Here is a 54394-nt window from a genome sequence, read left to right on the forward strand (position 1 = left end):
AGGATTCGGGTTCGAAGGCCATCGTGATCATGGAGAACTTCGGCAAGACGCTGCAGCAGTGCATCGCAGCGACGCCGGTCAAGCACGTGGTGCTGAGCGGCATGGGCGATCGCCTCGGCCTGCTCAAGGGCGCGCTGGTCAACTACGTGGTGCGCAACGTCAAGAAGATGGTGCCCGATTACAGCCTGCCCGGCGCCGTGCGCTTCAACGATGCGCTGGACAAGGGGGCAGGGCGCAAGCCGCAGCCGGCAGCCATCGGGCCGGACGACGTCGCGGTGCTGCAGTACACCGGCGGCACCACCGGCGTCTCCAAGGGCGCGGTGCTGCTGCATCGCAACGTGATCGCCAACGTGCTGCAGTCCGAGGCCTGGAACGACCCCGTCATGCAGAAGGTGCCGGTCGGCGAACAGCCCACCAGCGTGTGCGCGCTGCCGCTCTATCACATCTTCGCCTTCACGGTGAACATGATGTTGTCCATGCGCACCGGCGGCAAGCTGATCCTGATCCCCAATCCGCGCGACATCCCGGCCGTGCTGAAGGAGCTCTCCAAGCACACCTTCCACAGCTTCCCGGCGGTCAACACGCTTTTCAACGGGCTCGCCAACCACCCGGATTTCAATACCGTCAACTGGAAGAACCTCAAGGTCTCGGTCGGCGGCGGAATGGCGGTGCAGGGCGCGGTCGCCAAGCTCTGGCTCGATAAGACCGGCTGCCCGATCTGCGAAGGCTATGGACTGTCGGAGACCTCGCCTTCGGCCACCTGCAACCCGACCACCAGCACCGCCTACACCGGCACCATCGGCGTGCCGTTGCCGAGCACTTACCTCAAGCTGCTGGACGACGAGGGCCGCGAGGTGCCGGTGGGCCAGCCGGGCGAGATCGCGATCAAGGGCCCGCAGGTCATGGCCGGCTATTGGCAACGCCCTGACGAGACCGCCAAGGTCATGACGCCCGACGGCTATTTCAAATCCGGCGACGTCGGCGTGGTCGACGAGCGCGGCTTTTTCAAGATCGTCGACCGCAAGAAGGACATGATTCTCGTGTCCGGCTTCAACGTCTATCCGAACGAGATCGAGGATGTGGTGGCGCAGATCCCGGGCGTGCTCGAGTGCGCGGCCGTCGGCATCGCCGACGACAAGACCGGAGAGGCCGTCAAGCTGGTGATCGTCAAGAAGAACCCCGATCTGACCGATGCGCAGGTGCGCGAGTTCTGCCGCGCCAACCTCACCGGCTACAAGCAGCCGAGGGTGGTCGAGTTCCGCACCGAGCTGCCGAAGACGCCGGTCGGCAAGATCCTGCGTCGCGAGTTGCGCGACAACAAGAAGTAGCCGGGCAACTTCAATGGCGGCGCCGATCGCAATCGTGGCTGCCATGCAGGAGGAGCTGGGCGCGCTCTTGGCCGTGATGCCCGACGAGCGGCGGGTGCGCGTCGCCGGTCGCGATTTCTGGGTCGGGCATCTGCAGGGCCAGTCGGTGGTGGCGGTGCTGTCGCGCATCGGAAAGGTCGCGGCGGCCACCACCGCCGCCGTGCTGCTGGAGCGCTTCGGCGTGCGCGCCATCGTCTTCACCGGCGTGGCCGGCGGGCTGGCGCCGGGGGTGCGGGTGGGCGACGTGGTGGTGGCGAGCCGGCTGCTGCAGCACGACCTGGATGCGTCGCCGATCTTCCCGCGCTACGAGGTGCCCCTGACGGGACATGCACGCTTCGCCACCGACACCGCCATCAGCGATTCGCTGGCGGCCGTGGCCGAAGGGCTGCTGCGCGATCCGGTCGCATTGCTGGGCCAGCAGGTGGTCGACGACTTCGGATTGCACGCGCCGCGCCTGCACCGCGGTCTGGTGGTCAGCGGCGATCGCTTCATCGCGCGGGCGGCCGACAGCGAGGCGCTGCGCCACGACCTGCCCGACGCGCTCGCCTGCGAGATGGAAGGCGCCGCGGTGGCCCAGGTCTGCCATGACTTCCGCGTGCCCTTCGCCGCGGTGCGCACGATCTCGGACCGCGCCGACGACCAGGCCCATACCGACTTCCTGCGCTTCGTTTCGGCGGTGGCCAGCCGCTACAGCCTGGCGCTGATGGAGGGCTGGCTGGCCGGGCTTTCGGGCGCCGACGCGCGGGCTACTTGAGCCAGCCGCGCCGCCGGAAGTACCACATCGGCACCAGCGCGCTGGCGACCATCAGCACGACCGCATAGCCGTAGCCGTAGCTCCATTCCAGCTCCGGCATGAGCTTGAAGTTCATGCCGTACACGCTTGCGATCAGCGTCGGCGGCAGCAACGCGACGCTGGCCACCGAGAAGATCTTGATGGTCTTGTTCTGGTTGATGTTGATGAAGCCAACGGTGGCGTCCATCAGGAAGTTGATCTTGTCGAACAGGAAAGCCGTGTGGTTGTCCAGCGATTCGATGTCGCGCAGGATCTGCCGCGCCTCCTCGAACTGTTCGGCGTTGAGCATGCGGCTGCGCATCATGAAGCTCACCGCGCGGCGGGTGTCCATGACGTTTCGGCGAATGCGCCCGTTGAGGTCTTCCTGGCGAGCGATGGCGGCCAGCACCTCGCCGGCCAGCTCGTCGCTCACATTGCCTTCCAGCACCTTCTTGCCGGCGATTTCCAGCTCGTCGTAGATGTTCTCCAGCGAGTCGGCCGAGTACTCGGCGTCGGCGTCGAAGAGCTTCAGCAGCACCTCCTTGGCGTCCTCGATCAGCCCCGGCGCGCGGCGTGCGCGCATGCGCAGCAGGCGGAACACCGGCACGTCCTCGTCGTGGATCGAGAACAGCACGCCGCGGCTGCGCAGCTCGGTGTTGTGCTGGTTGAGGATGAAGGCCACGCGCACCGAGCGCGGGTCGTCGGCGTCGTCGATCAGGAAGTCGCTGCGCACATGCAGCTCGCCGTTGTCTTCCTCGTAGAAGCGCGCCGACTCCTCGATGTCCTCGTCCATCGCGTCCTCGGGGATGGACAGGCCGTAGTACTGCTTGATCCAGCGCTTTTCCTCCAGCGTGGGCGATTCGAGGTCGACCCAGATCGGCTGGTATTGCGACAGTTCCTCGAGCGCTTCGATTTCTTCCTGGACGAGGCGCCCGTTGGCGAGCGTGAAGATGTTGAGCATGGCTCACTCCCGGGTGGTTTGTGGCGGTTGGCGGGGCAGGGGCGCTTTCAAGTCCCCGGCCGGCAATGCGTCACAGGGGAGTTGAAAGCTGCCGAGGCGGAATGGTTTCCATCCGAAGTCTCCGGTTGCAGCGAGGCGCGATTATGTCACCGGGCTCTTGCATTTTCCTCAAGAGGTCTGGATGGATATCCAGTAAAGTCGCGTTCGATGTCCAGTGTCGCGATCCCCGCCCCCCTGCACCAGGAAGAGCGTCTTGCCGCGGTGCTCGCGGAGCTCAACGAGGCGCAGCGCGCGGCCGTCGAGCATGGGGTTTGCGAGGCGGCGGACATGCGGCCGCTGCTCGTGATCGCGGGCGCCGGCTCCGGCAAGACCAGCACGCTGGCGCATCGCGTCGCCCACCTGATTGCGCGGGGTGCCGATCCGCAGCGCATCCTGCTGCTGACCTTCTCGCGCCGCGCCGCACAGGAAATGGAGCGGCGCGCCGGCCAGGTGCTGGCAAAGGTGCTGGGCCTGCGCTCCGAGGCACCGCCGGCGCTGCCCTGGGCCGGCACCTTCCATGGCATTGGTGCCCGGCTGCTGCGCGAATACGCGGCACAGATCGGCCTCGACGTCAGCTTCACCATCCACGACCGCGGGGATGCCGAGGACCTGATGGGCCTCGTGCGCAGCGACATCGGCCTGGCCGCCATGGAGCGCCGCTTCCCGCGCAAGGGGACCTGCCTCGCGATCTACTCGCGCGTCGTCAACGGCGGCGCGCCGCTCGCCGAGGTGCTGGCGCAGGCCTTCCCCTGGTGCGCCGAATGGGAGGCCGAGCTCAAGCGCCTGTTCGGCGCCTACGTCGAGGCCAAGCAGGCGCAGCAGGTGCTCGATTACGACGACCTGCTGCTGTACTGGGCCGAGATGGTGGCGGAGCCCGCGCTCGCCGCGCAGGTCGGCGCGCGCTTCGACCACGTGCTGGTCGACGAGTACCAGGACACCAACCTGTTGCAGGCCGCCATCCTGCGCGCCCTCAAGCCCGACGGCAGCGGCCTCACCGTGGTGGGCGACGACGCCCAGGCCATCTATTCCTTCCGCGGCGCGACGGTGCGCAACATCCTCGACTTTCCCGGCCAGTTCACGCAGCCGGCGCGCATCGTCACGCTGGAGCGCAACTACCGCTCGACCCAGCCCATCCTCGACGTGTCCAACGCGGTGATCGCGGCGGCGGCCGAGCGCCATGCCAAGACCTTGTGGACCGACAAGCCCTCGGTGGGCCGGCCGCAGCTGGTGCTGGTGCCCGACGAGGCCCAGCAGGCGCGTTTCGTGGCCGAGCGGGTGCTCGCGCACCGCGAGGGCGGGCTGGCGCTGAAGTCGCAGGCGGTGCTGTTCCGCACCTCGAGCCACAGCGCGGCCCTGGAGCTCGAGCTGGCGCGGCGCAACATCCCCTTCGTCAAGTACGGAGGCCTCAAGTTCCTGGAGGCCGCCCATGTGAAAGACCTGCTGGCGGTGCTGCGCTTCGCGCAGAACCCGCGCGGGCGCATGGCCGGCTTTCGCGTCACCCAGCTGATCCCTGGAATCGGGCCCGCCACGTCGACGCGGCTGCTCGATGCGATGGCCCAGGCGGAGGAACCGGGCGCCGTGATACAGGCCTTCCAGCCGCCGTCCGCCGCGAGGGAGGAGTGGGCGCGCTTCGCGGCCATTTATGCGCAGCTGCGCGCCCCGGCGCTGGCCTGGCCGGCCGACATGGAGCTCGCCTTGGGCTGGTACCTGCCGCACCTGGAGCGGCTGCACGACGACGCCGGCCTGCGCCGGGGCGACGTCGAGCAGCTGGCGCGCCTGGCCTCGGGCTACGCTTCGCGCGAGCGCTTCCTGACCGAACTCACCCTCGATCCGCCCGAGGCCACCAGCGACCGCCCCGGCCCGCCCCTGCTGGACGAGGACTACCTGATCCTCTCCACCATCCATTCGGCCAAGGGGCAGGAGTGGCGATCGGTGCATGTGCTCAACGTGGTCGATGGCTGCATTCCCGCCGACGTGGCCCAAGGCGCCCAGGAGCTGGAGGAGGAGCGGCGCCTGCTCTATGTCGCCATGACGCGAGCGCGCGACCACCTGCACCTGATCGTTCCGCAGCGCTTCTACGTGACGCAGCAGGCGGTTCGCGGGGACCGCCATCTCTACGCGGGCCGCACGCGCTTCATCTCGGCGGCCGAGGCCACCCGCTTCGAGCAACTCACCTGGCCGCCACCGGCCGGACGGGCGCCCGCCGTGCCACCTCCGGCGTCGGTCATCGACCTGCAAAAACGGCTGCGCGCCGCCTGGCGCTGAGCGAATTGCGCGGTCTTTAGCACTACAAAATTCATAGCTGCCAAGCCTTGACCCCAGGGCCGTGCGGGGGTTTGCGCCCAGAGGGATTGCAATTCAATGACGGCATGGGCATAGTGAACCGACCTTCCGTTCTTCCCCTCCCCCTCTCTCCCGTCCCTATCCCCATTGGTTTTCGCCGGCCAGGCTTCACCTCCATGAAGCAGGGTCTTTTCCCCCAACCGTCAGTTCCAGGAGGTCATTCATGAATTTGACGATCAGCGGTCATCACCTCGACGTCACCCCCGCGCTTCGCAATTACGTCACGAGCAAGCTGGACCGAATCACCCGCCACTTCGACCAGGTGGTCGATGTCAAGGTGATCCTCACGGTGGAAAAGCAGAAGGAAAAGGAAAGGCGCCAACGGGCCGAATGCAATATTCACGTCAAGGGCAATGACATGTTCGCGGAGTCGAGCCACGCTGATCTCTACGCCGCCGTCGACGAGCTGGTGGACAAGCTCGATCGCCAGGTTGTGCGTCACAAGGAGTGCCTCAAGGATCACTACCACGAGGCGCCGAAGCGTGTGATGTAGTACCACCTTCGGGCAAACACTCTTGCGGGCCGCCTTTGGGCGGCCCTTTGCTTTTTGCGCCGCGGGTGCATAATCGCCCCCGCCCTGCCCCAACATGAACCGACTCGCGTCCATCCTGCCGCCCGCTCAAGTCCTCGTGAGCGTTGACGCCACCAGCAAGAAACGTGCTTTCGAAGAAGCGGGCTTGCTGTTCGAAAACCTGCATGGCCTCGGCCGCGCCCTCATCACGGACAGCCTGTTCGCTCGCGAGCGCCTGGGCTCCACCGGGCTGGGGCACGGCGTCGCCATTCCGCATGGCCGTATCAAGGGACTCAAGTCGCCCATGGCCGCGGTCTTTCAGCTGGCCAATGCGATCGGGTTCGACGCACCGGACGAGCAGCCGGTGGTGCTCCTGATCTTTCTCCTGGTGCCCGAAGCGGCGACCCAGAAACATCTTGAAATTCTTTCCGAGATTGCCGAACTGCTGAGCGATGCCGGCCTGCGCGAGCAGATCAAGTCGAGCAACGACGCCGCCCAGCTGCATGCCTTGATCGCAGGATGGCAGTCGGCCCAGGTCGCTTGAAGCGCACCGTGCGTCCGGGGGTGTCAGGCGCATGAAGCCGACCGTCATCAGTGCCGATGCGATGTTCGAGGAATTCCGCGGGTCCCTCCGCTGGGAGTGGCTCGCCGGCCTGGGCGCCTCGGAACGCCAGTTCGATCCCGGCGTCATCAGCCGCGCCCAATCGGCCGCCGACCTGGTCGGGTACCTCAACTACATCCATCCCTACCGCGTGCAGATTCTCGGCGCGCGCGAGGTGGCCTACCTCACGCGCGGCTCGCCCGACGATTGCGTGCGGCGAATCGCCCGCATCGTGACGCTGGAGCCGCCGATGCTGGTGCTGGCCGACGGACAGACGCCGCCCGACCAGCTGCTGTCGATCTGCGAGCGGGCGCAGCTGCCCCTGTTCGCGACGCGGGAATCTTCGGCCTTCGTGATCGACCTGCTGCGCGCCTACCTGTCCAAGCATTTCGCCGAGCGGACCTCGATGCACGGCGTGTTCATGGACATCCTCGGCCTGGGCGTGATGATCACCGGCGAGTCAGGACTGGGAAAGAGCGAACTGGGTCTGGAGCTGATTTCGCGCGGCAACGGCCTGGTGGCCGACGACGCGGTCGATCTCTACCGCATCAACCAGGCCACGCTGGAGGGGCGCTGCCCCGAGCTGCTCCAGAACCTGCTGGAGGTGCGCGGCATCGGCCTGCTGGACATCCGCGCCATCTTCGGCGAGACGGCGGTGCGCCGGAAGATGCGACTCAAGCTGATCGTGCACTTGGTGCGGCGCGACAGCTTCGAGCGCGACTACGAGCGCATGCCCTCGGCGCCGCTGACCCAGGACGTGCTGGGCATTCCGGTGCGCAAGGTGATCATCCAGGTGGTGGCCGGCCGCAACATCGCGGTGCTGGTGGAGGCGGCGGTGCGCAATTCGATCCTGCAGCTGCGGGGCATCGACACCTACGCCGATTTCGTGGCACGTCATCACAAGGCCATGGAAGGCGTGCACGAGGACGAGTGAGGCCGTGAAGGTCTCAGGCTCGACGTGCCTCGAGCCCGGCGAACGAGGAATCGAGCTCGCGCCCCATCAGCACCGCGGACATCGCGCGATGGAGCTGGCTGGGCAGCACCGGCTTGTGCAGCAGCGGCACACCGGTCGCGCGCGCCTCGCGCAGCCGCTGCGGCGCGGTGTCGCCGGTGATCAGCAGCGCCGGCAGGTCCGCACCGTATTCCGCGCGCAAGGCCGCAATGGCCTCGGCGCCGGTGCGCAGCTCGCGCAGCCGGTAGTCGCTGATCACGAGGGCAGGCCGGTGCGCACGTGCCAGGGCCTGCGCTTCCTCGATGGAATCGGCCAGGTCGCAGACGCAACCCCAGGCGCCGAGCAGCTGGCGCATGCCGGTGCGCACGGATTCGTCGTCGTCGATGACCAGCACGCGCAGGTCGAATGCGCGCGAAGGTCCCGGCATCGCATCGGCGGCGCCCTCGGCCACCACCCCGGCGCGCGCTGCCGGCAGGGCCACGCGGAAGACGCTGCCGCGCCCCGGCGTCGACACCAGCGAGAGCGGCTGCCCCAATGCCCGCGCCAGCCCCTGCGCGATGGCCAGGCCCAGGCCCAGCCCCTTGCGGCGGTCGCGCTCGGCATTGCCGAGCTGGTGGAACTCGCGAAAGATCGCCTGGTGCTGCGCGGGTTCGATGCCGATGCCGGTGTCCCACACCTCGAGCAGCACCTGCTCGCCACGCGCGCGGCAAGCCACCAGCACGCCGCCCTGCTCGGTGTAGCGAATCGCGTTCGACACCAGGTTGCGCAGGATCAGCGCCACCAGCGCCGGGTCGGAGCGCACTGCCGCATGGGTCTCGCGTGAGCGATAGACGATGCCCTTGGCGTCGGCCTGGGGCGCCAGCTCGTTCTCGATCTTGTTGAGCAAGGGCTGCAAGGGGAAGACCTGCATCTGCGGCTCGACCACGCCAGCCTCGATCCGCGAAAAGTCCAGCAGCGTGTCGAGCATCTCGGCCGAGGCTTGCCAGGTGGCGCGCGCGTTGGCCAGCGCGTCGTGCTGGTCGGCCGAGAGCTGGCTGCGCGCCAGCACCTCGAGGAACAGCCCCTGCGCGTGGATCGGCTGGCGCAGGTCGTGGCTGGCAGCCGCGAGGAACCGGGACTTGGCGAGGTTGGCCTCGTCGGCGGCGCGGTGCGCGGCCTGCGCGTGCTCGGTCTCGACCCGCAGGCGCTCGATCAGCTCGAGGTTCTCGAAGCGCAGGCCGATGGCCCGGCGCGCTGCGCGCGAGGCGTTGCGCGCCTGTCCCAGCAGGGCCGCGGTGTAGAGCACGGCGGCCACGGCGAGCGCGTCGTAGGCCGGGTCGCCCATGAGCCAGAGCTTGGCCCCCAGCACGACCAGCTCGGCAGCGCCGAACACGATGAACACCGGCAGGATCGGCGCCAGCGAGGACATGGAGCTGCCCGCGACCCCCGCCAGCACCGCCACCACGAGCACGCTGCCGGCCACCGTGGTGGTGCCGAGCGCGGCCCAGGCCAGCGAGCCCCAGGTCGCGCCGTCGATGGCATTGATCACCATCTTGCGCCGCAGCAGCCGGCGTGCGCGCTCGGGACTGATCTCGGAGGCCAGCAGACGCCGCGCGTCCCAGGCCAGGTACAGCTTGAACAGGATCGTGATGCCGCACCAGGCGCGCATCGCGAATGCGTTGCTGTCGTTCGAAATCACCCAGACCAGCAGCAGCGCCAGCAGGATGGTGGGGATCACCGAGCTGCCGATGTTGCCCAGCTGCAGCCGCAGCTGCTCCACCAGCATGCGGTCTTCCGGCAGGTGGGGCCGCGAGACCATCAGGCCACGAGGCCGCGCTGCCGAGCAGCAAAGCCGGCTTCGGAGCGGCTCGAGACCTGCAGCGCCGCCAGCACCGCCTGCACATGGCCGCGCACGGTGTTCTCGGACAGGTTGAGGCGCCGCCCGATGAGCTTGTTGGACAGGCCCTGGCACATCAGGTCGAGCACCTCGCTCTGGCGCGGCGTGAGCAGCGGCTGCGAGTCCGCGCCGCCCTCGCCGGCCGGAGCGCCGCCGGACGCGATGGCCAGGCCCTGGCGCAACTGGTCGATCACCGCCAGGATCTTGGCGGCCGGATCGGCCTTGGAGACGAAGGCGGCCGCGCCGCGCTCCATCGCCAGCCGGACCTTCTGCGGCGAGACCTCCGAAGACAGGATCACCACCAGCGCCTGCGGCCACTTGCGCCGAACCAGCGCGATGCCTTCCAGGCCGTTGAGCCCGTGGAGCTGGATGTCGAGCAGCACCAGCGCCGGCTCCTGCATCGGCGTGCGCAACGCCTCCTCGAGCGAGGCGGCCTCCGCCACCTCCAGATCGGCGATGCCGGCGGCGAGCACCATGCGCAGCCCGCTGCGGAACAGCGCGTGGTCGTCGACGAGAAGGATGCGGGGCGGCAGCATGAAGACGGGGGACGGAGAGCGTCCAGGCATTCTGCCCAAGGACCCGATCCTTGCGGCCGGTCCATTTGGACTATTTACGCAGACCAGTGCAGCAGCGACCATCGGGCACCCCAACAATTGCTAGCTCGTGCCCCTTCGCCCTCAGTCGAATGAAGCCCCTGGTCGAAATCCAACGCGCCGGCTCGAACGCCTTCAGCTACCGCATCAGCGCCTTCGTGGCCGGTGCGGGACCGGCCGGCGACAGCGGCACGTTCGAGTCGCTGGCGTATTGCCTGTTCGACGCCGGCGCTTCGCTGGGCTCCTATTTCGCAAGCGTGGAGCTCAACGTAGAGGGCCTCTTCGTGGGCTCCTACTCCATCGAGGCGCTATGCCGCCATCCCAAGCGGCTGGCGCAACGCATCCAACAACACTTCCAGCCGGCTTGAGGGCCGTGCGTTCGGCGCCACCGGCCATCGCCGGATGCCTTCTGATCGCAACCTCCCGGCCACCACCGACCAAGCCATGCTGCTGTACGTAGATTCCCAGTTCGCATCGCCGTACGCCATGTCCGCCTTCGTGGCGCTGAAGGAGAAGGGCCTTTCCTTCGACATCGAGGCGCTCGATCTCGGCGCTGGTGCGAACCAGGCGCCTGCCTATGCGGCCCTCTCCCTGACGCGCCGCGTGCCCACCCTGGTCGACGGCGACTTCTCCCTGTCCGAGTCGTCCGCGATCGCCGAGTACCTGGACGAGGTCTTTCCCGGCCCGCTGCTCTTTCCGCGGCACCCCCGGGCCCGCGCCCGGGCGCGGCAAGTCCAGGCCTGGCTGCGCACCGACCTGGGCCCCCTGCGGCAGGAGCGATCCACGGAAGTCGTCTTCTACGGGCCGGTCTCGCGGCCCCTGTCCCCCGCCGCGTTCGACGCTTCCCAGAAACTCATCGCGGTCGCCACCAAGTTGCTGAGCCATGGCGGGGACCACCTGTTCGACCAGTGGTCCATCGCCGATGTCGATCTCGCGCTGATGCTCAACCGGCTGATCCTCAATGGCGACGAGATGTCGCCGCGCCTGGCCCGCTATGCCAAGGCGCAGTGGGCCCGCCCTTCGGTCCAGCATTGGGTCCAGCAGCCGCGCCCTGCGCTGTGAAGCATGGCCCGGCTGCGCGTCGGCGTACGGCTCAGTGAACCACTGCGCCCGCCGAACGGTTGCGCCGCCATGCCGCCGGCGGACAGCCGTACTCGCGGCGGAAGGCGCGGCTGAACGCGGTGTCGGTCTGGTAACCCACGTCCTCGGCAATGCGCGCCAGCGGCGCGTTGCTACGGCACAGCAGGTTGGCGGCCAGCAGCATGCGCCATTGCGTCAGGTACTGCATGGGCGTGGTGCCGACCAGTTGCTGGAAGCGCTCGGCCAGCACGGAGCGCGAGCTGCCTGCCGTGCGCGCCAGCGCCTCCAGCGTCCACGCCTGGGCCGGGTGGCTGTGCAGCGCGGTGAGCGCGCCGCCCACGATGCGATCGCCCATGCCGGCCAGCCAGCCGGTGCGGCCCTCGCCCTGCGCGTTCATGTACAGCCGAAGCACCTCGATGAACAGCAGTTCGGCCAGCTTGGCCAGTACGCCGGCGCCGCCGGGACGCGGTGAGCGCGCTTCGGCCAGGGCGTAGCGCACCGAGCTCTCCAGCCAGATGCCGGCGTTCGACCCGCGCACGTTGACACGCAAGAGCCGCGGCAGCCCCGCGAGCAGCAGGCGCGCGGACCGCGCGTCGCAAGCGAGGTAGCCGCAGACCAGGCGCGTGGTCGCGCCGCCACCGCCGTAGGCCAGCATGCGCGGGCGGCGCGACAGCACCTGGTCGAGGCGAGCCCCGGTCGCCGGCGGCAGGCCGGGCGCGGAGGTCATGCGGTGCGCATCGCCCTGCGGGAACACGATCGCGTCGCCTGCCACCAGGTGCATCGGCGGCTCGCCGGCCAGTTCGACGAAGCATTCGCCTTCGGTGATGAGGTGGAAGATGACCACCCGCTCGGCGCCTGGCTCCAGGAAGTGCGCGGCCGCATCGGCGCTCGGCGACTGGTAGCACCAGGGCGCGGTGAAGCGGCCGTGGATGAAGATCGCGCCTACCAGGCGCACCACGCGCAGAACTTCCGATAGCGCGTCCATGGTCAATCGAGCCCGGTCGGCAGGGCCTGCGGCGTGGCGCCCTGCGCCGCATCGGAAACGGCTGCGCGCGACGCGCCGAGGCTGAATTGACAGCCGGGGCTGCGCTCCCGCGCCGTCTGCGCGTGCTGCATGGCCGCAGCGGTGCCTTGCATGCTCATGTCCGTTGCTCTCCGTGTCGGCCGTGGGCGATCCGGAAATTGTGGTCGCCTCGCCGATCCAGGCCAACTAGGCCGAAGAGCCGATGCCATGGCGCGGACGCCGGGTCAGCAATCCCGGACGCTGCACCAGCTCCACGCCCGTCAGCGCCCGATCGAGGACGCTCGGCCAGTCACGGACGACGCGCGGGCAGGACACCATGCCCCAAGCGGTGGTCCAGTAGCACCAGGACGGATGCCGGGCCGTGCCCACCGTCCCTTCGAAAACCGCCGACCCTTTGCCGGAGCCCCCCGGCCCAGCCCCCAAGGAGCCATTCACCATGAACGCACCCGTCGACCTCCATGCCGTCAAGACCCGCCAGCACGCCGCCTGGTCCAGTGGCGACTACGCCATCATCGGTACCACGCTGCAGATCGTCGGCGAGCAGCTGGCCGAGGCCTGCGACCTGCGATGCGACGAGGCAGTGCTCGACGTCGCGGCCGGCAACGGCAATGCCACGCTGGCGGCGGCGCGTCGCGGCTGCAGGGTGACCTCCACCGATTACGTGGCCGCGCTGCTCGACCGCGGCGCCGAGCGCGCCAAGGCCGAGCGCCTGGAGGTGAAGTTCCAGGTCGCCGACGTGGAGGCCCTGCCTTTCGACGACGCGAGCTTCGACGCCGTGCTCTCCACCTTCGGCGTGATGTTCGCGCCCGACCATGCCAGGTCCGCCGCCGAGATGCTGCGCGTGTGCCGTTCGGGCGGCCGCATCGGCCTGGCCAACTGGACGCCCGAGGGCTTCATCGGCCAGATGTTCAAGACCCTGGGCCGCCACCTGCCGCCGCCTGCGGGCGTGCAGCCCCCCTCGCTGTGGGGCACGGAGGCGCACCTGCGCACGCTGTTCGGCGAACGGGCCGCCTCGATCCAGGCAACGCCGCGGCTCTTCAACTTCCGCTACCGCTCGGCCGCGCATTTCATCGAGGTCTTCCGCACCTGGTATGGGCCGGTGCTCAAGGCCTTCGCGAGCCTGCCGCCGGACAAGGCGGCGGCCCTGGAGCAGGACCTGGGCGAGCTGCTGAATCGCCTGAACCGGGCCGGGCCGGACTCGCTGGTGGTGCCCGGCGAGTACCTCGAAATCGTCATCACCCGCCGCTGAGCCATGGAGCCGCGGTTGCAGCGAAGGATCCAGCGTTATGGCTGGGACCTGGCAGCCGCCGGCTACCAGGCGCTCTGGCAGGCGCAACTGGCGCCCGCGCACCGGGCCCTGATGGCGCTCGCGTCGCCCCAGCCGCAGGAGCAGGTGCTCGACGTGGCCTGCGGCACCGGCCTGGTCGCGCTGGCGGCGGCCGAGCGGGTGGGCCCGCGCGGCCATGTGCTCGGCACCGACATTTCCGATCGCATGGTCGATGCCGCGCGGCAGCGCGCCGCGCAACGGGGCGTGCACCAGCTCGGCTTCGCGCGCATGGATGCCGAACAGCTGGCACTGCCCGATGGCGGCTTCGACCTGGCGCTGTGCGCGCTCGGCCTCATGTATGTGCCCGATCCAGCCCTGGCCCTGCGCGAGCTGCGGCGCGTGCTGCGCCCGGGCGGCCGCGTGGGGCTGGCAGTCTGGGGCGAGCGGGCGCGCTGCGGCTGGTCAGCGCTGTTCCCCATCGTCGACGACGAGGTCCGCAGCGAGGTGTGCCCCCTGTTCTTCCGCCTGGGGCAGCAGGACGCGCTGGCCGGCCTGTGCGCCGAAGCCGGCTTCGAGCGCATCGCCCAGCAGCGCATCGCGAGCACGCTCTGCTATGCCGATGGCGAGGAGGCCTGCGGCGCGGCCTTCGCGGGAGGACCGGTCGCGCTGGCCTGGTCGCGCTTCGGCGAGGCGACCCGCGCGCGCGTGCAGGCCCGCTACCTGGCGGCCATCGAGCCCTGGCGCCAGGGCGGCGGCTACCGCATTCCCGGCGAGTTCGTCATCGTGGCGGGCGCGGTGCCGGCACATCCCTCCCGCTGAGGAAGGCGCCGCTCGCAGCGCGTGCACGGCCGGGCCGGGCCCTCGGCGCGAACGCGCGCGGCGAAGCGGCTCGATCGGGCAATGCCGTCTTGGGCGACACTGTCGGTTCCATGCAATCCGCTTCCGTCTCCGGCGCCATGCCGATTCCGCCGCTGCGGCGCCCCACGCTGCGCTTCATGCTCGCCCATCCCGCCCATCTGATCGCGCTGGGTTTCGGCGCCGGCCTCGCGCCGCGCGCACCCGGCACCGTGGGCACGCTGTGGGCCTGGGCCGCCTTCATGCTCATGCAGCGCTGGCTGTCCGCAGCCGCGATCGGATGGATCATCCTGGCCTCGCTGCCCATCGGCTGGTGGGCCTGCACCGTCACCGCCCGCCGCATGGCCATCACCGACCCCGGCGCCATCGTCTGGGACGAGGTCGTCGGCTTCTGGCTGGTGCTGTGGCTGGTGACGCCGGCCGGGCTGCTCGCGCAGCTCGTGGCCTTCGCCCTGTTCCGCCTGTTCGATGCCGCCAAGCCGGGGCCGGTGGCGTGGGCCGACCAGCTTTTCAAACAACGCCGGGCCACGCCTGCCACCCTGTCGTGGGGCGCGGCGGGCTTCGGCATCCTGTTCGACGACTTGGTAGCGGCCTTCTGCACGCTGCTGGTGATCGCGCTCTTTCGCGGCTGGTGAGGCTCATGAGCACCCCTTCACCCGCCCTCGAATTCGACACGCCCGCGCTGGTGCTCGAGCTGGCCGAGCTGCTGCAGCGCCAGGGCCGGATGATGGCCACGGCCGAGAGCTGCACCGGCGGGCTGATCGCGGGCGCCTGCACCGATCTGTCGGGCTCCAGCAACTGGTTCGAGCGCGGCTTCGTCACCTATTCGAATGCCGCCAAGACCGAGCTGCTGGGCGTCGACCCGGCGCTGATCGCGTCCGAGGGCGCCGTGAGCGAAGGGGTGGCGCGCGCCATGGTCGAAGGCGCGGTGGCGCACTCGCCGGCGCAGGTCGCCGTGGCGGTAACCGGCGTGGCCGGCCCGACCGGCGGCAGCGCCGAGAAACCGGTGGGCACCGTGTGGTTCGGCTGGTCGGTGGCGGGCCGCGTGCGCACCGAGCGCCGCCGCTTCGATGGCGACCGGGCGGCCGTGCGGGCGGCCACGGTGCACCATGCCTTGCAGACGCTCGTCACGCTGTTGCGCGCGCCCTGAGGAGCCTGCGCGGCTCCCGGCTCGGCTACGATCGCCGCCCATGCGCAACGAAGACACCATCCAGCGCCTTTACGAGGCTTTCGCCAGGCTCGATGGCGGCACCATGGCTGCCTGCTATGCGCCGGAGGCGCGCTTCGACGACGAGGCCTTCTCCCTGAAGAGCGGCCGCGAGGTCGGCGCCATGTGGAAGATGCTGTGCGAGGCCACGCGCGCCAAGGGCGCCGATGTCTGGAAGCTCAGCTGGCGCGACATCCGGGCCGATGGCGCCACGGGCCGCGCCCACTGGGACGCGCACTACCGCTTCAGCACCACCGGCCGCATCGTCGACAACGCCGTTGACTCCGAGTTCGCATTCACGCCCGAGGGCCTGATCGCCACCCAGCGCGACCGCTTCGACTTCTGGGCCTGGTCGCGCCAGGCGCTGGGTCCGCCGGGCGTCTTGATGGGATGGACGCCCATGCTGAAGAACAAGGTGCGCGCCGGCGCCGCCGAAAACCTGGCCGCCTACATGGCGCGCACGACATGACCATTCTCATCACCAACCATCCCGAGAAGCACCGCTACGAGGCCACCATCGACGGCCAGCTCGCCGGCTTCTGCGAATACAACCTGCTGCAGAACGCGGTGATGTTCACCCACACCGAGGTGCTGCCCGCCTTCGAGGGCCAGGGCGTGGGCTCGGCGCTGGCGCGGCATGTGCTGGACGAGGCGCGCACGCAGGGCATGCCGGTCATCCCGGTCTGTCAGTTCATCGCCGGCTACATCCGCAAGCACCGCGAGTACATGGACCTGGTGCGGCCGGAAACGCAGCGCGCCTTCAAGATCTAGCGGCCACCGCGCCGGCCGGCGCCGGCAGCCAGGCGAAGGCCGCACAGCCCGCCACCAGCAGCGCGGCGATAGCCGCCAGCACGGCGCTGTAGGCGTCGAAGCCTCGCGACTGCGCCACCGAGGCCGCCATGCCGGTGAGCCACTGCATCAATGCCACGCCGAGGAACATGGCCATGGTGAACACCGCCATGGCGCGGCCGGTGAGGGCGGCCGGGTAAGCCACCCTCACATCGGCGTACTCCCAGACGATGAAGCCCGACAGCAGGCCGATCAGGATGGCACAGCCGATGTCGAGCCAGGCCGCGTGGAAGATGCCGATGACGGCGAACAGCATCGCATAGACCGCGCAGCAGGCCACGATGCGCCGCCGCCGCGCCGGTCCGTCCCGGTCCAGCCGGCCGAACAGCGGCGGCCCGAACAGCGAGACGATCGAGACGACCAGCGCCACGTTGCCGCTCTGCACCAGCGAGTAGCCGTAGCGCTCCACCAGCAGCGGCCCCAGCCACAGTCCGCGCAGCGAGATGAAGGCGGCATAGGTCACGGCGCCGAGCAGCAGGATGCCCGGCGTGTGCGGCATGGCGAACAGCGCGCCGAACTGGCGCAGCGCGGCGGGCAGCGATTCCTTCGGCCGCGCCTCGTCGCGCGCGGGCTCGCGCACCCACAGCAGGATGCAGAGCCACGCCAGCGCCGAAGCCGCGGCCAGCACCGCGAAGCCCATGCGCCAGGAGCGGGCCTCGACCAGCCACGCGAGCGGGGTGCCGGTCAGCAGCATGCCCAGGCCGCCGATGCCCAGCACCAGCCCCGAGACCGACGCGAAGCGCGCCGCCGGGAAATGCCGCGCGATGAACACCGTGCACACCAGGAAGGCCGGCGCGCAGCCGACGCCGATCAGCACCTGGCCCGTGATCAGCAGCGGAAAGCGGGTCGACAGCGCGGACAGCAGCGCGCCCGCGATCGCCAGCGGGAAGGCCGTGAGCACCGTGCGCCGCACGCCGTGCAGGTCGATGCCGATGCCCATGAAGAGCTGCATGGCGCCGAAGGCGAAGTGAAAGGCGCCCGAGAACAGGCCCAGGGCCTGCGCCGAGAGGCCGAACTCCGCCTGCAGCGGCCCGGCCATGATCGCGCCCACCGTGCGATAGGCCTGGCTCAGCGCGAAGGCGGTGCACAAGGTCAGCACCATGGCCCAGGCGCTGCGCGCCGGGAGCGTCGCGCTCACCTCAGGCCGCCCCGTGGCATTTCTTGAATTTCTTTCCGCTGCCGCACGGGCAGGGATCGTTGCGCCCGGGCTTCGCTTCCTTGCGCACGGTCTCCACCCGCGGTCCCTGGCTGCGCCAGAGCCGGCGCAGGTCGTACACCGCCCAGATGGCATCGCCGAAATCGTCCACCCGCTGCTGGCTGACGCTGGGCGGGCCGTCCTCGCTGTACATCGAGAGCGTGGGCTTGCCGCGGTCGTCCTCGGTCAGGGCGACGATGGCGTCCAGCGCCTCGTCGAGGATGGCTGCAGCTTCCTTGTCGCGCGGCGGAGTCCATTCCTCGGGCCAGTTCTCCACCGCGTACATGAAGCCCAGCGCCCAGACCTGGGCGAAGGAGGGGACGTCCTCGCCGTCGATCTCCGCGCGCTCTTCCTCGGGCAGGGCCGCGACGGCGCCGCGCGTGTCCAAGACCTCCGGCTGCCAGGCGCGCTCGTCGTCGAGCGACTGCACCTCGGCGTCGAGGCCTTCTTCCGTCTCGCGCCAGCGCCGCTTCCAGCGCCAGACGAATTCCATGTGCTGCGCCGGCACGAAGCTCTCGCCCAGCAGCACCGGCCAGTACTCGGCCGGCTCGACACGCCGGCGCATGCACACCAGCGCCGCCATGAAGCCTTCGCAGAACTCCCATTGCGGGATCTCTTCGTCGTGTTCGCGCATGGCGTCGAGCGCCTGGTCGAGGGCGTCGAAATCGTCGGGGCCGAGGGGAGAGTGGTCAGGGGAGGGGTCGGGGATCGTGGTCATGGCAATGCGGCGGCAGCCCTCTATGATGCAGCAAAGCCCCCGGGAGACCCGTCATTTCAGCACCCCAGCCTTCGTTGCATTCGACGCGCCATGGCGCCTTCGCGGTCCGCGTGCGCGGCTTCGCCGCCAGCCTGGGCGCGGCATCCGGGCGGTCTCTTTCCAGCCCGCCGAGCTTGCAGCCCCTTGCCTTCGGACCCGAACAGGCAGCCCTGGCGCCATGAACCCTGTCAGACGCGGCACGCGCGTGCAGGCGCGCAAAAGCCTGGCCTCGGCGCCGGCGCCCCTGGAGGCCAACCCGCAGCCGCTGGAGCCCGGCGACTACGCGGAATTCCTGCGCACCATGCTTCCGCAGCAGCAGAAGGCGGTGGCCAGCCACCGGCTCGGCAGCGAACGCGTCTGGCTCAAGAAGGCCGGTCCGCCGCACGGCAAGCTGGGCTACCACCTGATGGCCATCGTGGCCGGCCTGCTGCGGCTGGACGTGCTGACGCCGGTGCCCAATCCGGGCGGCGAGGCCGCCATCGCCACCGAGGCGCGCCGCCTGCGCGCCCTGGGCGCCGCCGGCCTGCGCGTGCCGGCAGTGCTGGCCCAGCAGCCGGATGGCCTGCTGATCTCCGACCTGGGCGAAAGCGGCCGGCCGCCCATCGTGCTGCAGGAGCGGCTGGACCACGCCGCGGCCGCCGGGCCGAGCGCCTTGCTCGCGGTGTGGCGCGAGGGCCTGGACGCCATCGCCAACGTCCATGCGCACGGTACCTACCTGAGCCAGGCCTTCGACCGTAATCTGGTGCAGTGTCCCGACGGCAGGATCGGCTACATCGATTTCGAGGACGACCCGGGCGAGACCCTGCCGCTGGCCGAATGCCAGGTGCGCGACTGGCTCAGCTACCTGCACTCCACCGCGATGCTGGTGCGCGCCGCCTCGTCGCAGGCGGCCGGCGTGCATTGGCATGCGGCGCTGGCGGAGGCCGACGACGAGGTGCGCGAGCGCCTGGCGCTGGCGGCGCGGCGCATGCGCTGGCTGCGGCATCTGCCGTCCGGGCGGCGCTGGGGGCGGGACACGCAGCGCTCGCGCGCAGTGGCACGGCTGCTGTGGCGGTGGCATTGCAGCGACACGCCGCCGCCGCCCACGCGGCAATAGCAAGCGTTACCCACCGGGGACTGCGACCTCCACGCCCAGACGCGCGAGCGGCCCGCGCATCTCGAGCAGTGCGCGGTCCTTGCTGAGCAGGCGTGCGCGCTGCGCCACCGCGAGGTCGACGAAGACCTGGTCATCGGGATCGCGGCACAAGCAGGGCGCGCGGGCCGGCGCTTCGTCCACCGGCAGCACGCGTCGGTCGAAGGCCGCGAGCACGAGCGCCACATCGCGGCCGTTGCGCGCGAGGCGCGCGGCGACCAGCGGATAGCGCAGCACGCGCGCCAGCTCCTCGCGCATCGCGGCCGTGGCGATCCATTGCAGTTCGCCAAGGTCGAGCGCGGCGAGCAGCGCCGCGCAGCCCGGGTCGTCGAAGACCAGCAGATCGAGGGCGATGTTGGTGTCGATGACGATGCGCATGGACGGCGATGCTAAGCCGCTCCCTGCTCAGAAGCCCCGCAGGTCGTCGACCGGCAGCGCGAGCTTGGCGCCGGTGATGCGCTCCAGCGTGCGCGTCATGAGCGCGATGTCGTTGTCGAAGCTGCCGTGCGTCGCCGCCTGCAGCACCGGCTCGCCATCGGCACCGAGCGCGACCTCGATGCGCGGGTTCTCGATGCGCCGGGTGCGGAGCTCGAGTTTCGAGGCCTTCGCGGCCTGGCGCCAGAGCGACAGTGCCTCGCCGGTGTCGGAGGAGCCGTCCCAGCCCGAATAGCCCTCGTCGTTGATGCGGTCCAGGCCGAGGATCGGCGTATGCAGATCGGCCTCCAGCGCATTGGAGACCAGGTACAGCAGCGACTTGCGGTAGATCGGCCCCACGGTGTCCCGGCGCTCGATCTCGTCGGTGAGTACTTCCAGGTGCAGGCGCTCCATCATGGCCGCGTCGCCCGCGAAGTGGCGGTTCGCGAAGGCGACGGAGCACGCCGGCGCGTGAAGGTTGACCGAAGCGATGCGGTCGCCGAGTCCCCCGTCGCGGCCGGCGCGCTTGCGTGCGGCCACCGCTGCGAGCAGGTGGCCGATGGCGATCGAGCCGGCCGAATGGCCGACCAGGTGCAGCTCGAACTGCGCGCCCCAGTTGCTGCACAGCGCCTGCATCGCGTCCAGCAGCAGGTCGCCGCCACGCCGATCGGCGAAGGCCAGGCCGGCGTTCTCTTTCATCTCGCTCCACAGAGGCCGCGCCGCCGGTCGCCCGATGCTCTTCTCGACCAGCAGGTCGGTCCGCTCGGTGACCCCTTCGCCGAAGCCGGCGCGCGCCGGCTCGCGGCGGAAGGCATCGGCGATCAGGTCCATGACCGATTCGAGGAAGCCCGTCTTCCACACCAGGAACAGCGGATAGCAGCCATTGCCGGTGAAGTACCGGCCCATGGCGCTGGCGCGCTGGATCGCTTCGTCTTCGCTGTTGAGGCCGCCGTGCACGTAGAGCACCAGGCGCTTGCGCGGCGCCGCCTGCCTGCGGAACCAGTCGTCCGGCAGCACGCAGGCCTGCTGCTGCAGCTTGCGGGGCGGTTCGTCTTCGGTCAGGTAGCGGCTCACGCGGCCGTCGTTGCCCAGCACCACGCTGTGCTGATAGGCCAGGCCCGTGTCCCACCACTGGCTGCGGTCGGCGCCGGTCAGGCCGGCGGTACCGCTGCCGCCCACCGCCAGCCGGCCGGCGATCACGCCAGGCACGCCCAGCGAGACCACCCAGGCGTCCATCGCATGGGCCAGCCAGTCCAGGTAGCCCAGCACCGCGAAGCCGCCGGCGCCCCAGTGCTTGCCCCAGGAGTTCTGCAGGATGAAGCCCTGCGCGTTGAAGCCGATGAGGGCGAAGGCATGGCCGTCGGTCTCCGAGCGCCGGCCGTCGAAGGCGATCAGCGGCAGCTCGGCATGGCTCTTCGGCGCCGGCATGATCGGCACCGCGTCCCAGCCCGGGTGCGTGTAGGCCGAGACGAAGACCGCGCGGTGCTGCGCGATCGCGGCCTGCACATCGGTGATCGAGCGGGTGTCGATGCGGTAGTAGACGCCCAGCGTGTTCTGCGCCGCGCGGGTGGCGTAGCCGTAGGTGGCGGGGTTGGCCTTCTCGGGCAGGTAGGGCCAGTCGGGCTCCAGGCAGACGCCGTGGTTGAACCAGCCCTTGAGCGCACCGCGGCAGCTCGAGCCCTCGTAGTTCTCGCCCTCGTACTCGTCGTGCCGGCGCGCGAGCGTGTAGAGCATGCGCGGGCTCACCGATTCCATCTTCGGCGGCAGGCCGGCCTTGACCCAGCGCAGGTAGTTGACGACGCAGCTGAGGCCGAAGCCGGTGCAGGCGCCCTCCCGCCCCTGGTCCAGGATGAGGCCGGCCCGGGTGTAGGCCGGCAGGTATTGGCGCACCTCCTCCTGCGGGGGGAACTCGTCGGGCAGGCTGATCGCGCTCGGCTGGAAAAGGCGGTCGCGCAGGTCGGCCGCATCCTTGCGCGTGCGAGAGACGGTGGAGCGGCGCGAAGCCGGCGCTTCGGCGGCCGCTGCGCGACGGGCGCCGGCTGCGCCCGCGCGCGCGCCGGGCCACACCGCGGCGGCGCGTTCGAACACGTCCTTGAAGCGATCGAGGCCGTGCGCGCCGCCGTTGACCAGCTTTCGGGCCTGCGCGAAGTCGCCGGCGCCGATCGCCTGGCGGAACCGCGTGGCTTTGTCCGAGAGGTAGAGCGCGAGCAGCACGGCCGCAACCTCCGGCGCATTGGCCCGGTCCGGCGCAGTGTCGAGCGGCACGCCGATCCGCTGGCCATAGCGCGTGTAGTTGTCCTTGCCGGTCAGTTGCACGAAGCCGCGGCCGCGGTAGCGCTCGCCGTCGCCCGGCCGGCTGTTGCCGAGCGTGGCACGCGTGTCGTACAGGCTGAAGGGCGCGCCGCCCGGCGGCGTGTTGAACTTGGAGGGCGCCTCCGCGATCGGCACGAAGCCTTCGGTCTCGGCGCGGATGGTGCCCAGGGCGCCCAGGACCATCGGCCGATCCGTGAGTTCGGCAACACCGAGCGCCGCCTCGATGTAGGGCAGGTAGCGCGCGATGTTGGCCGGCTTGGTGGCGGGGAACAGCCGGCTCACGTGGCCGACGTCGAGCGTGAGCTCGAACTTGCCCGCGTCGATGGCAATCAGGTCCAGCAGCAGCTGGCAGCGCGGCCCGACCACGCCGTCGCCGATCAGGCCGACGCCGGCTTGCCAGCGGCGGATCGCGCCGTCGAAGTCCTCGTCGATCGGCGTGCCGGACGCCTGGAGAGAGGGAAACAGCGTGGCGTCTTCGCCCAGTGCCTTGGCAAGCGCGCGGCGCAGCCGCTCCACGTCGTCGCTGGCGCTTCCCTTGCTCATCAGGATGTGCATGGCTGCTCCTCGGGCGGCGGTGGGGTCCGCCGCGCGACGCATGGTGCGGCGCGCGCGGGGTGCTGTCCATCCGCCGAATCGGCTAGACCGTGGGGCCTTGCCCCTCCGGGCAGGGCGTGCATTGCGGCAGGGATGTCGTGCGCAGCGTCTAGGATCGGTACTGGCGCGGCCCTTGCATGGGCCGCTGACGGTCCATCATCTAGCGGGGATTGCGATCCATGAAACCTGTTTCCGAACTGCTCAAGCGCCGCAACTCGTCGGTCTGGCGCATCGAGCCCGGCGCCACCATGTTCGACGCGCTGGAGGCGCTGGCCAGCCACGAGGTTGGCGCGCTGATGGTGATGTCGCACGACAAGCTGGTCGGCGTGATCTCCGAGCGCGACTACACGCGCAAGGTGGCGCTGCAGGGGCGCAACTCGAAGGAGGTGCTCGTCGCCGAGCTGATGACGCCCGACGTGCTGACCGTGACGCCTTCCACCCGCACGCGCGAGTGCATGACGCTGATGAGCCAGAAGCGCATTCGCCACCTGCCGGTGGTGGAGGGCGACCGCGTGGTGGGCATGATCTCGATCCGCGACCTGATGGACGACATCATCGCGGACCACGAACAGACCATCGAGCAGCTGCGCAGCTACATCCAGAGCTGAGAAGGCGTGAGCGAACCCGCCGTCGAACTGGTCTGGCCGGCGCGCGAATACCTTCCCGGCTATGTCGCGGCGCTCGAGCGCGGCTGGTCACCCAACAACCTGCGGCCCGAGGCCGGATTCGAAGAGCTGGCGCAGATCCGAGCCAACCCCGCGCGCTTCCTCGAAGGCCTGGTCGACCGCGAGGCCAAGGGCTCGCCGGTCGCCCTGCCCGACGGCACCATCGTGCCTCGCCTGCCGGGCTATCGCCGCTGGATCTGGGATGGCGAGCTCTGCGGCAGCATTTCCCTGCGCTGGCAGCGCGGCAGCAACGCTTTGCCTGCGTATTGCCTGGGCCACATCGGCTACGGCGTGGTGCCGTGGAAGAGCGGCCGCGGCGTCGCCACCCAGGCGCTGCGGCTGATGCTGGACGAGGCCCGCACGGAGGGCCTGGCCTATGTCGAGATCACCACCAGCCCCGACAACCTGGCCTCGCAGCGGGTGATCGGCGCCAACGGCGGGGTGCTCCTGGAAGCGTTCGTCAAGATGCCCGAGCTGGGCGGCACGCCCGAGCTGCGCTTCCGCATCGATCTCTGAGGGGCGCGCGCTCCCTTCTGCGCGCGTGTCTTCTTCAGCGTTGCGGGGCCTGTGCCGGCTGCTGCGACAGCAGGAAGAGCCGGATGCGCCGGCAGGGCCACAGGCCGCTGCGGTCCAGCGACTGCGCCTGGTCCAGCGCGCTCTCTTTCTCGTTCGGGTGGGGCGATGAAGTCGCCCGTTCACGCGTGTGAGCGGGCGGATGGGCATTCGTCCGTTGGCACATGACAAGGCTCCTTCCTGCTGAAGGGCCGCGCGACATGAACGGCAAGCCGGGCTGCGACCGCGCGAGTCGATGAGGGCATGCATCGATCGCCGCACACTTCAGCGATGGACACGAACCGGGAGAGGGGAGGGAGTCGCTTGCCGGAAACAACAAGCGTCACGCTGCGGCGGCTTCGGCGCGCAGCGCGGAGAACTGCGCTACTGGGGTGCCGAATGTGCCGCACCTGCCCAGGTACGCATCACATCACTGATCCAACTGGCACTGTCCACGCACGGGGCTCCGAAGTAAAAGATGCGGGATTGTTGCCAAGCAGCATGACCCGGTCAACCGGGGGCGCGCGTTCCCCTGCAAGTTGTGTGCTTTAAGCCACCGTCCGGCTGCGCGCCGAGCCCGCCACCATGTCGAAGCGGAACAGCCGGCATTCGATCGGCCCGTTCCACATCGGCACACGGCGCGTTTCCTTGAGCCGCATGCGCCGGGGCAGCTGCAGGTCGGGCGTGAGCACCCAGGCGGTCCAGCCGGCGTAGTGCTTCTTCCAGTGGCTCGCGAGCTGAACGAAGAACTCGCCGCCGTCCTCGGTGTGCGCCTCTTCGCGGCTGCCGCGGCCGCGCGCGACGCCACCGACCTCGATGCGCTCGCCATAGGGCGGGTTGAGCATGATCACGCCGGACTCGGCCGGCGGCATGCGCTGCAGCGCATCGCCGCCGCGCAACTGCACCGCGCCCGCCACGCCCGCGCGCTCGGCATTGCGCTCGGCAAAGTCGACCATGCGGTGCGACACGTCGGAGCCGAAGATCGCGGCGGCCGGGGCCGCCTTCACCGCAGCCTGTGCCTCGGCCTTGAGGCCCTGCCACACGTGGGACTGGAAGGGCAGCAGCTTCTCGAAGCCGAAGCGCCGCTGCGCGCCCGGCGCGATGCCCTGCGCCAGCTGCGCGGCCTCGATGACGATGGTGCCGCTGCCGCAGCAAGGGTCGTAGAGCGGCACCGGCGAGACCTCGCCGCGCTCCGGATTCCACCAGCCGCTGGCGGCCAGCATCGCGGCGGCCAGCGTCTCCTTCAGCGGCGCGTCGCCCTTGTCCTGGCGCCAGCCGCGCTTGAAGAGCGGCTCGCCGGAACTGTCGATGTAGAGGGTGCAGCGTTCGGCGTCGAGGTGCGCGAAGACGCGGGCGTCGGGCCACTGGCTCTCGACGCTCGGTCGCACGCCGTTCGCCTTGGCGCGGAACCGGTCGGCGATCGCGTCCTTGATGCGAAGGGTCGCGAAGTTGAGGCTCTTGAGCGGGCTGTGCTGTGCCGTGGTCTCGATCTTGAAGGTGTTCTTCGGCGTGAACCAGAGCTCCCAGGCCACGCCGCCGGCGATGTCGTAGAGGTCGTGCTCGCTGCGATAGGGCGCCTGGGCCAGCTCGATCAGCACGCGCTGCGCGAGGCGGCTGTGCAGGTTGAGCTTGAGCGCTTCGCGCCAGTCGGCGCGCACGCGCACGCCGCCGCGCAGCACCAGGAGTTCGTCGCCGGCGCGGCCGGTCAGTGCATGCACTTCCTGGGCAAGGAAGTCCTCCACGCCGGCGGCGCAGGGCAGGAAAAGGGAAAGATCGTTCATGGCGGGGGTTGCCGGCCAGTATCCCATGGGCCTCCTACCGCGTTTGCGCTATGGCCGCACCCGACCCCGGTGGGAAAATCCCCGGGTCGCGTTGCCACAGGGGGCTGCCATGACCACCAGCGTGCTGATCGTCGAAGACACACCCGAGTTCATGCGCCGCTTCTCGGACGCGGTGCTGGCCGACCCGGGCCTCGCCCTCGCCGGCGTGGTCGGCACCGGGCGCGCGGCGATCGCGATGCTGGACGCCCAGCCGCCCGACGTGATGCTGGTCGATCTGGGCCTGCCCGACATCGACGGCGTGGAGGTGATCCGCCACGCGGCGCGCCACCATCCGCAGTGCGACGTGCTGGTGGTCACCATGTTCGGCGACGACCAGCACGTGGTGGCCTCGATCGAAGCCGGCGCCACCGGCTACCTCCTGAAGGACGCGGGCGCGGGGCCCATCGCCGCCAGCATCCACGAGCTGCGCGCCGGCGGCTCGCCCATCAGCCCCAGCATCGCGCGGCGCGTGCTGGCGCGTTTTCGGATCGGCGCCGCGCCCGCGGTGGCCGCTCAGCCGGTGCCCAAGGATGCCGCCCCCTCACCGTTGACGGAGCGCGAGACGGAGATCCTGCGCCTGGCGGCCAAGGGCCTGAGCTTCGAGACCATCGGCGAGCTGACCGATATTTCGCCGCACACGGTGGTGGCGCATGTGAAGAAGATCTACCGCAAACTGGCCGTGCACTCGCGCGGCGAGGCGGTCTACGAAGCGAGCCAGATGGGGCTGCTGTGATGGGTGGCCCCGGCGCACGGGCAGCCGGGCTTGCGCTGGTGGTGTTGGTCCTGGTTTGTCTCGCCGGTAGCGCGCGAGCGGCGCTGCAGTCGCCGCGGCAGGCCGGCGTGCTCGCGGCGCCGGCGGTCGAGCGCACGCCCCCGCCGCCCGGCGCCCCCTGGCAGCCCGTGACGCTGCCCGACGACGCGGGCTATTCGCGTCCGGCGCTCGCGCGGGCGCCGGCCTGGTACCGCATCGGCTTCGAGGAGCCGGGTGACCCGTTGCGCCAGCCGCAATGGGCCGTCTACGTGCCCTACTTCTACGACGGCGGCGAGATCTGGCTCAACGGCAGCCTGATCGGCAGCGTGGCGGAGCGCAGCGCGGCGGTCCATGCGCGCACCTACCGGCCGCAGACGGTGCTGCTGCCCGCCTCGCTGCTGCGCCCTGGCCACAACGAGCTGGCGATCCGCGCCGGGGCGCCGAGCGACTATCCGCTGCGCTTCCCGCAGCTCGCCATCGGCCCGCGCGACGAGATCGAGCCGCTGCACAACCGGCGCCTGTTCTGGGTGCGAACGGTGCCCGAGCTCACGGTCGTGGTGTCCGTGCTGGTCGCCGGCTTCGTCGCCTTCATCTGGTGGCGCCGCCCGAGCGAGTCGCTCTATGGCTTGTTCGGCCTGGCCGCCGTGCTGTGGGCGGTACGAACCTTGACCTTCCTGATCGATGCCCTCCCGATCGGCCTCTGGCAGTGGTGGCGCGTGTTCTACCAGTGCGCCACCGGCGGCTTCGTGATCGTGATGGCGGTGTTCACGCTGCACTACGCCGGGGTGCAGCGCCGATGGCTGGACCGGGGCCTGGTGGCCTACGCGCTGGTGGGGCCGCTGTGGTTCGCGCTGGGCGGTTTCGCGGCGGAGCCGGCCATCGCGCGCTGGTGGCTGGGCGGCATGGTGGGTGTGGGGCTGCTGATCATCGCCGTCGCAGTGCGCTATGCGCGGCGCCGCGGCACGCTGTCAGCGGCGGCGCTCTCGGCCGTCATGGCTTTCGCGGTGGGGGTGGGCATCCACGACTACCTCCTGACCTGGCACCCGCGCCTGCTCGGGCGCTTCTTCCCGGAATGGACCGGCCACCGCATCCACCTGCTGCACTACGGCTCCAACACCTTGCTGCTGGCCATGGGCGCGCTGCTGACGTCGCGCTTCCTGCGCACCCTGCATTCGCTGGAAGAGCTCAACCGCACGCTGGAGACGCGGGTGGCCGACCGCGAGCGCGCGCTGGCCGCCAACTACGCGCGCCTGGCCGCGCTGGAACGCGAGCATGCCGCCGCTGAGGAGCGCCAGCTGATCATGCGGGACCTGCACGACGGCCTGGGCTCGCAGCTCTTCACCTCGCTGTCGCGAGTGGAGCGCGGCGACATGGATGGGGGCCAGATCGCGGGCACGCTGCGCACCTGCATTGCCGACATGCGGCTGGCACTGGATGCCCTGGCCTCCGGCGAGCACGACCTGGGCGCGGCCCTGGGCGACTTCCGGTTCCGCTGGGAGGCGCAGCTGCTCGCGGCCGGCGTGCGCTCCGGCTGGGACATCGACCTGCCCGAGGGCGGGACGACGCTCTCGCCGCATACCGCGCTGCAGCTGCTGCGGGTGGCGCAGGAGGCGTTGACCAACGTGCTCAAGCACGCCCAGGCGACGCGCGTGGAGGTGCGCCTGCGCCGCGCCGGCGAGATGCTCGAGATGGAGATCGAGGACAACGGACGCGGCCTGGACCACGAGACGGGACGGCAGGGCGGCCACGGCCTGCACAACATGCGCTCGCGCGCCCAGCGGCTGGGCGGCACGCTGGCAATGCGCCCGGCGGCCGGCGGCGGCTGCTGCGTCGTGCTGCGCCTGCCGATGACGGCGCCCGCGGCGGCAGCAGCCTGAGCGCCGGCTCCCGCGATCGCGGGATGCCCGACGCGAATGCGGAATTCCTCACTGCGTGCTTCCTTTCTAGATTGGATCCACGCGCACGTCGCGCGTCTCGAGCCTCGATGAAGCAAGGAAGGAACCACCATGCAGCCGCATCCGCACACCGCCTTTGTCAACCGGCCGCCCCGCCGGCGCACCCGCATGCAGCAGTTGCTGCTCGGCTCCGTGGCGCTGGCGGTGGCGTTGCTCGCAGCGCTGGTCCTGCTCGGCGCCTGGCAGGCCGAGGCAAGCCATCCCCCCGCGCTCATGTTCGCCGTGCCCACGCTCACGTCCGCAGGCAGCGGGGACGCTTCGGTGCCGGCTGCGAGCGAGGTGCTGCGCAACGCCCCGTCGGTGCCGGACGAAGCGGTGAGCACCTTCTGAGGCTCGGCCAATGGGGCTGCGCGGAGGGCGATGCGGCGGCGCGCGTGGCCTTATGCTCTGCGCATGTCCGCCGAGCCGCTGAATCCCCAGGCTGCTGCCGCCCCGCGCGTTCCCGCCCGGCGCTACGGCGCGGTCGCGATGACGCTGCACTGGCTGCTCGCGCTGATGATCGTCGGCTCCTTCAGCATCGGCCTCTACATGACCGGGCTGCCTTTCTCGCCGCAGCAGCTCAAGCTCTTCAACTGGCACAAGTGGGCCGGCATCACCATCCTCGGGTTGAGCTCGCTGCGGCTGCTGTGGCGCCTGTCGCATCCGCCGCCGCCGCTGCCGGACTGCATCGTGGAGGCGATGCCGGGCTGGCAACTGGTGGCGCACCGCGGCACGCACCTGCTGCTCTACCTGCTGTTCTTCGCGGTGCCGTTGGCAGGCTGGGCCTACAGCTCGGCGCTGGGTTTTCCGATCGTCTGGTTCGGTGTTGTGCCGCTGCCGGACTTCGTGCCGGTGAACAAGGAATTCGCCGAGGCGGTGCTGAAGCCGCTGCACCAGGGCAGCGCCTTCACGCTGGGCGCCGTGGTGCTGCTGCACGCAGGCGCGGCGCTCAAGCATCACTTCATGGACCACGACGGCCTGCTGGATCGCATGTGGCCTCTCTCGCACCAGGGGCACGCCCGATGAGCCCACTTCACCGCATGTGGCATGCCCTGTGCGCGGCTGCGCTGACCCTCGCTTCGGCCGCAGCCATGGGGGGCGGCGCCGAGCCTGTAGCCCAGCTCGCACCGGGCCAAAGCCAGATCGGCTTCGTCAGCAAGCAGATGGGGGTGCCGGTCGAAGGCCAGTTCCGGAAGTTCGATGCCCAGATCGCCTTCGATCCGAAGAAGCCCGAGGGCGGCACCGCGGCACTGCAGATCGACATGGCCAGCGCGACGCTGGGCGTGCCGCAGAGCGATGCGGAGTTGCCCAAGGCGCCATGGTTCGACACCGCGCGCTTTCCCAAAGCCAGCTTCCAGTCCAGTGCGATCAAGAGCCTGGGCGGCGGCCGTTTCGACATCGCCGGGCGCTTGACGATCAAGGGCCAGACGCAGGAACTCGTGGTGCCCGTGACGATCACCCAGTCCGCAGACCGCTCGACCGCCACCGGAAGCTTCACGATCTCTCGCCTCGCCTTCAAGGTCGGCGAAGGCGAATGGGCCGACACCTCGATGGTCGGCGACGAAGTGCAGGTGCGCTTCAAGCTGGTCCTGACAGGCCTGCGTCCTCTTTGAACCTGCCATGCACGCATCCAACGCCATGCCCAAGCCCGTCCCATTGATCATCAAGTCCGTTGCCGCCGCCGCGCTCGTGGCCGCCGTCTCCCTGGCCGCCGCGCAGCAGGCGCCGGAGCTGCCCGCTTTGCCTGCCGGCGGGCCGGTCAAGGGCGCGAGCTACGTGGTCGACCCCACCCACACCTTCGTGATGTACGAGATGGGCCACTATGGCACCACCACCAACCGCGGCCGCTTCAGCACCAAGGACGGCACCATCAAGATCGACGGCTCGGGCCAGAGCGGCAAGATCGACATCACGATGGACATCAGCTCCATCAACACCGGCGTCGACCTGCTCAACCGCCATGTGCTCAGCAAGGACTTCTTCAACGTCGCCGAGTTTCCGGTCGCCCGCTTCGTGGCCGACAGGATCGACTTCAGCGGCGACAAGGTGACGGAGGTCGACGGCTCGCTGACGCTGATGGGCCAGACCAAGCCGGTCAAGCTCAAGGCCAGCCGCTTCGGCTGCTACCTGAGCCCGCTGATCAAGCGCCAGGTCTGCGGCGGCGACTTCGAGACCACGGTGGAGCGCAGCAACTGGGGCATCACCTGGGGCATTCCCTTCGGCTTCGAGGACCGGGTGCGGCTGCTGGTGCAGGTGGAGGCGGTGAACATCACGGGCGGGCCGAGCTGAGGCCCGGGGCGACGCAACTACAGCAGGCTCTCCGGCGCCAGCGGCGCCAGGATCTCCAGCATCATGCGGTCCCAGAAGGTCGAATCCGGTTCGCTGGTCAGCACCTGCTCGACGCCGCCCTCCTCGCTGACCCATTCGATGCGCTCGGTGCCCGGCGCGAAGCGCACCTTGTAGGCGCCCTGCTGCTTGAGGACTTCGATCAACTTGAGCACCTGCTGCGCCATTTCACGGCTGAAGATGATCAGCCCGATCTCGGTGTTGTGTATGTCGGAGCGCGGATCGAAGTTCATCGAGCCGACGAAGAGCGTGCGGCCGTCGATCACGGCCGACTTGGCGTGCAGGCGCCCTATCTGCGTGCCGAAGAGCCCCAGGCGAACGCTGCGCCGGGTGCGCTGCGAGCTCAGTTCGTAGATCTCGGCGCCCAGCTTGAGCATGTCCTTGCGGTAGCGGCGGTAGCCGGTGTGCACCATCGGCTCGTCGGTGGCGGCCAGCGAGTTGGTGACCACACTGATCTTCATGCCGCGCCCGTGCACCTCGCGCATCGCGTCGAGCCCGCCCTTGCCGGGGATCAGGTAGGGCGAGACGATGGTCACGTCGGAGCGCCCGCGGCGGATCTGCTCGATCACGTTGTAGCGCACGCTGTCGACATCCAGCAACGGGATGCCGCCGTAGCTCACCTGCTTGCCGATCACGCGCTCGGGCGCATCGGCGTAGGCCTCGGCCCGGGTCCAGATCAGGTCCAGCTTGCCGGCCTTGAGGTCTTCCACCATCGGGCTGTAGCCCAGCACGTCGTTGGGCGCGGGCGGGCGCGGAGCCGGCGTGGTCCGCGGGCCTGTCAGTTCCTCGAAGCGGCGCTGCCGCTCCTCGCGCGGCGCGCCGGAGGCGACCACGGTCTCGATCGGCCGTACGTACTCGCTGTTCCAGTACTGGTCGAACAGGCTCGCGAGCCGCGGCACCAGCGCGCCGGCGACGAAGGTGTCGAGGTCGATGAAGTTGGCGCCGGCCGTCTGCGTGAAGTACTCGTTGCCGATGTTGCGCCCGCCGGCCACCGCCATCGCGCCGTCGGCGATGAAAAGCTTGTTGTGCATGCGCCGGTTGACGCGGGTGAAGTCGAACAGCGAGGCCGAGAAGCGCCCGAGCATGCTGCCGCGCCCGGCCGGAAAGGGGTTGAAGAGCCGCAGCTCGACGTTCGGCGTCGCAGCCAGGGCGAGCAGCAGCTCGTCCTCGCCCGAGGTGTAGAGGTCGTCCATCAATACCCGAACACGCACGCCGCGCAAGGCCGCGTCGCGCAGCGCGCGCATCAGGTAGCGGCCGGTCTCGTCGTCGTGGATCTGGTAGTACTGCACGTCCAGCGTGCGCTCGGCGCGGCGCGCCAGCTCGAGCCGGGTGTTCAGGGCGAAGTCGCCGCCGGGCATGAGGCGAAAGCCGCTCAGGTCGGGGTCCGGCTGCGAGCTTTTCGCGATGCGGCCCAGGGTGGTGTTGGGGTCGAGCGGCACGGCCTTCGACGGCGTGCGCTCGAACTCGGGCGGAAGCATGGCGCAGCCGCTGGCGAGGAAGAGCACCGCCATCCATGCCAAGCCCAGACGCACCCAGTGCGGCCACAGGCTCGGGCGCAGGCGCATCGCTACAAGGCCTTTCGCAGGTTGGCGGGCGCGATGCGCAGCGCCTCGCGGTACTTGGCCACGGTGCGGCGCGCGCACTCGATGCCCTGCTCCTTGAGCATCTCGGAGACCTGGCTGTCCGACAGCGGCCGCTTCACGTCCTCGGCGCTCACGAACTGCTTGATCAGCGCACGCACCGCGGTGCTCGAGGCATTGCCGCCGGTCTCGGTGCCCAGGGCAGAGCCGAAGAAGTACTTGAGCTCGACGGTGCCATAGGGCGTGGACATGTACTTGGCGGTGGTCACGCGGCTGATGGTGGACTCGTGCAGGCCCAGCTCGTCGGCGATCTCGCGCAGCACCAGCGGTCGCATGGCGAGCTCGCCGTGGACGAAGTAGTTCTTCTGCCGCTCAACGATGGCATTGGAGACGCGCAGGATGGTGTCGAATCGCTGCTGGATGTTCTTGATGAACCAGCGCGCCTCCTGCAGCCGCTGCGACAGCGCCTGGCTGCCTTCGCCCTTGTGTGCCTTCAGCGCGCCGGCATAGATGTCGTGCACGCGCAGCCGCGGCATGACCTCGGGGTTGAGCATGACGCGGAAGCGGGCGCTGGTGCCCTGGCCGATGCGCGTGACGATCACGTCGGGGATGACCACGTTGCGCTCGACATCGACGAAGCGGCGTCCCGGCTTGGGCTCCAGGCGGGCGATCAGCTGAAGGGCGGAGCGCACCTCTTCTTCGTTGCTGCGGGCGAGCGTGGCCAGGCGCTTGAAGTCGCGCTTGGCGAGCAGCTCCATCGGCTGCTTGCAGATCGCGATCGCGGTCCGGCGCACCTGCGCTTCTTCTTCCGTCCGGTCCTCGTCCTGCTGCGCGCGCAGCTGGAGGGTGAGGCACTCGGCCAGGCTGCGCGCACCGACGCCGACCGGCTCCAGGCTCTGCAGCAGCCCCAGCGCGACCTGGAAGTGGTGCACCAGCTCGTCGAACTGGTCGTTGTCGTCACCGGCCAGGCCCGAGGCGAGGGCCGGCAACGAGTCCTCGAGGTAGCCGTCGTCATTGAGCGACTCGATCAGGAAGCGCAGCGCGGCGCGATCGTTCTCCTCCAGCCGCAGCGACAGTGCCTGGCGGTGCAGGAAGGACTGCAGCGATTCCTGGCTGCTGGCCAGCTCGGTCGCATCGGGCCGCTGGTCGTCGCCGAGATTGTTGCTGCGCGCAGGTGCATCGCCGCCCCATTCGCTGTCGTCCGGCGCCAGGTCGACCGAGCCGTCGCCTTCCCAGTCGGGCTCGCTGTCCGGACTTTCGGCGGGCGCCGCCGTCTCGCTCTCGGAAGAGGAGGCCGGCGCGCTGTCGGCAGAGGCCGGGGCGGCGCCCGCGACGAACTCGGCCTCGCCTTCGACCTGGCGGTCCTCGTCGCGCACCGGCGTATCAGCGGCCTCGAGCCCGAACTCCTCGCGCGGCGCTTCGTCGGCGGTGCGCTCCAGGAAAGGGTTCTCGTCGAGCATCTGCTCGACCTCCTGGCTCAGCTCGAGCGTCGACAGCTGCAGAAGCCGGATCGATTGCTGCAGCTGCGGCGTGAGCGCGAGGTGCTGCGAGACGCGCAGCGAGAGCCCTTGCTTCATGGGATGACAGGCCCTTACATTCGAAAATGCTCGCCCAGGTAGACGCGTCGCACCTCGGCGTTGTCGACGATCTCCGACGGCGTGCCTTGTGCCAGCACATGCCCGTCGCTGATGATGAACGCGTGATCGCAGATGCCCAGCGTCTCGCGCACGTTGTGGTCGGTGATGAGCACGCCGATGCCGCGCTCCTTCAGGAAGTTGATGATGCGCTGGATCTCGATCACTGCGATCGGGTCGATGCCTGCGAAGGGCTCGTCCAGCAGGATGAAGCGCGGCTGGGTGGCCAGCGCGCGCGCGATCTCGACGCGGCGGCGCTCGCCGCCCGACAGCGCCAGCGCCGGCGAATCGCGCAGGTGGTCGACGCGCAGGTCGTGCAGCAGCTCGGTCAGGCGTTCCTCGGTGCGCTGCTTCGACAGCGGCACCGGCCGTCCGTCGCCGTCGGGCTCGCGCTGCAGCTCGAGCACCGCGCGCACGTTCTCCTCCACCGTGAGCTTGCGGAAGATCGAGGCCTCCTGGGGCAGGTAGCTCAGGCCCATGCGCGAGCGGCGATGGATCGGCATGTGCGCGATCGGCACGCCGTCGATGCTGATCTCGCCGGCGTCGGCCCGCACCAGGCCGACGATCATGTAGAAGGAGGTGGTCTTTCCGGCGCCGTTGGGGCCCAGCAGGCCGACGACCTCGCCCTTTTCGACGCCCAGCGAGACGTCCTTGACCACCTTGCGGCTGCCGTAGCTCTTCTGCAGGCCGCGGGCTTCCAGGCGGCTGTTCTGGACTGGAGGGTGGCCATTGCGCATGCCGGCGTCCTCCGTCACTTGCGTTCTTCCCCGCCGAGGGTGGTGGTCGAGCGCAGGCCCGTGCCGCTCGCCGGTGCCGGCGCTGCGGCTGCAGGCGCCGGCCGGCTGCCGGGCGCGGGCGCCGAGGCCGCCGACTTGGGCGTCAGGATGGCTCGCACGCGCCCGCCCGGCGGCGCCGCCACGCCCGCGTTCGGCGGCAGCGAAGAGCCGTTGACGCTGAAGGTGTCGTTGCTCTGGTCGTAGACGATCAGCGGCCCGCTGCTCTCGTCGTTGACGGTCGCGCCGTAGAGCCGGCGCATCACCGCGCGGCGAATGAACTTCACGTTGTCGGCGCGGCTGTCGTACTCGATGACTTCCGACTCGCCCTCGATCCACTCGTCGGTGCCGGCGTCGCGCTTCTGCTTGTAATAGGCCAGCTTGCCGGGCGCCGCCGTGACAACGCCGTACTGGTAGCCCTCCGGGTCCTGCCGCACGTCGATGCGGGCGCCGCGGATGATGATCGTGCCCTTGGTCACCACCACGTTGCCGGTGAAGACGCTGGTCTGCTTGAGGTCGTCGTAGCGCATTGCGTCGGCTTCGATGTTCATGGGCTTGGTGCGGTCCGCCTTCTCGGCCTGCGCCAGCGGCGCCAGGACGGCCAGTACCAAGGCGAATACGAAAGCACGACAGTCAGGGCTGGAGCGAGTGGAGATAAGTGACGAAGTCATAAGGCACGAAACTTGCTGGAGGATTGTATGCGGCCTCATGGACCGGACTTCGGGCGCCCGGATGAAAAAGCCCGCCGAGGCGGGCTTCTGCGAGGGGGAGGGTGGGCGGCCTCAGGCGCTCTTGCGCGCTTCGCCGATCAGGTAATCGGTGATCTGCAGCGCGCGTTCCATGCTGCGGGCGAGGTCGCCGTCCACGTACCACCGCCCGGCGATGCCGATGGCTGGCACGCCGGCCACCTGGTAGGCGTCCTGCAACTGCTTGGCGCGCTGGATCTTGCTCGCCACGGTGAAGGACTTGTACTGCTCGGTGAACTTGGCCTTGTCGAGGCCGTTGGCCGCCGCCCAATCGATGATCTGCTGCTCGCCCGAGAGGTTCTGGCGCTGCTGGTGGATGGCGTTGAACACCTTGAGCTGGTATTCGTCCACCTTGCCCATGGCCTCCAGTGCGTAGTAGAGCTTCTGCTGCGGCTGAAAGCTGGCCTGGAAGGCGACCGGCACGCGCCTGAATGCCACGTGCGGCGGCAGCTTCTTGATCCAGGTCTCGAGCGCGGGCTCGAAGGCGTTGCAGTGCGGGCAGCTGTACCAGAAGAACTCGATCACCTCGACCTTGCCGGCCGGGGCGTCGACCGGCACGCGCTTGTCGAGCACCGCGTAGTCGGTGCCCGCCTTGGGCATCTGCTGCGCATGCGCAGGGGATACGAGAGGAAGCAGCCCCAGCGAGGTGGCGGCCAGCGAAAAGTCACGGCGTTTCATGTGTAAGGTTCTCCTGTGCGGCTGACAGAGCCCGCGATGCCGCCGGAGTTCCCGGAGACCGCGCGAGCGTGAATGGGGGAGAGCTCAGCGCTGCACGCGCACCAGGGCCGAGTCGAGGCCACCGCCGTCGAGTCGTTCCTTGAGCCGGTCGGCATCTTCCTTCTTGTTGAAAGGCCCCGCACGCACCCGGTAGACGGTGCGGCCGGCCTGCTCGCGCTCGGTGACCCGCGCCTCCACGCCCATCAGCGAGAGCCTGGCGCGCTGGGTCTCGGCATCCTCCGGAGTGCGGAAGGCGCCGGCCTGCACGAAGTACATGAAGGGATCGTTGGCATTGGGCGTTGCTGCGGCGGTCGCGGTGCCGGTGCCGCCGCCCGCGCGCGACCGCGCGAGATCGCCGATCGGATCGCTGGAAGGCGGCGAGGCGTTGGCTTCCGCCGGCACGGGGGGCGTGCGCGCGGTGCGCTGTTGTTGTTGCTGCTGCTGTTGCTGCGCGGTCGGCGGTACCACCACTGGCGCCGGCGCCGTCTGCGGGACGCCGGGTGCCGCGACGGGGGGCTGCGGCGCCGCGGGAGCGGCCGGTGGCTCCGGCGGACGCACGGCCCCGGCCTTGCCGGCCAAGGGGGCGTTGGGGTTCCAGTCGCGGTTCTTGCGCGCTTCGGCCTCGTCCTGTTCGGGGCCTCCGCGCTGGGTTTTGGTCATGAAGGGGATGGGCACCTTGGTCACATAGACCGCGATGCCCAGCGCCACGCCCAGGCCCAGCACCAGCCCGATGATCAGGCCGATGACGATGTTGCCGCGTTGTCGTCTTTGAGTCATGGTGAGGGTAGCAATCACATCTTGCGCGGCGCGCTCACGCCGAGAATCGCGAGGCCATTGTGCAGCACCTGCGCAGTGGCGGCGACGAGCGCCAGGCGGGCCCGCTTCACCGGCTCGTCGTCGACCAGGATGCGCTCGGCGTCGTAGTAGCTGTGGTAGCTGGCGGCCAGCTCGCGCAGGTAGAACGTGACGTCGTGCGGGGCAAAGTCCTGCGCGGCCGCGGCCAGCATGTCGGGGTAGCGGGCCAGCATCAGCAGCAAGGCCTGGGCGGCCGGGCTCTCGAGCGGCGAGAGCTCGGCCTGCGCCAGCGTTGCGACGTCACCGCCCCAGGCCGCCAGCACGGAGCAGATGCGGGCGTGGGCGTACTGCACGTAGTAGACCGGGTTGTCGTTGTTCTGTGCCAGCGCGAGGTCGATGTCGAAGGTGTATTCGGTATCGGGCTTGCGGCTCAGCAGGAAGAAGCGCACGGCGTCGGTGCTGGTCCACTCGATCAGGTCGCGCAGCGTGACGTAGCTGCCGGCGCGCTTGCTGATCTTCACCTCCTCGCCGCCGCGCATCACGCGCACCATGGTGTGGAGCACGTAGTCCGGGTAGCCGGGGGGAATCCCTTCGCCTGCCGCCTGCAGGCCGGCGCGCACCCGCGCGATGGTGCCGTGGTGGTCGGTGCCCTGGATGTTCACCACCTTGTGGAAGCCACGCTCCCACTTGGCGATGTGATAGGCAACGTCAGGCACGAAGTACGTGAAGCTGCCGTCGCCCTTGCGCATCACGCGGTCCTTGTCGTCGCCGTAGTCGGTCGACTTCAGCCACAGTGCGCCGTCCTGCTCGTAGGTCTTGCCGGCCTCCACCAGCTTCTTCACCGTGGCCTCGACCCGGCCGCTCGTGTAGAGGCTCGACTCCAGGTAGTAGTGGTCGAAGCGGACCCGGAACGCCTTCAGGTCGAGGTCCTGCTCGTGGCGCAGGTAGGCGACCGCGAACTGGCGGATCGAATCGATGTCCTCCACGTCGCCGCTGGCGGTGTATTCGCGATCGTCCGAGCGCACCGTCTTCTGCGCCTTGAAGTCCTCTGCGATGTCGGCGATGTACTCGCCGTTGTAGGCCTGCTCGGGCCATTGCGGATCGCCCGGCTTGATGCCCTTCGCGCGCAGCTGGGTGCTGGTGGCCAGGGTCTGGATCTGCACGCCGGCATCGTTGTAATAGAACTCGCGCCACACCTGCGCGCCTTGCGAGGCGAGCAGGTTGCAGATGGCGTCGCCCAGCGCGGCCTGGCGGCCGTGGCCCACGTGCAGCGGGCCGGTGGGGTTGGCGGAGACGAATTCGACCAGCACGCGCTCGCCCTGGCCGGCTTCGCGGCCGAAGGCCTCGCCGGCGGCCAGCACTTCGCGCACCACTTGCTGCTTGGCGGCGGTCTTGAGGCGGATGTTGAGGAAGCCGGGGCCGGCGATCTCGATCGCGTCGACCCATTGCCGGAAGGCCGGCGTGGCGCGCAGCGCGGCGCTGATGTCCTCGGCCAGTTCGCGCGGCTTGCGCGCGAGCGGCTTGGCGAGTTGCATGGCGGCCGTGCAGGCGAGATCGCCATGGGCCGCGACCTTGGGCGATTCGAAGACCGCCTTGGCGCCGGAGCCGGGGGAGAGGGATTCGAGCGTGCTCGCGAGCGCCGCGAGCAGCTCCTGTTTGACCAATAGCATCGCGGGATTTTACCGGGGGCAAACCAGTAGGCCGCCGGCGCCGGTCATCCGCAGCGCAGCAGCAGCCGTTAGCAAGGTCGGCCCCGGCCTGGGGCCGCTGTCACAACCCACCTCCGAGGACACCTACACCATGAAGAAGCTTCTCTCCCTGATGGCCATGGCCGCCTGTCTTTCCCTTGGCGTCGCGCATGCGCAGGACAAGGCCGCGCCTGCCGCGCCAGCGATGCCTGCCACCCCGGCCGCTCCCGCCGCCAAGGCCCCGACCGCCCAGCAAAGCAAGATGGCGACCTGCAACAAGGACGCCGGCGACAAGAAGGGCGACGAGCGCAAGGCCTTCATGAAGACCTGCCTCTCGGCCAAGCCGGTGACGCAGCAGGACAAGATGAAGAGCTGCAATGCCGACCCCAAGGCCAAGGCGCTGAAGGGCGACGAACGCAAGGCTTTCATGAAGGAATGCCTCTCCGCGAAGCCGGCTGCCTGAGCCTCGCGGCTTCCTCGATCCCGCCCCGCGGACACCTGTCCGGCGGGGCTTTTTCATGGCCGTGGCCATGGGCTGCAGGAAGAGGAGGAAGCGCTGGATGGAGAGATGATGCTGGCGAACAGCGCCTGAATGGACGCCGGCCTGCAATGGCTCGCTACCCCTTCGCGCCGAATCCGCGCGCCAGGAACACGGCCACCAGCGGGATCAGCGCGATCAGGTGGGCCTGGAGCATCACCAGCTTGCGCGTCTTCCGGATCTCCGCTGCATCGGGCAGCGTGCCGCTGGCGCGCACGGCCTTGCGCCAGCGGAAGTAGGTGAGCGTCGGGAAGATCGAGAGCACCCCGACGATGATGAAGAGCCCCAGCTTCACGTGCAGCAGCGGGTTGGTCCAGTACCAGGCGGTGCCCTTCATGCCCCACCAGGTGCGTGCCAGGCCGGTGGCGAGTACGGCGATGGCCGACATGCCGTAGACCATGTCCACCTTGGCGATGCGCTCGACGGCGGCCGCATTGAGCCATTCCACGCGGCACAGGGCGGCCTCGCTCGAGATGAAGACCACCATCGTGAGGATGGCCAGGAAATGCACGTAGGCAAGGATCGCTTCGAGGGTCATCGTGATCGTTCCGTTGAAGTCGCGGGCGCAGGGATTGTGCCGCCCCAGAACTCAGGGCGCGCATATTGGACTTTCAAAAAATCCAGCCACAGCCGCACCCGCAGCGCCAGGTGCTTGCGCTGGGGGAAGACCGCATAGATGCCGTTGGGCGGCGCGGAGAACTCGTCGAGCAGCGGCACCAGCAGGCCGGCATCGATCTCGGCCTCCACCTCCCAGGTACTGCGCCAGGCGATGCCATGGCCGGCCAGGCACCAGTCGTGCAGCACCTGGCCATCGGAGCAGTCCAGCGGGCCGGAGGGCTTGAGGTAGATGACCTCGTGCTCGCCGTTGGCGCCGGGCACGCGAAAGGCCCAGCCGCGCGTCTGCGACGCATCGCTGGAAAGCGTCAGGCAGGCGAAACGCGCCAGTTCGCTGGGATGGCGCGGCGCGCCGTGCCGGCGCACGAACGCCGGCGTGGCCACGCAGCGGCGGCGGTTGTCGGCCAGACGCACGCTGATCAGCGAGGAATCGGGCAGGTCGCCGACGCGCACCGCGCAGTCGTAGCTCTCGCCGGCCACGTCGATGACCCGGTCGCTCAGGTTCAGCGAAATCGTGACCTCGGGATGCAGCTGATGGAAGCGCGGCACCAGCGGCGCCACGTGGCGGCGGCCGAAGCCCGCCGGCGCGGTCACCCGCAGGTGGCCGCTGGCCTTGATGCCGCCCGCGCTCACGCTGGCCTCGGCATTGGCGAGCTCGACCAGCAGCCGCTGGCAGTCCTCGAGGAAGGCACTGCCCTCGTGGGTCAGCGTGATGCGACGGGTGGTGCGCACGAGCAGCTTGACGCCCAGCCGCTCCTCGAGCGCATCGAGACGCCGGCCCATGATGGCCGGCGCAACGCCCTCGGCCTTGGCCGCGGCGGTGAGGCTGCCGCGGGTGGCGATTGCGACGAAGGATTCGAGCTGCTTGAGGCGGTCCATGGGCGGCGATTATGGGGAGGGCCGGCCAGGTGGTGAGCGTCGAAGGCATGCAGCGCTGGCGCACTCCTTCGAGACTGAACGCAAAGGCAAAAAGTCGGTCCACGGAATTGCCCGGCTGAAGTGAGCCGGGGACAGCAACGCTTCAGGCACACCAACGGACGGCGCGCTCGGCTGCGCTCAGCAACGCAGGAATGCGCCGGAGCTGATTTCGGTCAATCCCACGCCTGAATGCGCCCATGGGCCGGCGGCCTCGCGCTCGAGACGTGCGGTCCAGGAGTCGGCGGTGCGCATGAACGCATCGATGACGATCGCCCATTCAGACGGATCGCCGGGAAGGGCCGAAACGACCATGGACAAGGTGAGCAAACCGGTCTGTCGATGGACGTCGACAGCCCAATGCGCGCCTTCGCCCGTCCAGCGCGCCAAGACGTCCTGCACATGGCGCGGCTCGTCTTCGTCGAAGTCGTCATCCTCGTCCGCTTCCACGATGGCCTGCAGCAACTCGGCGCGCACATAGCCGGCGCCCGCGAACAGTTCCACTCGTTCATCCGGCAACATGGCAGCGTGGATCTGCAGGCGCTCCTCGACTTGGAAAAAGAGGCTGCCGTCGATGTCGACGACCGCCGGCGCCAGCCGTACCGAGGCAAGATATCGATCGATGCCGGGACCTAATTCGACGGTCATTTCGGTGTCGCTCCCTGGAACATGGGTTTGCCGCTGTGGGTACGGCTGCTTTTGGGTCAAGGCGATGACTCGGCTCTCCTGCATCGCTGCGCTGTATTTCGGATGCAGACCTTCCTGGGGAACACCGGCCTTGCTTTGGTTCCAGTCATGTCAACTCGTCGACGGCCTTGGGTATGCACGCCGCGGGCCTCCTCATTCGGATCAATCGCCGGCGGTGACGTGCTGCCGCTTGAGCGCTGCGATGTCCTCTTCGCTGTAGCCCGCCTCGCGCAGCAGCGCGCTCGTGTGCTCCCCCAGCAGCGGCGGCTGCAGCCGGATGCCCGGCCGCTCGCCCGCCAGCGTGAAGGGCATCAGCGGCACCTTCGATTCGCTGCCGTCGTTCATGCGCACCGGCGCCAGCCCGCCGGTGGCGTTGAGGTGCGGATCGTCGAAGAGCTCGTGCGGCTTGGTGATGGGTGCGAAGGGCAGCTCGTTCTTCTCGAACACGGCGCTGAGCTCGGCCGCGCTGTAGCCCGCCAGGTGCGAGCGCAGCAGGGGCATCATCCAGTCGCGCGCGAGCACGCGGTCGTTGTTGGTCTTCAGGCGCGGGTCGGCCAGCATCGACGCCAGCCCGAAGGCCTTGCAGAAGACGGCCCACTGCTTGTCGCTGACCGCGGCCAGGAAGATCTGCTCGCCGTCCTTCACGGTGAAGACGTCGTACACGCCCCAGGCCGAGATGCGGCTGGGCATCGGGTCGGCCGCCTTGCCCGTGGCGGCGAACTGCATCATGTGCTGGGCCACTAGGAAGACGTTGTTCTCGAACAGCGCCGACTGCACCTCGCAGCCTTCGCCGGTCTGCTCGCGCTGGCGCAGCGCCGCCATGGCGCCGATCGCGCCGAACATGCCGCCCATGATGTCGTTGACGCTGGTGCCGGCACGCAGCGGGTCACCGATGCGGCCGGTCATGTAGGCCAGGCCGCCCATCATCTGCACGACTTCGTCGAGGGCCGTGCGGTGGTCGTAGGGGCCGGGCAGGAAGCCCTTGTGGCTCACGTAGATGAGGCGCGGGTCGAGCTTCTTGAGGCTCCCGTAGTCCAGGCCCAGCTTCTTCATGGTGCCGGGCTTGAAGTTCTCGCTCACGATGTCGGCGCTGGCGATCAGGCGCAGCGCGACGCCGATGCCCTCCGGCTTCTTGAGGTCGAGCGCGATGCTCTTCTTGTTGCGATTGAAGGTGGGGAAGAAGCCGGCGCCGGAGCCGAGCAGGCGGCGCGTGGCGTCGCCATCGATGGGCTCGACCTTGATGACCTCGGCGCCGAGGTCGGCCAGGAGCATGCCGCAGGTGGGGCCCATCACCATGTGCGTGAACTCGATGACGCGGACGCCGGCGTAGGGCAGTTTGTTCCCCGTGGTATCGGACATGTGCATCCTCGAACGATAGCCGACGGTATCCGCGTCGCCTTCGGCAGCTCAGCGTGCCGGCGCGAGGTCGCGCAGCGCCGCCAGCACCGCCTCGTTCTGCTCGGGCAGCCCCACCGTGATGCGCAGCCAGTGCGGCAGGCCGTAGTTGTCGAGCAGCGCGACCTCGATGCCGGCTGCCAACAGGCGTGCATGCACGGTGCGGCCCTCGCCGACCTGCACCATCAGGAAGTTGCCCGCGGAGGGAATCGAGGCCAGGCGCAACTCGTGCAGGCCCGCCGCCAGGCGCGCCCGTCCGGCGGTGTTGAGCTGGTAGCTGCGCGCCAGGAAGGCGCCATCGTTCAGCGCCGCCAGCGCGGCGGCCTGCGCGGGGGTGCTGACGTTGAAGCGTGGCCGCTGCGCATTCAGGCGCCCCGCCAGCCCGTGCTGGGCGACGCCGTAGCCGATGCGCAGGCCGGCCAGCCCATAGGCCTTGGAGAAGGTGCGCGCGACCACCAGGTTCGGGAAGCGCCGCACCCACGCGATGCTGTCGTAGCGCTGTGCCGGGGAGAGGTACTCGCCGTATGCCTCGTCGAGCAGCACCGTCACCTGCGGCGGCACCGATTCCAGGAAGGCGAGCAACGGACCGGCCTCGATGAAGGTGCCGGTGGGGTTGTTGGGATTGGCGACGAAGACCAGCCGCGTGTCCTCGCCGATGGCAGCGCGCATCGCGTCCAAGTCATGCCCGAAGTCTCGCGCCGGCACCGCCGTGCTGCGCGCGTGGACCTGCCCGGCCACCTGCCCATAGACCACGAAGCCGTATTGCGAGTACACGACGTGCTCGCCCGGCATCACGCGGGCCTGGGCCGCGAGCTCGAGGATTTCGCTGGAGCCGCTGCCGAGCACCAGCCAGTCGGCCGGCACGTCGAGCCGCGCCGACAGCGCATGCTTGAGCGCGGTGCCGTTGCTGTCGGGATAGCGGCCCGCGCCTGGGAGCGCGGCGGCCGCAGCGCGGCGCGCGGACTCGGGCATCCCGAGCGGGTTCTCGTTGGAAGCCAGGAGGATCATCGTCATCGCGGGCGCCGATTTATTTAAGAAGTTAAATGTAGGAAGGGCTTGCAGACTGCCTATGAGGGCCTACCCTTTGCCTGTGCCCTCGCCAAGCCGGGCGCGGACGATTGCCTTCAATTTGGTCATCGATCAATCGCTCCCCAGGCTCTTACTCATCACCAAGGTATCGAATAAAGTCATCGACTGCATTCTTCCGTCTTGATTCAAGGAGTAGACAACCATGACCGCCCGCACGACCGTCCACGGCCTCCAGGTCGCCACCGAGCTCCATCGCTTCATCGAAGACCGGGTGCTGCCGGCCACCGGCGTCGCCGGCGATGTCTTCTGGAAGGGCTTCGACGCCATCGTCCGCGACCTCGCGCCCAGGAACATCGCGCTCCTGGCCGAGCGCGACCGCCTGCAGTCGGAAATGGATGCCTGGCACCAGGCCTATCCCGGCCCGATCACGGACATGCCAGCCTACCGCGCCTTCCTCGAAAAGATCGGCTACCTGCTGCCGCAGCCGAAGGGCGTGAAGGCGACCACCGCCAATGTCGACGCCGAGCTCGCGCTGCAGGCCGGGCCGCAGCTGGTGGTGCCCATCCTCAATGCGCGCTATGCGCTGAACGCCGCCAATGCGCGCTGGGGTTCGCTCTATGACGCGCTCTACGGCACCGACGCCATTCCCGAGACCGGCGGTGCCGAGAAGGGCCAGGGCTACAACCCGGTGCGCGGCGCCAAGGTGATCGCGTTCGCCCGCGAGGTGCTCGACCAGGCCGCGCCGCTGGCCAATGGCTCGCACAAGAACGCGACCGGCTATGCCGTCAAGGACGGCCAGCTGGTGGTCGCGCTGCAGAGCAGCAGCACGCCGCTGGCCGAGCCCTCGCAATTCGTCGGCTACCAGGGCGATGCGGCGGCGCCGAGCTCGGTGCTGATCAGGCACAACGGCATCCACCTCGACATCCGGATCGATCGCAACACGCCGATCGGCAAGACCGATGCCGCCGGCATCAGCGATGTGGTGCTCGAGGCGGCGCTGTCCACCATCCTCGACCTGGAGGACTCGGTCGCGGTGGTCGATGCACAGGACAAGGTGCTCGCCTATTCCAACTGGCTCGGCATCCTGCAGGGCACCTTGACCGAGGACGTCCGGAAGGGCGGCAAGACCTTCACCCGCGGCCTGAACCCCGATCGCGAATACACCGGTGCCGACGGCAAGCCGGTCAGGCTCCATGGCCGCTCGCTGATGTTCGTGCGCAATGTCGGCCACCTGATGACCAACCCGGCCATCCTCTACGGCGAGGGCAGGGAGATCCCGGAGGGAATCATGGATGCGGTGATCACCACCACCATCGCCACCATCGACCTCCAGCGCAAGGGCAATTCGCGTACCGGCAGCGTCTACATCGTCAAGCCCAAGATGCATGGCCCGGCCGAAGTGGCCTTCGCCAGCGAGCTCTTCGGCCGCGTCGAGCAGATGCTGGGCCTGCCCGCCAACACGGTGAAGCTGGGCATCATGGACGAGGAGCGCCGCACCAGCGTCAACCTCAAGGCCTGCATCGCCGAGGCGGCAGCGCGGGTGGCCTTTATCAACACCGGCTTCCTGGACCGCACCGGCGACGAGATGCACACCGCGATGCGCGCCGGCCCGATGCTGCGCAAGGGCGACATGAAGACCACGCCCTGGATCCAGGCCTACGAGAAGAACAACGTGCTGGTGGGCCTCTCGTGCGGCCTGCGCGGCAAGGCCCAGATCGGCAAGGGCATGTGGGCCATGCCGGACCTGATGGCCGCGATGCTGGAGCAGAAGATCGGCCACCCGAAGGCCGGCGCCAACACCGCCTGGGTGCCTTCGCCGACGGCGGCCACGCTGCATGCGCTGCACTACCACCGCGTGAACGTGGCCGAGGTGCAGAAAGAGCTGGAGAAGATCGACGCCGATGCGGAGCGCGACAACATCCTGGCCGACCTGCTCAAGGTGCCGGTCGCGCCCGAGGCCAAGTGGACAGCCGCCGAACGCCAGCAGGAGCTGGACAACAACGTGCAGGGCATCCTCGGCTACGTGGTGCGCTGGATCGACCAGGGCGTGGGCTGTTCCAAGGTGCCGGACATCCACGACATCGGCCTGATGGAAGACCGTGCGACCCTGCGCATCTCGAGCCAGCACATCGCCAACTGGCTGCTGCACGGCGTGGTGACGAAGGAAGAGGTCGATGCCACCTTCGAGCGGATGGCCGCGGTGGTCGACCAGCAGAATGCCGGCGATCCGCTCTACAAGAAGATGGCCGGCAACTTCGGCACCTCGGCAGCCTACAAGGCGGCGCAGGAGCTGGTGTTCAAGGGCGTCGAGCAGCCGAGCGGGTACACCGAGCCGCTGCTGCATGCGTGGCGCTTGAAGGTGAAGGCCGGGCAGGCTTGACGGAAAGCGTCCGCCATGCCGGCCACCAGGGAAGAGATCGCAGCCTTCATCGCACGCGAGTTTCCGCAAACGAAGTGCACCGTCCTCGAGGCGGGCAACGCGGGCGCGACCATCGCGCACGAGGTGGGCCCGGCCGAGCTGCGGCCCGGAGGCACCGTCTCCGGGCCGGTCCTCATGGCCACGGCCGATGTGGCGCTCTACGTGGCCATCCTCGGTGAGATCGGCATCGTTCCCTTGACCGTGACCACCAGCCTGAACATCAACTTCCTGCGCAAGCCGGCAGCAGGCGCACGGGTCATCGGCATCTGCAAGCTCATCAAGCTGGGTCGTTCCCTGGCGGTGGGCGAGGTCAGCCTGTACTCGGAGGGGCAGAGCGACGTCGTCGCGCATGCCGTGGGAACGTATTCCATTCCACCGCAGGCCGCATGAGCCGCGGGGCGGTTCCCAAGGCGAACAGCACCTTCACCGACGCACATCCATGACTCTCTCGCATCGCCGCCCCCAGGTCTGCGTGCTCGGCAGCGCCGAGCCCGGCTCCGCCGCCCATGAACTGGCAGGCGAGGCCGGCGCCCTGCTGGCGCGCTTTCGGATCACCGTCGTCAGCGGCTGCGGAAGCCCGGCGACGCGGGTCGCCGCGGAACGCGCCATCAAGGCCGGTGGCCTGGTGCTCAGCATCATCCCGCCGGACCAGATGCCTCCGGCGGACTGGCCCGCCACCGTCGTCGTTCCCTGCGGGATGGGCGATGCACGCAACCTGCTCATGGCCCTGGCCGGAGACGCGTGCATCGTCATCGGCGGGCGCGCGGGGACGATCTCGGAGGTGTGCCTGGCCTGGCTGCACAAGCGCCCGCTGCTGCCGCTGGTGGGCTGCGGCGGCTGGTCGGATGATCTGCCGTCCCATCCGCCCGACGAGCGGCAGAACGCGCCCATCCTGCCGTGGCGCTCCGCTGCGGAACTGGAGGCGCAGCTTCGCGGGCTCGGCCTGGTTCAGTCGTAAGGCACTGGCCAGGCGCTGATCGCGTTCCGTCGGGCGGAGCCGAGCACGAGAAGCGCGCTGGCAAAGGCGCTGTTCCTCACCTACCCTCTCTCGGAGAAGGAGCAGGTCAAGCGGGATCCGATGTTCCGGACGGGGGCTTCGCACGCGCCAGCGTGCGCTTCACCTCCGCCGGGTCCATACCGTACATCTCGGCGAACTCGGCGACGCTGCGGCCGCTGGCCTCGAAGGCGCGCCGCAGCGCCTCGCGCTTGGCGTTGCGCGCACCCAGCTCGGCAAAGGCCTCGTCGAGCACGGCGTTGGCGGTCTCGTCGTTGCTGCGCACGATGAGCATGTAGTCCTCGCGCGAAAGCCCCGAGGCGTCGATGGCCTCGACCAGCCGCGCCCGCAGCTGCGGACGCAGGTCTTCGTTCGTGCGTGCCTGGCGCCGGCGGAACACCTCGAGGATGGCATGGTGCACATGCTCCGGCGCGACCGGCTCGACCGGCTCGCCGTTCAGGTCGTGGCGCTGCTTGCCCGCAGCCACGGCCTCGAGGTAGCGGGTGGAGCGCGCGTGCAGGCCGAGCGCGATCTTCAGGTCCTCGCGCTTGAAGTCGTCGGGATGCAGCGTCAGCAGGTCCTCGAACACGCCGAGCTTGAGCGGCAGGAAGCGCGCGCCGAACAAGCGGGGATAGAGCTCGAACAGGCGTTCCAGCACGGGATGGGTCTTGCGCTGCCGCGCGGGCTGATGCTGCTGCGGCGCCTTGGCGGCGTGCCGCGGCGCCCGGGCGGCCGGTGCGCCCTTGGTCGTTTTCGGGGCCGCGGGCTGCGGCGACGAAGCGGTGTCGGTATCTGCGGTATTCGAGCTCATCGAGATGTCTTGCGTGCGGGGCCGGGTGCCGCGCGAAACGGCGGCAGCCCCAGACTGTAATGCCGCAGCGAAGCGGCCGACGCGCATGGCGCGCCGCCACGTCTTGGAGGCAGCTCAGTCGCGCTGCGCGGCCTCGGCCTCGGCCCGGAGCCAGCGGATGAAATCCTGCGCGTCGGCGTTGTCTCCGGCACGCCGTGCGCTCTCGATGAAATAGGCGCGGCGCGAGGCCGCACCCGTGCCGAAGGGTGCCACCAGGCTGCCCTTGTCCACCAGTTCGCGCAGGAGCGGCAGCCGGCCGATCACCACGCCATGGCCTGCGACAGCCGCCGCCACCGCCTCCGTGTAGTGGGTGAAGCGCACCGTGTTCTTCATGCGCACGTCGGTGAGGCCCATGACTTCGAGCCAGGGCTCCCAATCCACGGTGGGCGCGTCTGCGTGATGGCCCATCTCGATGGTCAGCAGGGTCTGGCCCGCCAGGTCGTCGGGCGTGCGCAGCAGCGTCGCGACCTGCGGCGCGCACAGCGGCATCACGGACTCCTCGAACAGGGCTGGCCCGGTGCCGCGCTCGATGGGCACGAAGCGCACCGCCAGGTCGAGGCGGTGGCGCTCGAGATCGAGCACCTCCAGCTTCGCCGACAGCCGCACGTCGACCAGCGGGTGGCTGGCCGTGAAGCGGGCGAGCCGCGGAATCAGCCAGAACGACGCAAAGCCGGGCGTGCAGGTGAGCGCGACCTCGCGCGGCGCTGGCGCGGCGCGCAGGCGCGCGGTGGCGTCACGCAGCCGTTCCAGGCTCTCCACCACCGCGCGCTGCAGCACGCCGCCGGCCTCGGTCAGTGCGAGGGCGCGATGCCGGCGCTCGAACAGCAGCACGCCCAGGCTGGCCTCGAGCTGCTGGATCTGGCGGCTGACGGCGGACTGGGTCAGGAAGAGCTCGGCCGCCGCCTGCGTGAAGCTCAGCGTGCGGGCCGCGGCCTCGAAACTGCGCAACAGCTCCAGCGGCGGCAACCCGGGGGCCGCGGGCGAAGGGGTCGGCGAGGGTTTCGCATTCTCAGTACGCATGCAACGAGTTCCATTTGACCGTGTGACTGGAGCGCTACGGCTCACTATATTCATTCCAGAGCCGAATGCAAAAGGAGTCTGCCATGCACACCGTACCCAGCCGCTTCCACCTGAGCCTGGCCAAGCGCACCATCTTCACGCTGCCCGACGCCGCGGGCGTGGGCATCGAATGCCGCAGCGGCAGCGTGTGGGTCACGCTGGACCATGATCTGCGCGACATCGTGCTGGCGCCCGGCGAACGCTTCGAAGGCGACCGGCATCGGCGCGTGCTGGTCTCGGCGCTCGAGCCCTCGTGCATCACCGTCTCGGGCTCGCAGCCCGCGGCACTGCCGGTGCAGAAGGCGCCCGAGCGGTCGCCTTGGCGACTCCGGGCCCACGGGATGTCCCCGGCTTGACCTTCCAGCCCCGGGCGTTGAACCATCGACGCTCGTGGCCCTGGACGAGCGACGCCGTCACCCCAGGTGACGGCGTTTTGCTTTTGCATGCGCGGAGCCGGGCTTTCTCTCTTCCGCGGACAAGGACATCACATGGCAGAGGCATACATCGTGGCCGCGACGCGCACCGCCGGCGGCCGACGCGGCGGCAGGCTGGCGGGCTGGCATCCTGCGGACCTGGCGGCGCAGGTGATCGATGCGCTGGTGGCGAAGAGCGGCATCGACCCGGCCGCGGTGGAGGACGTGATCCTCGGCTGCGTCAGCCAGGTCGGCGAGCAGGCCAGCAACGTTGCGCGCAACGCGGTGCTGGCGTCGAAGCTGCCGGAATCGGTGCCGGGCACCTCGGTGGACCGGCAATGCGGCTCCTCGCAGCAGGCGCTGCATTTCGCGGCGCAGGCGGTGATGGCGGGCAGCATGGACGCGGTGATCGCGGGCGGCGTCGAAAGCATGACGCGCGTGCCCATGTTCACCCCGAACGCGCTGCCGGCCAAGGCGGGGCTGGGCACCTTCATGAGTCCGGCGATGCAGGGGCGTTATCCGGGCGTCGAATTCAGCCAGTTCACCGGCGCCGAGATGATCGCGAAGAACTACGGAATCACGAAGGAGGCGCTGGACCGCTATGCCTTCGAGAGCCACCGGCGCGCGATCGCCGCCACGCGCGAGGGCGCCTTCGCCGACGAGATCCTGCCGGTCGAAGTGCGGTCGTCGGACGGCAGCGCCGCGGGTGAGATGCACCGGGTGGATGAAGGCATCCGCTTCGACGTCACCCTGGAAGGCATCGCCGGCGTGAAGCTGATCGCCGAGGGCGGGCGCTGCACGGCGGCCACCGCCAGCCAGATCTGCGACGGCGCCAGCGGTGTGCTGGTGGTCAACGAACGCGGGCTCAAGGCGCTCGGCGTGAAGCCGCTCGCGCGCATCCACCACATGAGCGTGCTCGGCCATGACCCGGTGATCATGCTGGAGGCGCCGATTCCCGCCACCGAGCGCGCGCTGCGGAAGGCCGGCATGAAGATCGAGGACATCGATCTCTACGAGATCAACGAAGCCTTCGCGCCGGTGCCCATCGCCTGGCTGCAGACGCTGGGCGCCGACCCGGCCCGGCTCAACGTGAACGGCGGCGCGATCGCGCTGGGACATCCGCTGGGCGCCTCGGGCACCAAGCTCATGACCACGCTGATCCACGCGCTGGCCGGGCGCGGCAAGCGCTATGGCTTGCAGACCATGTGCGAAGGTGGCGGAATGGCGAATGTGACCATCGTGGAGCGGCTGTGATTCGCGTCCCTTCGCGCACGCAGGTCTGCCTTCTTCGACAAGCAAAGGAACCCGCATGGCACTCGTCCTCCATGAATTCGCAGAGCACGTCGCCACGCTGACGCTCAACCTGCCGGCCAAGCTCAACCCGATCGCGCTCGACCTTCAACACGAACTGCGGCAAGCCCTCGCTCGCGTGCGCGAAGACCGCAACGTACGCGCCCTGGTGCTCACCGGCGCCGGCAAGGCCTTCTGCGTCGGCGCGGACCTGAGCGCGATGCGTCCGCCCGAAGCCGGCGAGACCCTGGGCGACCAGACGGCGAAGTGGATGCAGTCGGTGAGCAATCCGCTGATCGAGGAGCTGCGCGCGCTGCCCGTGCCGGTGGTATGCGCGGTCAACGGCGCCGCGGCGGGCGCCGGCGTGGGCCTCGCGCTGGCCGGCGACGTGACCCTCGCAGCAAAGAGCGCCTACTTCTACCTGTCCTTCCTGCCGAAGCTCGGCATCGTGCCGGACCTGGGCTGCACCTGGTTCCTTCCACGCCTCGTGGGCCCGGCGCGCGCCATGGGCATGAGCCTGCTCGACGAGCGCCTGCCTGCAGAACGCGCGGCGCAGTGGGGCCTGATCTGGGCCTGCATGGAAGACGATCTGCTCTTGCTCGAGGCGCAGCAGCTCGCGCAGCGCCTGGCGCGCCTGCCCGCCCATGCGGTAATCGAAGCGCGCCGTGCCTTCGAGGCCTCGGAGCGCCACACCCTGCCCGAACAGCTGCACTACGAGAGCGAGCGCCAGCGCGAGCTCCTGAACCGCCCCGCCTTCTCCGAGGGCGTCGCGGCCTTCCTGCAGAAGCGCGCGCCGGAGTTTCCGGGACGACAGTCATGACGATCGAACGCACCCTCTTCACCCCCGACCACGAGGCCTTCCGCGACAGCTTCCGTCGCTTCATGGACAAGGAGATCGCGCCCTTCCACGACGACTGGGAGGCGCAGGGTTATGTCGATCGGGCGCTCTGGAACAAGGCCGGCGAGAACGGCTTCCTGTGCATGTCGCTGCCGGAGGAGCACGGCGGCGCGGGTGCCGACCTGCTCTACTCGGTGATCCAGTTCGAGGAGCTGTGGGCACGCGGCTTCACGGGCGTCGGCTTCGGGCTGCACAGCGAGATCGTGGCCCCGTACATCCTGCACTACGGCACCGAGGCGCAGAAGAAAAACTACCTGCCCAAGCTGGCGAGCGGCGAGATGGTGGGCGCCATCGCCATGAGCGAGCCGGGCGCCGGCAGCGACCTGCAGGCCGTGCGCACCGCGGCGCTCAAGCAGCCGGATGGCAGCTGGCGGCTTTCGGGCAGCAAGACCTTCATCACCAACGGCTGGCACGCGGACCTGGTGATCGTGGTGGCCAAGACCGACCCAGAGGGCGGCGCCAAGGGGACCAGCCTGTTCCTGGTGGAGCGCGGCATGCCCGGTTTCGAGAAGGGCCAGCGGCTGAAGAAGCTGGGCCTGAAGGCGCAGGACACGTCGGAGCTCTTCTTCAACGACGTGCACCTGCCGCCGGACGCCTTGCTCGGCGGGCAGGCGCAGGAGAACCGCGGCTTCGTCTGCCTCATGGAACAGCTGCCCTGGGAACGGCTGCAGATCGCGATCAGCGCGGTCGCGGCCTCGCAGGCGGCGATCGACCACACCGTCGCCTACGTCAAGGACCGCAAGGTCTTCGGCCAGCCGGTAGGCGCCTACCAGAACACGCGCTACACGCTGGCCGAGCTGCAGACCGAGGTGCAGGTCGCGCAGGTCTTCGTCGACAAATGCATCGAGCTCCTGATGCAGCAGAAGCTGGACACCGCCACCGCCAGCATGGCGAAGTACTGGACCACGGACCTGCAGTGCAAGGTGATGGACGAGTGCGTGCAGCTGCACGGCGGCTACGGCTTCATGTGGGAGTACCCGGTGACGCGCGCCTACGCCGATGCGCGGGTGCAGCGCATCTATGGCGGCACCAACGAGATCATGAAGGAGGTGATCACGCGGGCGATGGGGCTGCCGGGGCGCTGAAGCGCTGGTATCCGGCACAGGCCTGCGGGAGAATCCCCGCATGCCTACCCTCAATGCCTTCTATGCCCAGTCCGGGGGCGTGACCTCGGTGATCAATGCGTCGGCGGCCGGCGTGATCGAGACGGCGCGCCGGCATGCCGACCGCATCGGCACGGTCTATGCCGGACGCAACGGCATCCTCGGCGCCCTGGCCGAGGACCTGATCGACACCGGCCTCGAGTCCGCCGCCGCCATCGCCGCGCTGCGAACCACGCCCGCAGGCGCCTTCGGCTCCTGCCGCTACAAGCTCAAGTCGCTGGAGAAGAACCGGCGCGAGTACGAGCGGCTGATCGAGGTCTTCAAGGCCCACGGCATCGGCTACTTCTTCTACAACGGCGGCGGCGATTCGGCCGACACCTGCTTCAAGGTGAGCCAGCTGTCGCAGTCGATGGGCTACCCGCTCCAGGCCATCCATGTGCCCAAGACCATCGACAACGACCTGCCCCTGACCGACTGCTGCCCGGGCTTCGGCTCGGTCGCCAAGTACGTCGCGGTCTCCACCCTCGAGGCATCGCTGGATGTGCGCTCGATGGCCGCGACCTCGACCAAGGTCTTCGTGCTCGAAGTCATGGGCCGACATGCGGGCTGGATCGCGGCGGCCGGCGGGCTGGCGGCCGACCACGGCATTCCGGTCGTGATCCTGTTCCCCGAGATCCCCTTCGATCAGCCGGCCTTCCTGGCGCGGGTCGATGCGCTGGTCAAGCATCATGGCTATTGCACGGTGGTGGTGTCGGAAGGCGCGCACCATCCCGACGGCAGCTTCCTCGCCGAGCAGGGCAGCAAGGACGCCTTCGGCCACGCGCAGCTCGGCGGCGCGGCGCCGGTGGTGGCGCAGATGGTGAAGGAAGCGCTGGGCTACAAGTTTCATTGGGCGGTGGCCGACTACCTGCAGCGCTCGGCGCGCCACATCGCCTCCGCCGCCGATGCGCGCCAGGCTTACGAGCTGGGGCAGCGCGCGGTCGAGCTCGCGCTCGAAGGCAAGAACGCGGTGATGCCCACGGTCGAGCGCACGTCCGACTCGCCTTACGAATACCGCATCGGCAGCGCGCCGCTGGACCAGGTGGCCAATGCCGAGAAGTTCATGCCGCGCGACTACATCTCGGCCGACGGCTACGGCATCAGCGACAAGGGCCGCGCGTACCTGCTGCCGCTGATCCAGGGCGAGGACTATCCGGCCTATCGCGACGGGCTGCCGGTTTACGTGACCCTGCAGAATCACCCGGTCGCGAAGAAGCTGCCGGCGTTCGAGATCGCGAAGTGATCATGGGCGCGAAGCCGAGCCTCGATGCCTCGTGCTGCCCGCTGTGCGGCGAAGCCAATCACTGCGCGATCGAGCGCGAGCGCGAGACCGGGCAGTCGCGAGCGCCCTGCTGGTGCAGGCAGGCGTCGTTCAGCCCGGGCGTGCTCGAGAGCGTGCCGGCCGGGGCGCGCGGTCTTGCCTGCGTCTGTGCGCGCTGCGCTACGA

General features: G+C 69.3%; 59 protein-coding genes (3 of these 59 running past the window's edge). 33 read left to right on the top strand and 26 right to left on the bottom strand.

What is annotated here, in order from left to right; translation table 11 throughout:
* Window positions 1-1328, top strand: the 3' portion of a protein-coding gene (locus J2739_RS03215) for a long-chain-fatty-acid--CoA ligase (RefSeq protein WP_309898443.1). 352 nt of this gene lie to the left of the window's left edge; 1328 of the gene's 1680 nt are visible here — the last part of the coding sequence; its start codon lies beyond the left edge, outside the window; the stop codon is at window positions 1326-1328.
* Between the two features lie 13 nt (window positions 1329-1341).
* Entirely contained in the window at window positions 1342-2121 is a 780-nt protein-coding gene (locus J2739_RS03220; RefSeq protein WP_309898445.1) for a 5'-methylthioadenosine/adenosylhomocysteine nucleosidase, read from the top strand.
* Here J2739_RS03220 and corA read toward each other — a convergent pair.
* The gene (corA, locus tag J2739_RS03225) at window positions 2114-3100 is read right to left on the bottom strand and encodes a magnesium/cobalt transporter CorA (protein ID WP_309898447.1); all 987 of its coding nucleotides are present in this window, start codon (window positions 3098-3100) and stop codon (window positions 2114-2116) included. The two genes, J2739_RS03220 and corA, sit on opposite strands and share 8 nt — an antisense overlap.
* Window positions 3101-3307: 207 nt before the next feature.
* Between corA and J2739_RS03230 the strand changes: the two genes are divergently transcribed.
* From J2739_RS03230 to hprK, 4 genes are all read left to right on the top strand, one after another.
* Window positions 3308-5404, top strand: coding sequence for an ATP-dependent helicase (locus J2739_RS03230; RefSeq protein WP_309898449.1), 2097 nt, complete (start codon window positions 3308-3310; stop codon window positions 5402-5404).
* Window positions 5405-5645: 241 nt separating this feature from the next.
* Entirely contained in the window at window positions 5646-5975 is a 330-nt protein-coding gene (gene hpf / locus J2739_RS03235; protein ID WP_309898452.1) for a ribosome hibernation-promoting factor, HPF/YfiA family, read from the top strand.
* 94 nt (window positions 5976-6069) lie between these two features.
* A complete protein-coding gene (locus J2739_RS03240) occupies window positions 6070-6537 on the top strand; it encodes a PTS sugar transporter subunit IIA (protein ID WP_309898453.1) in 468 nt (155 codons plus the stop codon).
* A gap of 31 nt (window positions 6538-6568) precedes the next feature.
* Window positions 6569-7528 carry an HPr(Ser) kinase/phosphatase gene (gene hprK / locus J2739_RS03245; RefSeq protein WP_309898455.1) on the top strand — a complete coding sequence of 320 codons (960 nt, stop codon included), beginning with the start codon at window positions 6569-6571 and terminating at the stop codon, window positions 7526-7528.
* A 13-nt stretch (window positions 7529-7541) separates the two neighbouring features.
* On the opposite strand, the gene J2739_RS03250 is transcribed toward hprK, so the two are convergent.
* Both J2739_RS03250 and J2739_RS03255 read right to left on the bottom strand, forming a co-directional pair.
* The gene (locus J2739_RS03250; RefSeq protein WP_309898456.1) at window positions 7542-9344 is read right to left on the bottom strand and encodes an ATP-binding response regulator; all 1803 of its coding nucleotides are present in this window, start codon (window positions 9342-9344) and stop codon (window positions 7542-7544) included.
* Entirely contained in the window at window positions 9344-9958 is a 615-nt protein-coding gene (locus J2739_RS03255) for a response regulator (protein WP_309898458.1), read from the bottom strand. The genes J2739_RS03250 and J2739_RS03255 overlap by 1 nt, the downstream gene beginning before the upstream one ends.
* Before the next feature lie 149 nt (window positions 9959-10107).
* Here J2739_RS03255 and J2739_RS03260 point away from each other — a divergent pair, with 149 nt between their 5' ends.
* Together J2739_RS03260 and yfcF are read left to right on the top strand one after the other, a co-directional pair.
* Window positions 10108-10383 carry a hypothetical protein gene (locus J2739_RS03260; RefSeq protein WP_309898460.1) on the top strand — a complete coding sequence of 92 codons (276 nt, stop codon included), beginning with the start codon at window positions 10108-10110 and terminating at the stop codon, window positions 10381-10383.
* 76 nt (window positions 10384-10459) lie between these two features.
* Window positions 10460-11077, top strand: coding sequence for a glutathione transferase (yfcF, locus tag J2739_RS03265; RefSeq protein ID WP_309898462.1), 618 nt, complete (start codon window positions 10460-10462; stop codon window positions 11075-11077).
* 31 nt (window positions 11078-11108) lie between these two features.
* Here the strand turns inward: yfcF and J2739_RS03270 are convergent, their stop codons facing one another.
* Complete coding sequence (locus J2739_RS03270) at window positions 11109-12080, bottom strand: AraC family transcriptional regulator (RefSeq protein WP_309898464.1); 972 nt, start codon at window positions 12078-12080, stop codon at window positions 11109-11111.
* A gap of 2 nt (window positions 12081-12082) precedes the next feature.
* A complete protein-coding gene (locus J2739_RS03275; RefSeq protein WP_309898466.1) occupies window positions 12083-12238 on the bottom strand; it encodes a hypothetical protein in 156 nt (51 codons plus the stop codon).
* A 317-nt stretch (window positions 12239-12555) separates the two neighbouring features.
* Between J2739_RS03275 and J2739_RS03280 the strand changes: the two genes are divergently transcribed.
* From J2739_RS03280 to J2739_RS03305, 6 genes are all read left to right on the top strand, one after another.
* Complete coding sequence (locus tag J2739_RS03280; RefSeq protein ID WP_309898468.1) at window positions 12556-13368, top strand: class I SAM-dependent methyltransferase; 813 nt, start codon at window positions 12556-12558, stop codon at window positions 13366-13368.
* 15 nt (window positions 13369-13383) lie between these two features.
* Complete coding sequence (locus tag J2739_RS03285; protein ID WP_309898470.1) at window positions 13384-14205, top strand: class I SAM-dependent methyltransferase; 822 nt, start codon at window positions 13384-13386, stop codon at window positions 14203-14205.
* A 137-nt stretch (window positions 14206-14342) separates the two neighbouring features.
* A complete protein-coding gene (locus J2739_RS03290; protein ID WP_405053818.1) occupies window positions 14343-14876 on the top strand; it encodes a phosphatidylglycerophosphatase A family protein in 534 nt (177 codons plus the stop codon).
* 5 nt (window positions 14877-14881) lie between these two features.
* Window positions 14882-15391 (top strand): CinA family protein, encoded by a 510-nt coding sequence (locus J2739_RS03295; RefSeq protein ID WP_309898474.1) that lies wholly within the window; start codon window positions 14882-14884, stop codon window positions 15389-15391.
* A gap of 40 nt (window positions 15392-15431) precedes the next feature.
* Window positions 15432-15917, top strand: coding sequence for a nuclear transport factor 2 family protein (locus J2739_RS03300; RefSeq protein WP_309898476.1), 486 nt, complete (start codon window positions 15432-15434; stop codon window positions 15915-15917).
* Window positions 15914-16219 (top strand): GNAT family N-acetyltransferase, encoded by a 306-nt coding sequence (locus J2739_RS03305; RefSeq protein ID WP_309898478.1) that lies wholly within the window; start codon window positions 15914-15916, stop codon window positions 16217-16219. Before J2739_RS03300 ends, J2739_RS03305 begins: the two co-directional genes overlap by 4 nt.
* On the opposite strand, the gene J2739_RS03310 is transcribed toward J2739_RS03305, so the two are convergent.
* Both J2739_RS03310 and J2739_RS03315 read right to left on the bottom strand, forming a co-directional pair.
* A complete protein-coding gene (locus J2739_RS03310; protein ID WP_309898709.1) occupies window positions 16209-17399 on the bottom strand; it encodes an MFS transporter in 1191 nt (396 codons plus the stop codon). The two genes, J2739_RS03305 and J2739_RS03310, sit on opposite strands and share 11 nt — an antisense overlap.
* Window positions 17400-17436: 37 nt before the next feature.
* Window positions 17437-18210 carry a UPF0149 family protein gene (locus tag J2739_RS03315; RefSeq protein WP_309898480.1) on the bottom strand — a complete coding sequence of 258 codons (774 nt, stop codon included), beginning with the start codon at window positions 18208-18210 and terminating at the stop codon, window positions 17437-17439.
* Between the two features lie 217 nt (window positions 18211-18427).
* Between J2739_RS03315 and J2739_RS03320 the strand changes: the two genes are divergently transcribed.
* On the top strand, window positions 18428-19345 hold the full coding sequence (locus tag J2739_RS03320) for a BUD32 family EKC/KEOPS complex subunit (protein WP_309898482.1): 918 nt from the start codon (window positions 18428-18430) through the stop codon (window positions 19343-19345).
* A 6-nt stretch (window positions 19346-19351) separates the two neighbouring features.
* Here J2739_RS03320 and J2739_RS03325 read toward each other — a convergent pair whose 3' ends face one another.
* Together J2739_RS03325 and J2739_RS03330 are read right to left on the bottom strand one after the other, a co-directional pair.
* The gene (locus J2739_RS03325) at window positions 19352-19759 is read right to left on the bottom strand and encodes a putative toxin-antitoxin system toxin component, PIN family (RefSeq protein ID WP_309898484.1); all 408 of its coding nucleotides are present in this window, start codon (window positions 19757-19759) and stop codon (window positions 19352-19354) included.
* A 27-nt stretch (window positions 19760-19786) separates the two neighbouring features.
* Window positions 19787-22663: a peptidase C1 gene (locus J2739_RS03330; RefSeq protein WP_309898486.1), complete on the bottom strand. Its 2877-nt coding sequence runs from the start codon at window positions 22661-22663 to the stop codon at window positions 19787-19789.
* 218 nt (window positions 22664-22881) lie between these two features.
* Here J2739_RS03330 and J2739_RS03335 point away from each other — a divergent pair, with 218 nt between their 5' ends.
* A complete protein-coding gene (locus tag J2739_RS03335; protein ID WP_309898488.1) occupies window positions 22882-23310 on the top strand; it encodes a CBS domain-containing protein in 429 nt (142 codons plus the stop codon).
* A gap of 6 nt (window positions 23311-23316) precedes the next feature.
* On the top strand, window positions 23317-23883 hold the full coding sequence (locus J2739_RS03340; protein ID WP_309898490.1) for a GNAT family N-acetyltransferase: 567 nt from the start codon (window positions 23317-23319) through the stop codon (window positions 23881-23883).
* 34 nt (window positions 23884-23917) lie between these two features.
* Here J2739_RS03340 and J2739_RS03345 read toward each other — a convergent pair whose 3' ends face one another.
* Both J2739_RS03345 and J2739_RS03350 read right to left on the bottom strand, forming a co-directional pair.
* Entirely contained in the window at window positions 23918-24106 is a 189-nt protein-coding gene (locus J2739_RS03345) for a hypothetical protein (protein WP_309898492.1), read from the bottom strand.
* Window positions 24107-24467: 361 nt separating this feature from the next.
* On the bottom strand, window positions 24468-25700 hold the full coding sequence (locus tag J2739_RS03350) for a THUMP domain-containing class I SAM-dependent RNA methyltransferase (RefSeq protein WP_309898494.1): 1233 nt from the start codon (window positions 25698-25700) through the stop codon (window positions 24468-24470).
* Window positions 25701-25809: 109 nt separating this feature from the next.
* Between J2739_RS03350 and J2739_RS03355 the strand changes: the two genes are divergently transcribed.
* From J2739_RS03355 to J2739_RS03380, 6 genes are all read left to right on the top strand, one after another.
* Complete coding sequence (locus J2739_RS03355; RefSeq protein ID WP_309898496.1) at window positions 25810-26472, top strand: response regulator transcription factor; 663 nt, start codon at window positions 25810-25812, stop codon at window positions 26470-26472.
* Complete coding sequence (locus J2739_RS03360; protein ID WP_309898498.1) at window positions 26472-28367, top strand: sensor histidine kinase; 1896 nt, start codon at window positions 26472-26474, stop codon at window positions 28365-28367. Before J2739_RS03355 ends, J2739_RS03360 begins: the two co-directional genes overlap by 1 nt.
* 129 nt (window positions 28368-28496) lie before the next feature.
* Window positions 28497-28775: a hypothetical protein gene (locus tag J2739_RS03365; protein WP_309898500.1), complete on the top strand. Its 279-nt coding sequence runs from the start codon at window positions 28497-28499 to the stop codon at window positions 28773-28775.
* Window positions 28776-28838: 63 nt separating this feature from the next.
* Window positions 28839-29450 (top strand): cytochrome b, encoded by a 612-nt coding sequence (locus tag J2739_RS03370; RefSeq protein ID WP_309898502.1) that lies wholly within the window; start codon window positions 28839-28841, stop codon window positions 29448-29450.
* The gene (locus J2739_RS03375) at window positions 29447-30037 is read left to right on the top strand and encodes a YceI family protein (protein ID WP_405053812.1); all 591 of its coding nucleotides are present in this window, start codon (window positions 29447-29449) and stop codon (window positions 30035-30037) included. Before J2739_RS03370 ends, J2739_RS03375 begins: the two co-directional genes overlap by 4 nt.
* A gap of 7 nt (window positions 30038-30044) precedes the next feature.
* Window positions 30045-30713 (top strand): YceI family protein, encoded by a 669-nt coding sequence (locus tag J2739_RS03380; protein ID WP_309898504.1) that lies wholly within the window; start codon window positions 30045-30047, stop codon window positions 30711-30713.
* 17 nt (window positions 30714-30730) lie between these two features.
* Here J2739_RS03380 and J2739_RS03385 read toward each other — a convergent pair whose 3' ends face one another.
* The 7 genes from J2739_RS03385 to argS all read right to left on the bottom strand — a co-directional run bounded on the left by J2739_RS03385 (window position 30731) and on the right by argS (window position 38685).
* Window positions 30731-32281 (bottom strand): phospholipase D family protein, encoded by a 1551-nt coding sequence (locus tag J2739_RS03385; RefSeq protein ID WP_405053819.1) that lies wholly within the window; start codon window positions 32279-32281, stop codon window positions 30731-30733.
* Window positions 32282-32337: 56 nt separating this feature from the next.
* Window positions 32338-33927 carry an RNA polymerase factor sigma-54 gene (locus J2739_RS03390; RefSeq protein WP_309898508.1) on the bottom strand — a complete coding sequence of 530 codons (1590 nt, stop codon included), beginning with the start codon at window positions 33925-33927 and terminating at the stop codon, window positions 32338-32340.
* 14 nt (window positions 33928-33941) lie between these two features.
* Entirely contained in the window at window positions 33942-34721 is a 780-nt protein-coding gene (lptB, locus tag J2739_RS03395; RefSeq protein ID WP_309898713.1) for an LPS export ABC transporter ATP-binding protein, read from the bottom strand.
* 14 nt (window positions 34722-34735) lie between these two features.
* Complete coding sequence (gene lptA, locus J2739_RS03400) at window positions 34736-35428, bottom strand: lipopolysaccharide transport periplasmic protein LptA (protein WP_309898510.1); 693 nt, start codon at window positions 35426-35428, stop codon at window positions 34736-34738.
* 111 nt (window positions 35429-35539) lie between these two features.
* Complete coding sequence (locus J2739_RS03405) at window positions 35540-36181, bottom strand: thiol:disulfide interchange protein DsbA/DsbL (RefSeq protein WP_309898512.1); 642 nt, start codon at window positions 36179-36181, stop codon at window positions 35540-35542.
* A gap of 84 nt (window positions 36182-36265) precedes the next feature.
* On the bottom strand, window positions 36266-36997 hold the full coding sequence (locus J2739_RS03410) for an SPOR domain-containing protein (RefSeq protein ID WP_309898514.1): 732 nt from the start codon (window positions 36995-36997) through the stop codon (window positions 36266-36268).
* Window positions 36998-37011: 14 nt separating this feature from the next.
* Entirely contained in the window at window positions 37012-38685 is a 1674-nt protein-coding gene (argS, locus tag J2739_RS03415; protein WP_309898516.1) for an arginine--tRNA ligase, read from the bottom strand.
* 130 nt (window positions 38686-38815) lie between these two features.
* On the opposite strand from argS, the gene J2739_RS03420 reads away from it, so the two are divergent.
* Window positions 38816-39166: a PsiF family protein gene (locus J2739_RS03420; RefSeq protein WP_309898518.1), complete on the top strand. Its 351-nt coding sequence runs from the start codon at window positions 38816-38818 to the stop codon at window positions 39164-39166.
* Window positions 39167-39320: 154 nt separating this feature from the next.
* Here the strand turns inward: J2739_RS03420 and J2739_RS03425 are convergent, their stop codons facing one another.
* From J2739_RS03425 to hisC, 5 genes are all read right to left on the bottom strand, one after another.
* Complete coding sequence (locus tag J2739_RS03425) at window positions 39321-39779, bottom strand: DUF2214 family protein (RefSeq protein WP_309898519.1); 459 nt, start codon at window positions 39777-39779, stop codon at window positions 39321-39323.
* Entirely contained in the window at window positions 39776-40735 is a 960-nt protein-coding gene (locus J2739_RS03430; protein WP_309898521.1) for a LysR family transcriptional regulator, read from the bottom strand. Before J2739_RS03430 ends, J2739_RS03425 begins: the two co-directional genes overlap by 4 nt.
* A 177-nt stretch (window positions 40736-40912) precedes the next feature.
* The gene (locus J2739_RS03435; protein WP_309898523.1) at window positions 40913-41419 is read right to left on the bottom strand and encodes a hypothetical protein; all 507 of its coding nucleotides are present in this window, start codon (window positions 41417-41419) and stop codon (window positions 40913-40915) included.
* Window positions 41420-41620: 201 nt separating this feature from the next.
* Complete coding sequence (locus tag J2739_RS03440; RefSeq protein WP_309898526.1) at window positions 41621-42817, bottom strand: CaiB/BaiF CoA transferase family protein; 1197 nt, start codon at window positions 42815-42817, stop codon at window positions 41621-41623.
* 48 nt (window positions 42818-42865) lie between these two features.
* Complete coding sequence (gene hisC / locus J2739_RS03445) at window positions 42866-43867, bottom strand: histidinol-phosphate transaminase (protein ID WP_309898528.1); 1002 nt, start codon at window positions 43865-43867, stop codon at window positions 42866-42868.
* Window positions 43868-44084: 217 nt separating this feature from the next.
* On the opposite strand from hisC, the gene J2739_RS03450 reads away from it, so the two are divergent.
* The 3 genes from J2739_RS03450 to J2739_RS03460 are packed head-to-tail and all read left to right on the top strand — an operon-like array spanning window position 44085 to window position 47259.
* Complete coding sequence (locus tag J2739_RS03450) at window positions 44085-46262, top strand: malate synthase G (protein WP_309898530.1); 2178 nt, start codon at window positions 44085-44087, stop codon at window positions 46260-46262.
* A gap of 15 nt (window positions 46263-46277) precedes the next feature.
* Window positions 46278-46691, top strand: a complete 414-nt coding sequence (locus J2739_RS03455) for a PaaI family thioesterase (RefSeq protein WP_309898532.1) — start codon at window positions 46278-46280, stop codon at window positions 46689-46691.
* A gap of 49 nt (window positions 46692-46740) precedes the next feature.
* The gene (locus tag J2739_RS03460; RefSeq protein WP_309898534.1) at window positions 46741-47259 is read left to right on the top strand and encodes an SLOG cluster 4 domain-containing protein; all 519 of its coding nucleotides are present in this window, start codon (window positions 46741-46743) and stop codon (window positions 47257-47259) included.
* A 106-nt stretch (window positions 47260-47365) separates the two neighbouring features.
* Here J2739_RS03460 and J2739_RS03465 read toward each other — a convergent pair whose 3' ends face one another.
* Together J2739_RS03465 and J2739_RS03470 are read right to left on the bottom strand one after the other, a co-directional pair.
* Window positions 47366-48106, bottom strand: a complete 741-nt coding sequence (locus J2739_RS03465) for a ProQ/FINO family protein (protein WP_309898536.1) — start codon at window positions 48104-48106, stop codon at window positions 47366-47368.
* Between the two features lie 114 nt (window positions 48107-48220).
* Window positions 48221-49165, bottom strand: a complete 945-nt coding sequence (locus tag J2739_RS03470) for a LysR substrate-binding domain-containing protein (protein WP_309898538.1) — start codon at window positions 49163-49165, stop codon at window positions 48221-48223.
* 83 nt (window positions 49166-49248) lie between these two features.
* On the opposite strand from J2739_RS03470, the gene J2739_RS03475 reads away from it, so the two are divergent.
* The 6 genes from J2739_RS03475 to J2739_RS03500 form a co-directional block, all read left to right on the top strand.
* On the top strand, window positions 49249-49560 hold the full coding sequence (locus J2739_RS03475; protein WP_309898540.1) for a DUF2917 domain-containing protein: 312 nt from the start codon (window positions 49249-49251) through the stop codon (window positions 49558-49560).
* A gap of 132 nt (window positions 49561-49692) precedes the next feature.
* A complete protein-coding gene (locus J2739_RS03480; RefSeq protein ID WP_309898543.1) occupies window positions 49693-50871 on the top strand; it encodes an acetyl-CoA C-acetyltransferase in 1179 nt (392 codons plus the stop codon).
* Window positions 50872-50926: 55 nt separating this feature from the next.
* Window positions 50927-51727 carry an enoyl-CoA hydratase-related protein gene (locus J2739_RS03485; protein ID WP_309898546.1) on the top strand — a complete coding sequence of 267 codons (801 nt, stop codon included), beginning with the start codon at window positions 50927-50929 and terminating at the stop codon, window positions 51725-51727.
* Window positions 51724-52890 carry an acyl-CoA dehydrogenase family protein gene (locus J2739_RS03490; protein WP_309898548.1) on the top strand — a complete coding sequence of 389 codons (1167 nt, stop codon included), beginning with the start codon at window positions 51724-51726 and terminating at the stop codon, window positions 52888-52890. Before J2739_RS03485 ends, J2739_RS03490 begins: the two co-directional genes overlap by 4 nt.
* A gap of 40 nt (window positions 52891-52930) precedes the next feature.
* Window positions 52931-54190, top strand: a complete 1260-nt coding sequence (locus J2739_RS03495; RefSeq protein ID WP_309898550.1) for a 6-phosphofructokinase — start codon at window positions 52931-52933, stop codon at window positions 54188-54190.
* A gap of 2 nt (window positions 54191-54192) precedes the next feature.
* On the top strand, window positions 54193-54394 hold the 5' portion of the coding sequence (locus tag J2739_RS03500) for a cysteine-rich CWC family protein (protein ID WP_309898552.1). The gene runs 74 nt beyond the window's last position; only the first 202 of its 276 coding nucleotides appear in the window; the start codon lies at window positions 54193-54195; its stop codon lies beyond the right edge, outside the window.
* A protein-coding gene (locus J2739_RS03505; protein WP_309898554.1) for a zinc-binding metallopeptidase family protein crosses the window boundary here: on the bottom strand, window positions 54389-54394 show its 3' portion. Its footprint extends 1299 nt past the window's final position; 6 of the gene's 1305 nt are visible here — the last part of the coding sequence; its start codon lies off the right edge, out of view; the stop codon is at window positions 54389-54391. The genes J2739_RS03500 and J2739_RS03505 overlap by 80 nt on opposite strands.

Origin of the sequence: Variovorax soli (assembly GCF_031454625.1) — a bacterium.
Classification (GTDB): Bacteria; Pseudomonadota; Gammaproteobacteria; order Burkholderiales; family Burkholderiaceae_C; genus Variovorax; species Variovorax soli_A.

Coding starts and splice junctions, on each gene's coding strand:
- corA (WP_309898447.1), bottom strand. CDS start 3,100: ATGCTCAACATCTTCACGCTCGCCAACGGGCGCCTCGTCCAGGAAGAA.
- hisC (WP_309898528.1), bottom strand. CDS start 43,867: ATGACGATGATCCTCCTGGCTTCCAACGAGAACCCGCTCGGGATGCCC.
- hprK (WP_309898455.1), top strand. CDS start 6,569: ATGAAGCCGACCGTCATCAGTGCCGATGCGATGTTCGAGGAATTCCGC.
- J2739_RS03480 (WP_309898543.1), top strand. CDS start 49,693: ATGGCAGAGGCATACATCGTGGCCGCGACGCGCACCGCCGGCGGCCGA.
- J2739_RS03335 (WP_309898488.1), top strand. CDS start 22,882: ATGAAACCTGTTTCCGAACTGCTCAAGCGCCGCAACTCGTCGGTCTGG.
- J2739_RS03485 (WP_309898546.1), top strand. CDS start 50,927: ATGGCACTCGTCCTCCATGAATTCGCAGAGCACGTCGCCACGCTGACG.
- J2739_RS03370 (WP_309898502.1), top strand. CDS start 28,839: ATGTCCGCCGAGCCGCTGAATCCCCAGGCTGCTGCCGCCCCGCGCGTT.
- J2739_RS03295 (WP_309898474.1), top strand. CDS start 14,882: ATGAGCACCCCTTCACCCGCCCTCGAATTCGACACGCCCGCGCTGGTG.
- J2739_RS03380 (WP_309898504.1), top strand. CDS start 30,045: ATGCACGCATCCAACGCCATGCCCAAGCCCGTCCCATTGATCATCAAG.
- J2739_RS03385 (WP_405053819.1), bottom strand. CDS start 32,281: ATGGCGGTGCTCTTCCTCGCCAGCGGCTGCGCCATGCTTCCGCCCGAG.
- J2739_RS03410 (WP_309898514.1), bottom strand. CDS start 36,997: ATGACTCAAAGACGACAACGCGGCAACATCGTCATCGGCCTGATCATC.
- J2739_RS03275 (WP_309898466.1), bottom strand. CDS start 12,238: ATGAGCATGCAAGGCACCGCTGCGGCCATGCAGCACGCGCAGACGGCG.
- J2739_RS03350 (WP_309898494.1), bottom strand. CDS start 25,700: ATGAACGATCTTTCCCTTTTCCTGCCCTGCGCCGCCGGCGTGGAGGAC.
- J2739_RS03270 (WP_309898464.1), bottom strand. CDS start 12,080: ATGGACGCGCTATCGGAAGTTCTGCGCGTGGTGCGCCTGGTAGGCGCG.
- J2739_RS03365 (WP_309898500.1), top strand. CDS start 28,497: ATGCAGCCGCATCCGCACACCGCCTTTGTCAACCGGCCGCCCCGCCGG.
- J2739_RS03495 (WP_309898550.1), top strand. CDS start 52,931: ATGCCTACCCTCAATGCCTTCTATGCCCAGTCCGGGGGCGTGACCTCG.
- J2739_RS03325 (WP_309898484.1), bottom strand. CDS start 19,759: ATGCGCATCGTCATCGACACCAACATCGCCCTCGATCTGCTGGTCTTC.
- J2739_RS03300 (WP_309898476.1), top strand. CDS start 15,432: ATGCGCAACGAAGACACCATCCAGCGCCTTTACGAGGCTTTCGCCAGG.
- J2739_RS03420 (WP_309898518.1), top strand. CDS start 38,816: ATGAAGAAGCTTCTCTCCCTGATGGCCATGGCCGCCTGTCTTTCCCTT.
- J2739_RS03220 (WP_309898445.1), top strand. CDS start 1,342: ATGGCGGCGCCGATCGCAATCGTGGCTGCCATGCAGGAGGAGCTGGGC.
- J2739_RS03315 (WP_309898480.1), bottom strand. CDS start 18,210: ATGACCACGATCCCCGACCCCTCCCCTGACCACTCTCCCCTCGGCCCC.
- J2739_RS03260 (WP_309898460.1), top strand. CDS start 10,108: ATGAAGCCCCTGGTCGAAATCCAACGCGCCGGCTCGAACGCCTTCAGC.
- J2739_RS03330 (WP_309898486.1), bottom strand. CDS start 22,663: ATGCACATCCTGATGAGCAAGGGAAGCGCCAGCGACGACGTGGAGCGG.
- J2739_RS03390 (WP_309898508.1), bottom strand. CDS start 33,927: ATGAAGCAAGGGCTCTCGCTGCGCGTCTCGCAGCACCTCGCGCTCACG.
- argS (WP_309898516.1), bottom strand. CDS start 38,685: ATGCTATTGGTCAAACAGGAGCTGCTCGCGGCGCTCGCGAGCACGCTC.
- J2739_RS03405 (WP_309898512.1), bottom strand. CDS start 36,181: ATGAAACGCCGTGACTTTTCGCTGGCCGCCACCTCGCTGGGGCTGCTT.
- J2739_RS03440 (WP_309898526.1), bottom strand. CDS start 42,817: ATGTCCGATACCACGGGGAACAAACTGCCCTACGCCGGCGTCCGCGTC.
- J2739_RS03455 (WP_309898532.1), top strand. CDS start 46,278: ATGCCGGCCACCAGGGAAGAGATCGCAGCCTTCATCGCACGCGAGTTT.
- J2739_RS03230 (WP_309898449.1), top strand. CDS start 3,308: ATGTCCAGTGTCGCGATCCCCGCCCCCCTGCACCAGGAAGAGCGTCTT.
- hpf (WP_309898452.1), top strand. CDS start 5,646: ATGAATTTGACGATCAGCGGTCATCACCTCGACGTCACCCCCGCGCTT.
- J2739_RS03375 (WP_405053812.1), top strand. CDS start 29,447: ATGAGCCCACTTCACCGCATGTGGCATGCCCTGTGCGCGGCTGCGCTG.
- J2739_RS03435 (WP_309898523.1), bottom strand. CDS start 41,419: ATGACCGTCGAATTAGGTCCCGGCATCGATCGATATCTTGCCTCGGTA.
- J2739_RS03305 (WP_309898478.1), top strand. CDS start 15,914: ATGACCATTCTCATCACCAACCATCCCGAGAAGCACCGCTACGAGGCC.
- J2739_RS03310 (WP_309898709.1), bottom strand. CDS start 17,399: ATGGTGCTGACCTTGTGCACCGCCTTCGCGCTGAGCCAGGCCTATCGC.
- lptB (WP_309898713.1), bottom strand. CDS start 34,721: ATGCGCAATGGCCACCCTCCAGTCCAGAACAGCCGCCTGGAAGCCCGC.
- J2739_RS03255 (WP_309898458.1), bottom strand. CDS start 9,958: ATGCTGCCGCCCCGCATCCTTCTCGTCGACGACCACGCGCTGTTCCGC.
- J2739_RS03280 (WP_309898468.1), top strand. CDS start 12,556: ATGAACGCACCCGTCGACCTCCATGCCGTCAAGACCCGCCAGCACGCC.
- J2739_RS03430 (WP_309898521.1), bottom strand. CDS start 40,735: ATGGACCGCCTCAAGCAGCTCGAATCCTTCGTCGCAATCGCCACCCGC.
- J2739_RS03240 (WP_309898453.1), top strand. CDS start 6,070: ATGAACCGACTCGCGTCCATCCTGCCGCCCGCTCAAGTCCTCGTGAGC.
- J2739_RS03465 (WP_309898536.1), bottom strand. CDS start 48,106: ATGAGCTCGAATACCGCAGATACCGACACCGCTTCGTCGCCGCAGCCC.
- J2739_RS03450 (WP_309898530.1), top strand. CDS start 44,085: ATGACCGCCCGCACGACCGTCCACGGCCTCCAGGTCGCCACCGAGCTC.
- J2739_RS03250 (WP_309898456.1), bottom strand. CDS start 9,344: ATGGTCTCGCGGCCCCACCTGCCGGAAGACCGCATGCTGGTGGAGCAG.
- lptA (WP_309898510.1), bottom strand. CDS start 35,428: ATGACTTCGTCACTTATCTCCACTCGCTCCAGCCCTGACTGTCGTGCT.
- J2739_RS03460 (WP_309898534.1), top strand. CDS start 46,741: ATGACTCTCTCGCATCGCCGCCCCCAGGTCTGCGTGCTCGGCAGCGCC.
- J2739_RS03425 (WP_309898519.1), bottom strand. CDS start 39,779: ATGACCCTCGAAGCGATCCTTGCCTACGTGCATTTCCTGGCCATCCTC.
- yfcF (WP_309898462.1), top strand. CDS start 10,460: ATGCTGCTGTACGTAGATTCCCAGTTCGCATCGCCGTACGCCATGTCC.
- J2739_RS03475 (WP_309898540.1), top strand. CDS start 49,249: ATGCACACCGTACCCAGCCGCTTCCACCTGAGCCTGGCCAAGCGCACC.
- J2739_RS03290 (WP_405053818.1), top strand. CDS start 14,343: ATGCCGATTCCGCCGCTGCGGCGCCCCACGCTGCGCTTCATGCTCGCC.
- J2739_RS03355 (WP_309898496.1), top strand. CDS start 25,810: ATGACCACCAGCGTGCTGATCGTCGAAGACACACCCGAGTTCATGCGC.
- J2739_RS03360 (WP_309898498.1), top strand. CDS start 26,472: ATGGGTGGCCCCGGCGCACGGGCAGCCGGGCTTGCGCTGGTGGTGTTG.
- J2739_RS03470 (WP_309898538.1), bottom strand. CDS start 49,165: ATGCGTACTGAGAATGCGAAACCCTCGCCGACCCCTTCGCCCGCGGCC.
- J2739_RS03490 (WP_309898548.1), top strand. CDS start 51,724: ATGACGATCGAACGCACCCTCTTCACCCCCGACCACGAGGCCTTCCGC.
- J2739_RS03345 (WP_309898492.1), bottom strand. CDS start 24,106: ATGTGCCAACGGACGAATGCCCATCCGCCCGCTCACACGCGTGAACGG.
- J2739_RS03320 (WP_309898482.1), top strand. CDS start 18,428: ATGAACCCTGTCAGACGCGGCACGCGCGTGCAGGCGCGCAAAAGCCTG.